The organism is Streptomyces sp. NPDC088554, from assembly GCF_044752945.1.
GTDB lineage: Bacteria > Actinomycetota > Actinomycetes > Streptomycetales > Streptomycetaceae > Streptomyces.
In genome coordinates, this window is the sequence record NZ_JBIVMF010000009.1 from 1 (window position 1) to 57148 (window position 57148).

Sequence of the window (57148 nt, forward strand, 5' to 3'; positions counted from 1 at the left end):
GCGGGGTCACCAGTTCGTGAACGTGATGGAAGACGCGTTCCACGAGGCACTGCGGGACCTGGCCGAACCAGGCGACCTCGTCGGCGCGGGCGCGTAACAACCACCCCGAAAATCCCCTCGCCGGCGCGTGCGGAACGGCCGCGGTTGTCGACGAGGGTTAGTCGCGGTGTCGTAGCTGACCCTCAACTTGGCGGGGCATGCGCAGAGACGCGTCCAGGATGGTCATGAGCTGTGCGGCACGGCTCTTGCCGGTCGGCGCCGACGGGTATCTGTTCAAAACATCGATCAGGACGGGTGTGGCGCGTTGTCGAGCCTCCTCGATCAGCCGGAGCCCGACGGCGAAATCATCGTTCGCGTTCAATTCTCCAACGCGCGCGGCGCTTGCGGCGGCTCTCAGGATGTGACCGACTTGGGTGGCTTTCGCGATCGGATGGAGGTAGGCCGCAGAGGCGGCATCTCCCGCAGCGCGCGCAGCGAGCCGTGCGGCCTCCGTGGTCGCTTCCTTTGCCGCCCGGTGGGCGTCCAAGGAGGTGATGCGCTGAAGTTTGGTCCTCTTGGCGCCGTTCGCGAACTCCCGTGCGGCGTTGATGGCTGCACGAGGTCGAGGATCGCCGGGGTTGGTGTCCTCGAACACAGGAAGAACTTCCTCAGCGCTCTCCAGAACGTAGTGTGCGACGACGCGCAATTCGTCCATGGTCAGTTCAAAGTCCCCGGATCCGATCGTCACGGACCGGATTCTCCCATCGAGTTCTCCCATCGAGTGATCACCTGCGGTCTCGGACGGAGACTCTGGGACACGGTCTTGCCGAGGGGCGAGGCAGGAGTCAGCTGCGGCGCCGCCGAGACCGAGCGGCGCCGGGAGGTGCTCGACCAGGTGTATGCCGGAATCGGCGTTACCGACCGAGGAAGGAAAGCAGCCGTCTTCTCGGCCGCTTGGACGTTGGAGAGGGGTCCGCCGCCCCTGGATCGAGTAGATCCGGGGGCGGCGCGATCCGGTCCGGCTCAAGGCCCAGCTTGTGAGGGTGCACGCACACGGGTGTTCCATCCGGCGCGTATCGGTATCCGTCCTCCGGGTTGAAAGGGCATTCCCGGTTCGGGCGGTCGTAGATCAGGAAATCGGACCGTGGAAGCCGCTTTGATGGACAGATGCCGCACGCCGGATGGTCCGAATCCGCACGCCGGATGGTCCGAATCCGCACGCCGGATGGTCCGAATCGGCGTTCACGAAGGGCTCGTTCATGGAAGGAGGGTAGGGCGTGTCCCTTTGCTCGGCCGACCTGTTGACCAGTGTGTCCGCTGCGAAGACACCCCGAAGGAGAAGAACCATGGCCGAGTGCTCGGCAACCGTCGATTCCACCGACCAGATGAGCTACAACACCAAAGAGTTCACGATCGACAAGAGCTGTCGCGAGTTCACGATCAAGCTCACCCACTCGGGCAACCTCCCGAAGAACGTGATGGGCCACAACCTGGTCATCGCCAGGACCGCCGATATGCAGGCCATCGCCACCGAGGGCATGAGCCAGGGGCTCGACAAGGACTATCTCAAGACCGATGACGTGCGGATCATCGCCTACACCAAGATGATCGGGGCCCCTGAGCGGGAGGACGAGGTCGCGTTCGACACCTCGGCGCTCGAAGCCGGTGGGGACTACTCGTTCTTCTGCACCTTCCCCGGTCACATCTCGATGATGAAGGGCAGGGTCGTCGTGAAGTGACGACCGTGGTCAGTGGCGAAGCCGGACGAGGGCGGCCACGACGCGGGGCGCGGCCTGACGGGCGAGGGCGAGTTCGCCGGTGCCCGCCTGGTCAGGCCGCGCCTGAACGGTTCAGCAGCCGCTGAGGGTGTTGGTGAGCGCGGTCTTCTCGGCGGAGTCGACGCTGAGGTTGTAGTAGTGCTTCACCTCGACCCAGGCACGGACGTAGGTGCACGCGTACGAGGTGAGCGGTGGCATCCAGTTGGCCGGGTCCTTGTCGCCCTTGGCCTGGTTGACGTTGTCCGTGACGGCGATCAGCTGGGGGCGGGTCAGGTCGTTGGCGAACGCCTGGCGCTGCGCGGTGGTCCAGGTGTTGGCGCCCGACTTCCACGCCTCGGAGAGCGGCACCATGTGGTCGATGTCCACGTCGGACGCGGCGGTCCAGGTGGCGCCGTCGTAGACGGAGAACCAGCTGCCGCTGGTGGCGGCGCAGGCGGAGTCCTGGACGACGTTCGTGCCGTCGCGCTTGAGTACGACCTCGCGGGTGTTGCAGGTGCCCGACTGGGTGATCCAGTGCGGGAACATGTCGCGGCTGTAACCGGAGGACGAACCGACCGCCGCCACCGTGAGTTCGCCGAGGTAGGTACGGGCGGTGGCCGCGCTGACCGGGGTCGGCATGGCGGCCTGGGCGGCGGGGGCGGTGACCAGGCTGCCGGCGAAGGCGAGGGCGGCGGTGGCGGCGAGCAGGGCGATGCGTGGCATACGACGCGCGTAGACGGCGGACATGTGAACTCCCTGGGGATGGGGGGAACCTGATGTGGCGGCGGAGGGTTGTGCTCCGGTGGGGACGGAGCCCGTGGCCCGGCGCCATCGTCGCGGCGGTGGGTTTCCGGGAGGTGGGCGCCAGGTAACAGCGTGGCGACATGTCCACGTCAGATCAAGAGGTGGGGGCGACCGAATGATCCGACAGGTGGGTAATTGGTGTGCACCCGGGAGGATTTGGTCGATTCGGCGCGGTGGGGCGCGCCCAGGCGCGGCTCTGTGCGCGGGGGCGCGACGGGCACGGCCTACTGTGGAACGGTGCTGATGCGGGTCGACATCACGTTCGGGGTTGTGCTCGGTCTGCTGCTGATCGTGGCGGTGACCGTCGCCGCGCTCGCCCGGCTCGGGCGGGGGCGCGAGATGGGCATCGCGGGGGTACGGGCGGCGGCCCAGCTCGGCGCGGTCTCCCTGATCATCGGCTGGGTCGTCGGCTCCGTACCGCCGCTGCTCGGCTTCATCGCGCTGATGTACGCGGTCGCCGTACGCACCGCAGGGCGCCGTATCACCCCGAACGGGAGCTGGTGGTGGGCCGCCGCGCCGATCGCGGCCGGGGTGGCGCCCGTGATGGCGGTCGTCCTGCTCACCGGGGTCGTCCCCACCAAGGGCATCGCGATCATCCCGATCGCCGGCATCCTCATCGGCGGCGCGCTCACCGCGACCGTACTGAGCGGCCGGCGTGCCCTCGACGAACTGCACGCGCGCCGGGGCGAGGTCGAGGCGGGGCTCGCGCTCGGGCTGCTGGAACGCGACGCCCGGATGGAGGTGTCGCGCACCGCCGCCTCGGACGCGCTGCTGCCGGGGCTCGACCAGACCAGGACGGTGGGGCTGGTCACGCTGCCGGGGGCGTTCGTGGGAATGCTGCTGGGCGGCGCCTCACCGGTGCTGGCGGGGGCGGTGCAACTGTTCGTCCTGGTGGCGCTGATGGCCGTACAGGCGGTGGCGGTGACCGTGGTGCTCGAACTGGTGACGCGGGGGCGGCTGCACCGGGACGAGTGATCCGGCGCGCCCCCCGGAGAGCCCGGTGCGCCCCCCGGAGAGCCCGGTGGGCTGCCGGGAGACCCGGTGGACTGCCGGAAAACCACGGGACCCGGAGCGCCCGGTCATGATCGAATCCCCTCACCACGACTGGTCCGACAGAGGTACGACAGAGCTGGAGCGCCCGTGCACATGGATGACGAAGGCGACCTGCCCGCCCGGATGGAGCGGAACCTCGCGGAGCACGCCTGCCATCTCCACCGGCGGCTGACCGGGGCGCGGGTCACGGAGGCCGCCGGTCTGACGGTCGCCGACAGCGGGCTGGCCGACGACACCTTCAATATCGTCGCGGCGGCCCGCTTCCCGCCGGACACCGCCGACGCCCGGATCGCGGAGACGGTACGCGGACTGCGCGCCACCGGACGCCCGTTCTCCTGGTGGGTGGGGCCCGCCTCGGCCCCCGCCGACCTCTCCGCCCGGCTGATCGCGGCGGGGCTGCCGGTGGCCGGGCGGGAGACGGCGATGTTCGCGTTGCTGGGCGAGGGGCCGCCGTACGACATCCGGCCGTACGGCGACACCCGGCCGTACGAGGGCGCGTGGGGGCCGTACGTGGACGGGCAGCCGTACGCCGAAGGGGAGCCGTCCGCCGACGGGCTGGAGATCCGGCCGGTCGCGACCCCGGAGCGGCTCGCCGACTTCGCCACGGTCCTCGCCGCCAACTGGCAGCCGCCCGCCGCCTCCGTCCGCCGGTTCTTCGAGCGGGCCGCGCCCCGGGCGCTCGCCGTCGACAGCCCGGCGCGCTATCTGGTCGGCTACGCGGAGGGGCGCCCGGTCTGCTCGGCCGAGGTCTTCTTCCACGCGGAGGTCGCCGGGATCTACAACGTCTGCACTCTGGCCGCCCACCGCCGACGCGGCTACGGAGGGGCCATCACACTCGCCGCACTGGACACCGCCCGTGGCCGGGGATACCGGACGGCGGTCCTCCAAGCCTCGGCGGAGGGCGAACCGGTCTACCGGAAGCTGGGGTTCCGCTCCTGCGGCCGGTTCACCGAGCACGCGATCGGGTGAGGGGTTACGGGAGGTGCGGGCGTACGGAGGCACGAAGTGGCCCCGCACCCTGGTCAGGGTGAGCGTGCGGGGCCACTTTGTTACTGCATTATACAAATTGACGCACCGGCACGTCGCGTCGCCGTCAGAACGCGTACCCGTATCCCGGCGCCCCCGCTCCGTATCCCGGCCCCGGCCCCGGCCCGTAGGTGGGGAACTGCCCGGGGCCCCCGGGCGGCGGGCCCGGGAACTGGCCCGGCTCGCCCGGCTCCCGCGTCTCCGCCTCCAGAGCGCGCCGGGTGGCGGGTCCGTAGACGCCCGCCTTGTCGGCGGAGCCGATCCGGCGGTACCCCTGGTAGAGGCGTACGGCCTCCGCGAGGCGCTCGTCGTACTTCCCGTTCGGTGCTCCGTTGAACAGCCAGAGCTGGGCCAGCCGCTGCTGGAGCTCGACGACCTCGGGCCCGGAGTCCCCGAGCCGCAGCGTCTTCCCGTCCGCCGCCGGGGTCCTGGTCGGCTTCGGTTCGGGCTTCGGCTTGGGAGGGGACGGTGGCTTGGGCCCGCTCTTCGGGGTGGGGGACGTCGACGTCTTCGGTACGGCCGGGGCCGCCACCTCGGCGGGGAGTTGCTGGGGCTCCTCACCGCCGGGTGCGGCGGGGCCGACGTACGGCGGCGGCATCTCGGAGACGCGCGTATGCGGGATGTCCCGCCCGGCGCCCGGCAGCCAGGTGCTCGTCTCGCGAGGGGACGCCTGGGCCCTCCCGTCGCTCTCCGAGAACGCCCCTCCGGCGAGCGCCGCGACCCCGATCGCCACGGCCAGCCCGCAGAGCGCGACGGCCTTGAGCGCCCCGCGATGCGGCGAGGGCGGCTCGGGGTGGAGCGGCGCCCCGGGCGGCTGGGCGAAGAGCATCGCCGGGGTGAGCGGCGGCAGCGGACCCGAGGGCGGGAAGCCGCCGCGCGGGGTGTCGCCCTCGGTGGGGAGCGGTATGTACGGGCGGGGCCGCAGCGGGTTGGTGCCCTCCTCGTCGGACAGCTCGGCCGACGGGTCGGGCGGGGCCTGTGGCATCGGCGGGGCCTGGAGGGCCGGTGGGGCCGGTGGGGCGGGCGGAGCCGACAGGGCCGGTAGGGCCGGCAAGGTCGATGGAGCCGGTGGTGTCGGTGGGGTTGCCGGGACCGGTGGCAGCAGTTGGGTCGGCGCCTCGGCGGCGTGCGCCTGCTGGACGTACGCGGCCTGGGCCTGTGCCGCCCGTACGGCGCGCTGCGCCGCGCAGCCGCAGCCGGGTGTGGCCTCCGGGGTCGTCGGCGTACCGCAATCGGGACAGTGCTGTCCGGTCAACGTGGGTCCCCTCCCCTTGAACTGCCGCCGATTATGCAGGGCGCGGGGGTGAGACCCATCGGGGCGTCCACCGGTTCCCGGTCCCGGCGGGGACCAGGAACGGCCTCGACAGGCCATAACCGGACAGAGCGGCCAGGATGGATATCCGGTGGGACAGGACCCGAGGAGATATCCCGTGCCCCAGCAGGATCAGAGGGATCAGCAGGAAGCGGGCGACGCCCCCGGCGAGGGGCAGAAGCCGCGCACGGTCCTGGTCGCGATCGGCGCGCTCCTGATGGGCATGCTGCTCGCCGCGCTCGACCAGACGATCGTCTCCACCGCCCTGCCGACCATCGTCAGCGACCTCGGCGGACTGGAGCACCTCTCCTGGGTGGTCACCGCCTATCTGCTGGCCTCGACCGCCGCCACCCCGCTCTGGGGCAAGCTCGGCGACCAGTACGGCCGCAAGCGGCTCTTCCAGACCGCCATCGTCATCTTCCTGATCGGCTCCGCGCTCTGCGGCGTCGCCCAGAACATGGCCCAGCTCATCGGTTTCCGCGCGCTCCAGGGGCTGGGCGGCGGCGGGCTGATCGTGCTCTCGATGGCGATCGTCGGCGATCTCGTCGCACCGCGCGAACGCGGCAAGTACCAGGGCCTGTTCGGAGCCGTGTTCGGCGCTACGAGCGTTCTCGGACCGCTGCTCGGCGGCTTCTTCACCCAGCATCTGAGCTGGCGCTGGGTCTTCTACATCAATCTGCCGCTCGGTGTGGTCGCACTGCTGGTCATCGCCTCCGTACTGCACATCCCGGTGCACCGGACCCGGCACACCATCGACTACCTCGGCACCTTTCTGATCGCCTCCGTCGCCGTCTGTCTGGTGCTGGTCGCCTCGCTCGGCGGCACCACCTGGGCCTGGGACTCCGCCGGGATCATCGGGCTGGCGCTCCTCGGGCTGGTGCTGCTCGCGGTCTTCGTCCGGGTCGAGCGGCGGGCCGCCGAGCCCGTACTGCCGCTGCGGCTCTTCCGGCTGCGGACCTTCACGCTGGTCGCGGTCATCAGCTTCATCGTGGGGTTCGCGATGTTCGGCACGATGACCTATCTGCCGACCTTCCTCCAGGTCGTCCAGGGCGTGACCCCGACCATGTCGGGCGTCCATCTGCTGCCCATGGTGCTCGGCCTGCTGCTCACCTCCACCCTGTCCGGGCAGATCGTCAGCCGTACCGGCCGCTGGAAGGCGTTCCCCATCCTCGGTACGGGCGTCACGGCCATCGGGCTGCTGCTGCTCCACCAGCTCACGGAGTTCAGCGGTACGTGGCGGATGAGCGTGTACTTCTTCGTCTTCGGCGCGGGGCTCGGCCTGGTCATGCAGGTCCTGGTGCTGGTCGTACAGAACGCGGTCGGCTACCGGGACCTGGGCGTCGCGACCTCGGGGGCGACCTTCTTCCGCTCGATCGGCGCGTCCTTCGGGGTCGCCGTCTTCGGCACGATCTTCACCAATCTGCTCCGGGGCAAGCTCGACGCCGCCCTCGCGGGCCGGACGCTGCCACCCGGCGCGAGCGCGGGCGAACTGTCCGCCGACCCCCAGTCGCTGGGCCGGCTGCCGGACGCGCTGCGGGCGACCGTACTGCACGCGTACGCGACCTCCATCACCGATGTCTTCCTGTACGGGGTTCCGCTGGTCCTGGTGGGTTTCGTGGTGGCGTGGTTCCTCAAGGAGGACAAGCTGCGCGGCTCGGTGACCGCCCCGGAGATCAGCGAGACCCTGGCCTCCAACCCGGTCGAGCGCTCCTCGCACGACGAGGTGGCGCGCGCCCTGTCGGTGCTCGGCACGCGCGAGGGCCGCCGCCGGATCTACCGGACGATCACCGCGAAGGCGGGGTACGACCTGCTTCCGGCGTCCAGCTGGCTGCTGCTGCGGATCCGGCGCCAGGGCTCCGCACAGCCCGCGATGCTGGCGGAGACCACGCCCGTACCGCTGACGGCCATCACGGACGCGTCCCGGCAACTGGAGGAGCGCGGGCTCGTCGACCGGACGGGGGTGGAGCTGACGCTCACCGCCTCGGGGGCGGCGTCGGCCGAGGCGCTGGCGAAGGCCCGCGAGGAGTCGCTGTCGGAGCTGCTGGGGGACTGGTGGGGCCCGGACCGGCCGACGGACCTCGTCCAGCTGGTGCACGACCTCAACGCCGAACTGTGCGGCTCGGACGGTGAGTGCCCGGACACCGACGGCCCGCCGGGGGACCACCAGCGGCTCTGAGAGCCCGCCGGGGGTTACGCGGTGACGCGGATGAGGGCGAAGCCGTCGTACCCCTTGGTGCCCACGGTCTGTACGGCGGTCGCGGACAGCCGGGGGTCCGCCGCGATCAGCTCGAACATGCTCCGGGTGGCGAGGACGGCCGGGTCGGTGCTGTCCGGGTCGGCGACCGCGCCGGCGCGTACGACATTGTCGACGATGATCACGCTGCCCGGCCGGGTGAGCTTCAGCGCCCACTCCAGGTAGTGCGGGTTGTTCGGTTTGTCGGCGTCGACGAACACGAGGTCGAAGGGGCCCGCGCCCTCGGCGGCCAGGACCGGCAGCGAGTCCAGCGCGGCCCCCGTCCTGACCTCGGCGACCCGGTCGAGCCCGGCGCGCGCGAGATTGGTACGGGCCACCTCTGCGTGGGCCGGGTCGTACTCCAGGGAGACCAGCCTGCCGTCGGCGGGCAGCGCGCGGGCCAGCCAGATGGTGCTGTAGCCGCCGAGCGTGCCGATCTCCAGAATGGTGCGGGCGCCCTGCGTCAGGGCGATCAACTGGAGCAGTTTGCCCTGGTTCGGGGCGACGTTGATGGCGGGCAGACCGGCCGCGTCACTGGCCGCGAGCGCGGCGGTGAGCGCATCGTCGGCGGGGGCGAGGCGGTCGGTGAGGTAGTGGTCGACGGCGTTCCACCGGTCCTGGGGCTGTGGCATGGGGGCTCCCGCTTTCCTGGGAAGTTTCTTGAGGAAGGTCTGAGACAGTGCCTGAGGCGGTTTCCTGTGCGCAACGTAACCCCGGCGCCCGCCGGACAAGGGCGGGCACAAGGGCATTGAGCCAAAACAGGGATGACAGTCAGGCGAAGAGGGGGTTGCCTGGGTCTCCCTTTCGGGGCAGTGCGAGGCTCTATGCCTCAGAGACGGTGTATGTGGACGGAGGGTCGGCGCGGCGTGGCGAATGCGGAGCACAGCGGGCACGGCGGTGCGGCGGCGGGTACCGCGGGGGATGGGCTCGGCAGAGTCCGGGCGGTCCTCTGGCTGGTCGCCGCGGTGCTGGCGGTCAGACAGACGGCGGCGGTGCTGGGGCGGCCGCCGGGGGAACGGCTCACCGACCTGGAGACCTGGACCGGGGCCAACGGGGTCCTCCATGTGACGGGGTCGCTGTACGACACCGGGAAGTTCACCGGGACGCCGTTCGTCGGTCTCGTGCTCAAGCCGCTCACCCGGGCCGCCGAGCAGAGCCTCGGCATCGCGTGGACCCTGGGGACCCTGCTGCTGGTCGTGGCCCTCGGGCTGGTGGCCGCGCGGGCGCTGCCCGGCCGGGTGTCCCGTCGTACCGGACTGCTCGCCGCGCCCGTCGCGATCAGCCTGCTGATGCTCTCGCTGCCGGTACGCAACAGCTTCTCGCTCGGGCAGACCAGCGTCATCCCGGTGCTGCTGGTGCTGCTCGGCTGCCTCACCGTACGGAGCGAACGGGCCTCCGGCGTCCTCATCGGCGTCGGCGCGGCCCTCCAGCCCGCCGTCCTGCTCTTCGCGCCGCTGCTCTGGTTCACCGGCCGCAGGAAGGCGGCTGTCACCTCGGCCGGGACCTTCGCCGGGCTCACCGCGCTGACCTGGGCCGTGATGCCGGGCGACTCCTGGGCGTACTGGGTGCACCATGTCGCGGGCGCGGGGCTCGGCGAGCGCGCGGACAGCCTCGCCAACCAGTCCCTGCACGGGGCGCTGCTGCGGTTCGGGCTGACCGGGCCGCCGGAGGTCGCGCTCGCCGTCCTGCTGGGCGCGGCCGTGGTCTGGCTCGGGCTGCGACGGGCGGTGCGGTACGCGCGCGACGGGCAGCCGCTGCTCGCCGTCGCACTGACCGGCTGCGTCGCGGTCGCGGTCTCGCCGGCCGCCTGGCAGCACCAGCTGCTGTGGCTGCTGCCGGCGCTGGTCGGCCGGGTCGGCACCCGGGCCAGGGACCGGCTGGTGTGGCCCGCGGTGGCGATCCTGGTGATGACGCTGCCGGGCAGGATGCTGCTGCCCAACATGAAGTTCCTGGCTCCGGTGCGGGAGAACCTCCCGCTGATCGTGGCGCTGGCGGCGGCCTGCGCGGTGCCCTTCCTGCTGCGTACCTCGCCGTACTTCGACAAGCCGGTCCCGACCGAGTACGCCGAGGCGGCGCCGTCGCGCTGGAGCCGGGTGCCGCTGGTGCCGTTCTGGAAGCGGCTGCTCACCCGGCCCAACCTGCTGCTCGAACTGCTGGCGATCAGGGTCGGGTACGCGCTCTACTCCCACATCCGGCTGGCCGCGACGGGCGGTCGCGAGACCGCCGAGGAGCACGGCCGACAGATCCACTCCATCGAGCGGGCGCTCGGGATCGACATCGAGCGATGGGCCAACCAGGCGGCGGTCGACACGAAGTGGATCGCCGACTTCTTCAACTTCTACTACACGTCGTTCCACTTCATGATCCCGCTCACGATCCTCGCCGTGCTGTACGTGCGACGGCCCGCCGACTACCGCTGGGCCCGCTCCTCGCTGGGCTTCGCGACGGTGCTGGCGCTCATCGGCTTCTGGTTCTACCCGCTGGCGCCGCCCCGGCTCATGCCCGGCCTGGGCTTCATCGACACCGTCCACGGCCCCCAGGACCTGACCAACCCCGACTACGGCGCGCTCACCGCGCTCACCAACCAGTACGCGGCGATGCCCTCGCTGCACTTCGGCTGGTCGCTCTGGTGCGGGATCGTCATCGTGGTGCTCGCGCCCAGGATGTGGATGAAGATCCTCGGGCTGCTCCACCCCCTCTTCACGGTCTGCGCCATCGTCGCCACCGCCAACCACTGGGTGCTCGACGCGGTCGGCGGCGCGGTGGTGGTGGGCACGGGCTTCGCCCTGACCTACGTACTGGCGGGCCCGAGGCGGCTGCTGCCGCGCCCGGTGACACCAGCGGCACCGGTGGCACCAGCGGCACCTAGGGCACCGAAAGTGGTGGCGCAGGGCACGGCGCCGCAGGATGAGAAGGTCCCCTCCGGGAAGAGTTGAGAGTCAGCGGGGCTCTCCGGGCGGCGGGAAGAACCGGACGGACTCTCCGGGGGAGAAAGGGACCGGACGGACTCTGCGGGGAGACGGGAAGAGACCAGGCGGACTCTCCGGGAAGAGTCGAAGAGTCAGGCGGACTCTCCGGGAGGCCGCGTCTTCCTGCGGTTCCTCAGCAGGAAGACGGTCCCGGCCCCGACGGCCAGCCCGCTCCCGATGATCCACCCGAGCCCCGGCCACTCCGCGTAGCGGCTCGTGGCCGCCGCCGCACCCGTCGTACCCGGTGCGGCGGGTGCGGGCGGCGGGGCGATCGACCTGGGCGGCGGGCCGGTCGCGTTCAGCCGCCGTACGAGGTCGATGCCGCCGAAGTCACGGGGGTCGGTGCCCGTCGCGTGCGCGGTCAGGATCAACTGGGCCCAGGCGGCGGGCCCGTTCTCCCGCGCCCAGGCGGCGGAGTTCCGCTTCAGCCACTCCAGGGCGCGGGCCGCCCGGTCCCCGTACCCGGTGGCGGTCAGGGCGATCACGGCCTGCGCGGTGGTCCCGACATCGGGCGCGCTCTCGGCGCCGGGCGCCGGGGGCCGGTCGAGGTGGCCGGTCGCCGCGAGGGAGACGGCCAGATAGGCCGCGCCGTTGCGGGCGGCCCGCTCCGGCGGGAGGTCGGCGGTGGGATCCGTCGCCGTGGGCCCGGAGTCCACGCAGGAGGGTGCGGTACTCCCGGCCGCCACCGGCCCGGTGACCAGCCGCTTGCCCGTGCCGCCGAGGACCGCGGCCGCCGTGGCGCCGTCGTCGGCGGTGAGCCGGCCCGACCCGTCGGGGTGGTCCGCGAAGGCCCCGGCGTCGGCCCCCGAGGGCGCGCCGCAGGGGACGGAGAGCCGCACCAGCGCGTCATAGGCGTTACGGCCCTCGGGGTGGGGCGCGTTGTCGTGCGTACGGACCGAACTGGGCCGCACCCCGGCGGCGGTCAGCGCGCCTATCACCAGCGAGATGGAGCGCGCGTCGCTCGGCGCGCCGGGCGCCCGGCCCCAGCCGCCGTCCGCGTTCTGCGCGGTCCGCAGCCAGCCGATCGCGCCGCCCATGGCGACGCCCTGACCGCCGAGCGAGGACAGTGTCTGGACGGCCGTGGCGGTGACGCCGACATCGCCCGGTGTCCGTCCGTCGCAGGGCACGGCGGGATCGGGGCGGTACGCGGTGAACGCGCCGTCGGCGCACTGCTGTCCCTGGAGCCAGCGCACCGCGTCGTCGGCGGGGCGCACCCCGGCGACCAACTGCCCCAGCATCGCCAGCGCCTGACGCCGGACCCCGTCACGGGTGGGGTCCTGGTCGCCGTACAGCCCCGGCGGGATCACCACGGGCCCGGCGGGCGGGGCGGGAGAGGGCGGGGGGGCGGGAGAGGTCCGGGCGGGGGCGGGTACGTCGCCGCCCGCCACGGCTGCCGGAGCGTACGCCCCGCAGAGCACGGCGGACGCGGCGAACGCCGCCGCACAGCGGCGAACGGTGGTCATGGCTGGCTGCGCCTCTCCTGCGGACGGGGGCCGTCACCCGGCCCCGTACGGGCGACCGGTACGGGTCACGACGACGGCCCGCCCACTCTACCGGCCACCCCGAAGCCTCCCGGGACGAGCCGCCCCCGTACGACCGGCGCCGTCACGAGCAGGAACACCGCGAAGGCGGTCAGCCGTTGGAGCCCCGGCTCGGCGAGGGTGCCGCTGTGGTGAATGCCGTACACCGCGTACACGGTGGCGGCGACACCGGTCACCACGATCGCGCAGGCCAGGTCCACCCCGCCGTGTCTGCCACGTATCAACAGCGGCGCGGCCGGCGGGTCGAGGACCGCGAGGGACGACCAGGAGAGGTTGAGCCGGCCGGGAGCCCGGCCGTAGGGGTGGAGACCGGGGCGGACCAGGTCGGTCATGTGCGCGGCGGTCCCCACCAGCAGCACGGCCACGTATCCGCGGACGATCGTGGCCGCCCACCCCGGCGTGCGGCGGGGGCGGGTGGGGGCTCGCGGGAGGGCATCCCGGCAGCCCGTCACCCGCGGAAGACTCGCGGAAGGCCCACGGAAGGCCCGCGGAAGGCCCGCGGAAGGCCCCCGCCGGGCCTCCGCAGGTTTCCGACGGACGGTCAGTCGCGGGCCGGGTCGACGCCGAAGGTCTTGGCGACGTCGTCGAGCATGGTCTCGGCGCCCTGGACGCTGACTGAGCTGAACCAGGTGAGGTCGGAGACCGACGTGCGCTTACCCGTCAGCTTCTTCCAGAGAGGGTTGGTCTCGAACTGCTTGCTCGCCTTCTGGGCCGCGCCGGTCGGGTCGTCGAACGTGGAGACGAAGAGATAGTCGGCGTCGAGCGAACGGATCCGCTCCTGGCTGATGTCCACGTTGATGCCGTCCTTCGTGGTCGGCTGGCCCTTCGGCCGTTCGAAGCCGATGTCGTCCATGACCTGGCCCGGGAAGGACGCCTCGGTGTAGAGCCGCACCGTGGGCTCCCCGGCGAAGCGGACGACGGAGACGGTGGGCATCGTGCCCTTGTTCTTCTCCTTGATCTCCTCGCCGATCTTCTTCGCGCGCTTCTCGTACGTGGCGATGCGCTCCTTGGCGAGGGTCTCCTTGTCGAGGACCTTGCCGAGCATCAGGAGGTTCTGCTTCCAGGTCGGGCCCGTGGTCTCGCTGAAGACGGTGGGCGCGATCTTCTCGAACTGGTTGTAGTACTTCTCATGCCGGACCTTCGCCGAGACGATCAGGTCGGGCTTGGTCGCGGCGAGCTTGCCGAGGTTCGGCGTCATCAACTCGCCGGTGTCCACCGCGCCCTTGCTGTACGTCTTGCCGTCCGCGCCGAGGTAGTCCGGCAGCCCGTGCTGTCCGTAGGTGCGGTACGCCGGGTACGCCACGACCTCGGCCTTCAGCGCGATGGCCGCGTCGACGTAGCTGGTGTCCAGGGCGGCGACCCGCACCGGGCGCTTGTCTATCGTCACCTTGCCCATCGCGGTGTCGATGGTGACCGGGTAGGCCCCGTCGGCGGCCTTGGTGGCGCCCGAGCCGGAGTCGGCGGAGTCGCTCGACCCGCCGCAGGCGGCGAGCCCGAGGGAGGCGACGGTCACCAGGGCGACGGCCGAGAGCGTACGTCCGCGCGCAGCTCGGTGAGTTGATCCGGACGTACGGTGCACCCTGTTCATGACGCTTCCCTTGCAGTGGATAGCCTTACCTAACTTTCCTGTGAACACTAAAGTAAGAGGTCGTTTCAGGCCAATGGGTACACCGACAAGATCAAGGGGAGCGGCGTGACATCCGTTACGCGGGCCGAACGGCCCGTGCCCGCCGCCCGGTCGAGGACCGCACCGGCACGGCGACGGCGGCTCGTCGGGCTCGCCGTACTGCTCGGCGCGCTGGCGCTGGCGCTGGCCGCGAGCCTGCTGCTCGGCTCCCAGCCGCTGACCCCGGGGGCCGTCTGGCACGCGCTCACCGCGCCCACCGGCACCGACGACGACATCATCGTGCGCTCCCTGCGCGCGCCACGCACCGCCCTCGCGGCCCTCGCCGGACTGGCGCTCGGCGTCGCGGGCGCGGTCGTCCAGGGCCACACCCGCAATCCGCTGGCCGACCCCGGACTGCTCGGCGTCACCCAGGGCGCGGCGCTCGCCGTCGTGCTCGGCGTCTTCATCCTGCGGCTCGACAGCCTGTACGGGTACGTCTGGTTCGCGTTCGCGGGCGCGCTCGTCGCCAGCGTCGTGGTCTTCGCCCTCGGCACGCTCTCCCAGGGCGGGCCCACCCCGCTGACCCTGGTGCTCGCCGGGGCCGCGATGTCCGCGTTCCTCGGCGGCCTGGTCTCCGCGCTGGTCCTCCTCGACCAGCAGAGCCTGGACGTCTACCGGTTCTGGCGGGTCGGCTCGGTGGCCGGACGCCCCGCCGACATCGTCTGGCAGGTCCTGCCGTTCATCGTCGTCGGAGTCGTCCTCGCCCTGGTCAACGCCCCCGGGCTGAACGCGCTCGCGCTCGGCGACGACCTCGCCCGCGCGCTGGGCATCCGCGTCGGACTCACCCGCGCCACCGGCATCGCGGCCATCACCGTCCTCACCGGCGCGGCCGTCGCGGCCTGCGGACCGATCGGCTTCGTCGGCCTGATCGTGCCGCAGTTCGCCCGTTTCCTGACCGGCCCCGACCACCGCTGGCTGCTGCCGTACTCCGGACTGCTCGGCGCGCTGCTGCTCCTGGTCGCCGATGTCATCGGCCGGGTCGTGGCCCCGCCCGGCGAACTGGAGGTCGGCATCGTCATCGCGGTGATCGGCTGCCCGTTCTTCCTGTACCTCATCCGGCGGCGGAAGCTGGCCCAGCTGTGACCGACACCTCTCCCTCCCTCCCCATACCGGCGGGTGACCGCGCGTCGTTCGGCCGGCCCGCCGCCAGGCTCGGCCCGTTCTCCTGGGTCCTGCGCGGCCGGGTGATCGCGGTGACCGCCGTCCTGCTCGTCGCGCTGGTCGCGGTGACCGCGTACGGACTGACCCTCGGTGACCCCGCCCTCAGCACCGCCGACATCCTGGACGTCCTGCGGGACGGCGGGACCCGGGTGCAGCACTTCATCCTGATCGACCTCCTCGCCCCACGCGCCCTCGGCGGCGCGCTCGTCGGCGCCGCGCTCGGGCTCTCCGGCGCGCTCACCCAGTCCGTCTCCCGCAACCCGCTGGCCAGCCCGGACATCATGGGTATCACCTGGGGCGCGGCCGTGGGCGCCGTCTCGGTGATCGTCCTCGGCGGATCGCGCGGCGGCCAGATCAGCGGCACGCTCGGCAACCTCGGGGTGCCGGTCGTGTCCCTGGCCGGCGGGCTGCTCGCCGCCCTCGCCGTGTATCTGGTGGCCCGCGCCCCCGGCACCCGCGGCGGCGGTACGGGCGGCCACCGGCTGCTGCTGGCCGGCATCGGCGTGTCGACGCTCCTGGCCAACCTCACCTACTGGCTGCTCACCCTGGCCGACGTCACCGACGCGGGCCGCGCCCAGCAGTGGCTCACCGGCAGCCTCAGCGGCATGGACTGGCCCCAGGTCGTACCCACCGGGATCGCCCTCGCCCTCCTCGTCCCGCTCACCCTGCTCGGCGCGCACCGGCTCGCCGCGCTCGGCCTCGGCGACGACAGCGCGCGCGGCCTCGGCCTGCCGGTGGAGCGCACGCGCGTGCTGCTCCTGCTGGCCGCCGTCGCGCTCGCCGCCGTCGCCACGGCGGCGGCGGGCCCCATCGCCTTCGTCGCCCTCGCCACCCCGCAGATCGCGATGCGGGCGTGCGGGGTGGCCCAGCCGCCGCTGATCGCCTCCACCGTGCTGGGCGCGCTGCTGACCGTGACGGCCGACCTGCTCGCCCGGGTCGCCTTCGGCTCCATCGAACTGCCGGTCGGCGTCCTCACGGCGGTGCTCGGCGCGCCGTACCTCATGTATCTGCTGATCCGCAGCCGCCGGAAGGCCCGCTCATGACCCTCGAACCGCCCGCCCCCACCCCCGGATCCGCCCGGCTGACCGCCCGCGGGCTGCGCCTCTCGTACGGGACGAAGACCGTCGTCGACGGCCTCGACCTGGACGTCCTCGACCGTACGGTCACCGCCGTCATCGGCCCCAACGGCTGCGGCAAGTCCACGCTCCTGCGCGCGCTCGGCCGGCTGCTCACCCCGCAGGCGGGCCAGGTCCTGCTGGACGGCCGGCCGCTCGGCAAAATGGCGACGAAGGAGGTGGCCAGGACGATCGGCGTCCTGCCGCAGTCGCCCACCGCCCCCGACGGGCTGACCGTCGCCGACCTGGTGGCCAGGGGCCGCCATCCGCACCAGTCCTGGTACCGCCAGTGGTCCTCCGACGACGAGGCGGTCGTCCTGGAGTCGCTGCGGATGACCGACATGCTGGACCACGCGGACCGGACGATCGACGAGCTGTCGGGCGGCCAGCGGCAGCGCGTCTGGATCTCCATGGCGCTCGCCCAGCAGACCGAACTCCTGCTGCTGGACGAGCCGACGACCTATCTGGACCTCGCCCACCAGGTCGACGTCCTCGACCTGGTCGAGCGGCTGCACACCGACCACGGCCGTACGGTCGTGATGGTGCTGCACGACCTCAACCTCGCCGCCCGCTACGCCAAGCGGCTGATCGCCATGCGGGACGGCCGGATCGTCAGGACCGGGTCGCCCGAGGAGGTGCTGACCGAGGAGACCCTGCGCGAGGTGTTCGGCCTGGAGGCGGCCGTCATCACCGACCCGGTGTCGGGCACCCCGCTGGTGCTGCCGATCGGCGGCCGGCAGCGCGCCGCGCGGGAACGCTGACAGCAGGGCCCGGGTGGGGCCTGTCCGACACACAGCGCCTGGCCCGCGACGCCTGGCGGGCACTTCCCCGGCCACCTCCCCCGGACTCCGTCCGGGGGTACCCCCGGAGGTGCCCCCACGCCGCGTTGTCGGAGCCGCCCGAGTACGTCCAGTCCGCGGGCGATCTCCCGCGGACTCCGTCCCGGGGGTACCCCCACCGCCTTGTGATCGCACGCACCGGACGCCGTGAGCCCCGCCCCGAGGGGCGGATCGCACGCACCGGACGCAGTGAGCCCCGCCCCGAGGGGCGGACGGCGCCATGTGCCGGACAGGCCCCAGTGTTTGTTCGGTCCCCGGGCCCTTCCAGCCGTCGGCCAGGTTAATTTCCGTTAATTTCCGAGAACAGTCGGGGAACATCGCCCGCTTTGGGGTGTTCAGGTCTTGTTGACATCCCGTCTACGCGCGTATCTTGAGCCGACTTTCCGCTTTCCGCGCGGCTGCCCCCACATCAAGTGCGCAGGAATACGCGGCGGAACACGCGACAGAGAGAGCTACCGTGTCCTCTTCCATACCTCCGGCCCTGCGCGGCAGGCGGGCCAGGCTCATCGCCCTCACCCTCCCCGTGTCCATCGCCGGTTCGCTCATCGCGCTGCCGTCCGCCCAGGCGCTCCCCTCCCCGGACGCCGTGATCGCCGAGGTGTACGGCGGCGGCGGCAACTCCGGCGCCACGCTGACGCACGACTTCATCGAGCTGGGCAACGCGGGCGGCGCGGCCTTCGACCTGACCGGCTGGTCCGTGCAGTATCTGAGCGGCTCGCCCTCCTCGACCACCAAGTGGTCGGTCACCCCGCTGAGCGGCACCGTCCCCGCGGGCGGCAGCTATCTGATCCAGGGCGCCAAGGGCGCGGGCGGTGACACCGCGCTGCCCACCCCGGACGCGACCGGCACCCTCGCCCTGTCGGCGAGCAGCGGCACCGTCGCACTCGTCCACTCCACCACCGCCCTGACCTGCGTCACCGCCGCCGACTGCGCGGCGGACGGCAGCGTCAAGGACCTCGTCGGATTCGGTACGGCGGCGGTACGCGAGACCTCGCCCGCCACCGGTGCCGACAACACCCACTCCGTCGGCCGGACCGCCGCGCTCACCGACACGGACGACAACTCCGCGGACCTCACGGGACAGGCGCCCACCCCGCGCAACAGCGCCGGTACGGGCACGGGCGGCGGCGAGCCCGTACCGACCCCGTCGCCCACCGACACCACCCCCGGTGAGCTGCGCATCCACGACATCCAGGGCGCCACGCGGCTCTCCCCGTACGCCGGAAAGACCGTCACCGACGTCCCCGGTGTGGTCACCGCCGTCCGGTCCACCGGCACGCGCGGCTTCTGGATCCAGGACGTTCGGCCGGACAACGACCCCGCCACCAGCGAGGCCGTCTTCGTCTTCACCGGCTCGGCGACCCCGCAGGTCAAGGCCGGTGACTCCGTCCTCGTCTCGGCCAAGGTCGTCGAGTACTACCCGGGCGGCCAGGCATCCGGATCGCAGTCCCTGACCGAGCTGTCGGGACCGACGGTCACCGTGCTCTCCTCCGGCAACGCCCTCCCGGCCGCCGAGGTCATCAGGTCGAAGACGGTGCCCAACGCCTACGCGCCCACGGCCGCGCCGGGCTCCACGATCGAGTCGCTGCCCCTCAAGCCGGACACCTACGCGCTGGACTGGTACGAGTCCCGCGAGGGCATGCGCGTCGAGATCGGCGACAGCCGGGTGGTGGGCGCCTCCAACACGTACGGCGAGACGTGGGTGACCACCAAGCCGAAGCAGAACGCCACCCCGCGCGGCGGCACCGTCTACACCTCGTACACCGACGCCAACTCCGGCCGCCTCAAGCTGATCTCGCTGACCGGCCAGAAGGCGGCGGCCGATGTCGGCGACATCCTGACCGGACCGAGCACCGGGGTCCTCGACTACTCCAACTTCGGCGGCTACTCCCTCCAGACGACCACCCTGGGCACGGTCACGTCGAACGGCCTCAAGCCCGAGGTCGCGAAGAAGGCCAAGTCCAACGAACTGTCGATCGCCACGTACAACGTCGAGAACCTCGACCCGACCGACGCGCAGGCCAAGTTCGACCGGCTGGCCGAGGGCGTGGTCACCAACCTCGCCGCGCCCGACGTGGTGAGCCTGGAGGAGATCCAGGACAACAACGGCGCCAAGGACGACGGCACGGTCTCCGCCGACCGGACCCTCGCCCGGTTCACCGCCGCCATCAAGGCGAAGGGCGGCCCCGCCTACGACTGGCGCGCGATCGACCCGCAGGACAAGGCGGACGGCGGCGAGCCGGGCGGCAACATCCGCAACGTCTTCCTCTTCAACCCGGAGCGCGTCGGCTTCGTCGACCGTCCCGGCGGCGACGCCACCACCGCGACACAGGTCGTCACCAGCGGCAAGAAGGGCAAGGACATCGCCCTGTCCGTGTCCCCGGGCCGGATCAACCCCACCTCGGATGCCTGGAAGAACAGCCGCAAGCCGCTCGTCGGCGAGTTCCGGTTCCGCGGCGAGCAGGTCTTCGTCATCGGCAACCACTTCAACTCCAAGGGCGGCGACCAGCCGGTCCACGGTGTGTTCCAGCCGCCGGTCCTGGGCTCCGAGACCCAGCGGCTCACCCAGGCCGCGGAGGTCCACACCTTCGTCGCCGGACTCCTCGCCAAGGACAGCAAGGCCAAGGTCGTCGTCCTCGGTGACCTGAACGACTACCAGTTCTCCAGGCCGCTGGACGTGCTCAGGAAGGGCAAGGTCCTCAAGGACCTGATCAGCACCCTGCCGAAGAACGAGCGCTACAGCTACGTGTACGACGGAAGTTCGCAGACCCTGGACCACATTCTGGTCAGCCCGGCCGTCAAGAAGCCCGGCTACGAGGTCGTCCACATCAACGCGGAGTTCGCCGACCAGGCGAGCGACCACGACCCGCAGGTTGTCCGTATCAAGTGAGCCGACAGGAGGGCGGGTACGCGGGGACGCGTGCTCGCCCTTCGCGGTGTCGCGGTGTCGCGTGCTCGCCCTTCGGGGTGTCGCGGTGTCGCGTGCTCGCCCTTCGGGGTGTCGCGGTGTCGCGTGCTCGCCCTTCGGGGTGTCGCGGTGTCGCGTGCTCGCCCTTCGGGGTGTCGCGGGGACGCGTGCCCGCCCTTCGCGCTGTCGGGTCGCCTTGCCCGGGTTGAGGATCCCGTACGGATCGAACGCGGCCTTCAGCCGTGGTGCGGGGCCGGACTCCCCGGGCCCGGCTCGTCCGCGAGCCACTGGCGCTTGAGCGTGCCCACCCCGTGCTCCCCGGTGAGGCTGCCGCCCAGCCGCAGCGCCGGGCGCGCCCCCGGCGCCGGGGGCGGTTCCGGATCGACCGCTCGACGCGGCTCGTCGAGGCCGTGGACCGGGGCGCGGTCGATCTGGCCGTCTATGCCACCGAAGCGGCGGGCACCGCGGGCATCCCGGTCGGCGGGCTCCCGCCGGGCTGGTACGCGGCGCCCTCCTGGACCCCGCCGGACGCGCCGGGGCCGCTGCCGCTGGTGGCCATCGAGGACCCCTGCGCGATCCGCCGCCGCGCCCCGGGCGTCCTGGCCGAGCGGGGCATACCCGCCACCGTCGTCTGTGACGCGGGCTGTCCCGCCGGGGCCTCGACGCCGCGCGTGGGGCTCGGCGCCGCCCTGCTCGCCTCGATCGGAGAGGCCCCCGGCGGTCTGGCCCAGCGCCACGACCTACCGCCGGTCCCCACGATCCGGATGAGCGCCCACGTGGGGAAGGGCACGGATCCGGCGATGGTCGCGGCGATGCGGGGGCTGCTCGCGGGGACGGCTCAGGTGGCGCAGGGCGCCGTCAGATAGTCGAACGTCCGGGTCGCGTCGAGCACCCGTCGTACGGGAGGGGTGTAGCGCAACAGGCACAGGTCGCCGCCGGCCCGTCTGCTGGCCCGGCGCTGGCTGCGCAGGATGTTCAGGCCCGTGGAGTCCATGAACGGCACCTGGCTGAAGTCCAGCTCGACATAGCGGTCGGCCAGCGGCGCCAGCGTGACGAACAGATCGGGTCCCGTGTCACAGTCCAGCTCACCGCGGACCTGCACCAGCACGCGGTCATGACGGGGGACGATCCTCACGCGGAGCGGTTCGGCGGGCCGGGCCGGTTCGTACGGCTGCGACGGCGGTCGTGCGGGGGGCGGTACGGAGATGGGGGCCTCGCTCACTTGGGAAGGTCCGCGCCCGCCCGGGGTGTTTCGGGGATCCGGTACGGGGACGGCGCGACCGGGGCACGTTACACCGGGCGGCCCCCGGGACGGCGCCGGACCCGCCCGCGCGGCCCCCGCGCGGCCCAACGGCCGGTGTCGTCGATATGTGCCATTTCTGTGTGCTGGCTGTGATCTGTCCGCCGGATCGGCGTTACACGGGATTGGTTTTCTCATTCCACCGGGGCAGCGGCCCCGGTGGAGCAAGAGAAACAGAGCAAGGAGCCCCCCTCGTGTCCCTCATCGAAGCGTCCTCGACCCAGGCGGCCGAGTCCGAGTCCGGACAGTCCCGTGCCACGTTCTCGCTGCGCCGCCACCGCCTGATCGCGGTCCCCACCCTGCTGCTGAGCCTCGTGGTCGGCGGAGCCGTCCTGGCGGGTCCCGCCCAGGCGGCCGAAACCCCCAGTTGCCAGAGTCTCCCCGGCGCGACCTGCCCGTCGCAGCCGAGCGTCGGTATCACCGGTAGCTCCACCGCCCCGCAGGCCGTGCCCCGTGGCATCCAGGCGGCGCTGAACTACTGGCGTCAGCTCAGCTGGCCGAACTTCCGGAACATCGCCCAGCGCGGTGCCGCCTTCGAGGTCGAGAACTTCAACGACGCGCGCGGCCGGCACATCGAGGGCTGGATCGAGTCGGGCGGCCAGTACAACGACAACGGCGGCGCGCTGATGACCTTCATGCACAACGGCAACGCCGGCCCCAGTGCGAGGAACTACCAGGGCTCCTTCCAGGAGTACTACGGCAGCGTGTACCCGAACAACCCGGTGCGCAGCGGCATCGCGACCGGAAACTTCCGTATCGTGCGGGCGCTCGGCACCGGTGACGTCTGGGTCTCGATCGACCACTACTCCAACTTCCGCTACATCGGCCGCCCGTAACCGCGGCTGGAACCAGCACATGGAGGGCTCCCGCGTTCGGCGCGGATCCCGCGATATCACCCAGGTGATATCGCGGATCCGTACCGACCGCGGGGGCCCTCTCCGCGTTCCCGCGAGCGCGGCCCACGGTCCACGACGGCGCTCCCGCAGTGCTCCTCGCGGCGCTTTCCGTGGCGTGAATCACCCGGTCCGCCCGGTTCGGCGAGGCTACCTGCCGGTAGATTCGTCGCCTGGGTGTGCGGCGGCCATGCGACAGGCGTACGGCGTGCGAGAACTTGTTCAGGATCAACGTCGGCGGATACGCTCCGGCTAAACGGCAGTGACCACAGTGATGGCAGTGACCGCAGAGGGCACAGAGAGAAGAGGACCGGGCGTGACCGCTGGGGCGATCGAGGCGGGCACCGAGCAGGACTCCCCCTCCCCGGACGACGGCCGGCCCCTGCGTATCGCACTCCTCAGTTACAAGGGGAACGAGTTCTGCGGCGGCCAGGGCGTGTACGTCCGCCACCTCTCCCGCGAACTCGCCCGCCTCGGTCACCACGTCGAGGTCATCGGCGCCCAGCCCTACCCCGTACTCGACCTCGACGAGGGTGTCTCGCTCACCCAGCTGCCCAGCCTCGACCTCTACCGGCAGCCGGACCCCTTCCGCACTCCGGCGCGCGACGAGTTCCGCGACTGGATCGACGCCCTGGAAGTCGGCACGATGTGGACCGGCGGTTTCCCCGAGCCGCTCACCTTCTCGCTGCGGGCCCGGCGTCATCTGGCCGCCAGGGCGGGCGATTTCGATGTCGTCCACGACAACCAGACACTCGGTTACGGGCTGCTCGGCGACCTCGGCGCGCCCCTGGTCACCACCATCCACCACCCCATCACCGTCGACCGCGCGCTCGATCTGGCCGCCGCCCCCGACTGGCGCCGCCGGGCCTCCGTACGCCGCTGGTACGGCTTCACCCGGATGCAGAAGCGCGTCGCGCGCCGGCTGCCGTCCGTCCTCACCGTCTCCGACTCCTCCCGGCGGGAGATCACCGAGCATCTCGGGGTCCCCGCGGACCGTATCGACGTCGTGCACATCGGCGCCGACACCGGACTCTTCTCGCCCGATCCGGCCGTCACCGAGATACCCGGCCGGATCGTCACCACCTCCAGCGCGGACGTCCCGCTCAAGGGCCTCGTCCATCTGATCGAGGCGCTCGCCAAACTCCGCACGGAACACCCCGCCGCGCATCTGGTCGTCGTCGGCAAGCGCGCCGAGAACGGACCGGTCGCACGGGCCATCGAACGGTACGGGCTGGAAGGCGCCGTCGAGTTCGTCAAGGGCATCTCCGACGCGGAGCTGGTCGCACTGGTCCGGGGCGCGCAGATCTCCTGCGTACCGTCGCTGTACGAGGGGTTCTCGCTGCCTGCCGCCGAGGCGATGGCCACCGGCACACCGCTCGTCGCGACCACCGGGGGTGCGATCCCCGAGGTCACCGGTGCCGACGGCGAGACCTGTCTCGCCGTGCCGCCCGGCGACGCGGGCGCGCTGGCCGCCGCGCTCGGGCGGCTGCTCGACGACGCGGAGCTGCGCGCCCGGCTGGGCGCGGCGGGCCGGGCGCGGGTGCTGTCCCGGTTCACCTGGGCGAGCGCGGCCCGGGGGACCGCCGAGCGGTACCGCGAGGCCATCGCCCGGCAGGGCGCCCGTAAGGTGGCCGGGGCCCGCTGATGCCGTATCCCGTCCGTCCCCCGCTCCCCACCCACCTCTCTCCCCGTCGCTTCGACCGCGAAAGCAGGACGACCCTGTGCTGACCGTGGACTTCACCCGCTTCCCGCTCGCCGCGGGCGACCGCGTGCTCGATCTGGGGTGCGGCGCGGGCCGGCACGCCTTCGAGTGCTACCGGCGCGGCGCCCAGGTCGTGGCCCTCGACCGGAACGGCGAGGAGATCCGCGAGGTCGCCACGTGGTTCGCCGCGATGAAGGAGGCGGGAGAGGCCCCGGAGGGCGCCACCGCCACCGCGATGGAGGGCGACGCGCTCCATCTCCCCTTCCCCGACGAGTCGTTCGACGTCGTGATCGTCTCCGAGGTCATGGAGCACATCCCGGACGACAAGGGCGTGCTCGCCGAGATGGTGCGCGTGCTGCGCCCCGGCGGCCGGATCGCGGTCACCGTCCCGCGGTACGGCCCCGAGAAGGTGTGCTGGGCGCTCTCCGACGCGTACCACGAGGTCGAGGGCGGCCACATCCGGATCTACAAGGCCGACGAACTGCTGGAGCGCATGCGGGAGGCCGGGCTCAAGCCGTACGGCACCCACCACGCGCACGCCCTGCACGCGCCCTACTGGTGGCTCAAGTGCGCCTTTGGGGTCGACAACGACCAGGCGCTGCCCGTCCGCGCGTACCACAAGCTGCTCGTCTGGGACATCATGAAGAAACCCCTGGCCACCAGGGTCACCGAGCAACTCCTCAACCCCGTCGTGGGCAAGAGCTTCGTGGCGTACGCGACCAAGCCGCACCTCCCGGTGGTGGCCGCCAAGTGACCCTGACCGGGCGCGGCCCCGAGGCCGTCGAGCATCTCGTCCTGCCCGGTGTGCTCACCGCCGAGCAGGCCACCCGGACGGTGGCGGCGCTCCGCGCCGTACAGCGCCCGGACGGCGCGATCCCGTGGTTCCGCGGGCACCACCTGGACCCCTGGGACCACACCGAGGCGGCCATGGCGCTGGACGCCGCGGGCGAGAGCGGGGCGGCGGCGCGGGCGTACGAGTGGCTGGCGCGCGCCCAGAACGAGGACGGCTCCTGGTACGCCTCCTACGAGGACGCGGACGGTGCCGTGCCCCGCTCCCGGGTCCGCGAGACCAACTTCTGCGCGTACCCGGCCGTCGGCATCTGGCACCACTACCTGGCCACCGGGGACGACGGGTTCCTCGACCGGATGTGGCCCGTCGTCCACGCGGCGATCGAGTTCGTCCTCACGCTCCAGCAGCCCGGCGGCGAGATCGGGTGGAAGCGCGAGGAGGACGGCACCCCCGTCAACGACGCGCTGCTGACCGGGAGTTCCTCCATCTACCAGGCGCTGCGCTGCGCGCTCGCCATCGCAGAGGAGCGCGAAGAGCCGCAGCCCGACTGGGAGTTGGCGGCCGGTGCGCTCGCGCACGCGATCGGCGCCCACCCGGAGCGGTTCCTCGACAAGAGCCGTTACTCGATGGACTGGTACTACCCCGTACTCGGCGGCGCGGTGACCGGCGCCGCCGCCACGGCCCGTATCGAGGAGGGCTGGAACCGCTTCGTCGTCCCGGAGCTGGGGGTGCGCTGTGTGCTGCCCAACCCCTGGGTGACGGGCGGCGAGAGCTGTGAACTCGCCCTGGCGCTCTGGGTGACGGGGGAGTCCGACCGCGCCCTGGAGATCCTCCAGTCCGTCCAGCATCTGCGCGCCGGGAACGGGATGTACTGGACGGGGTACGTCTTCGAGGGCAACATCGCGTTCTGGCCGGACGAGCAGACCACCTGGACGGCGGGCTCGCTGCTGCTGGCGGTGGCCGCGCTGGGCGGCGACGAGGCGACCACGGCCGTCTTCGGCGGCGAACGGCTGCCCCTGGGCCTCGCACCGGACTGCGCGGTCTGCGGCACGCCTTAGGGCGGTCGCGTACGGCACCCGTACGGCGCAGTCCGCGTGGCGACGGCACCGGCCGGGAGCGAGGCTACAGGCAGTCCGTCCGTCTAGGAGGTCTGCTGTGCTCACTCAAGCGAACGCCGGTGCGCGTACCGATACCGATACCGCTCCCCCCACCGGCCGTCACCCCCTCGCCCATGTCCCGATACGCCGCGCCGTCGTGGCGGTGGTGCTCTCCTGCGCCCTGCTGCTGACGACGGCGGCCTGCGGAAACAGTGGCAACAGGGGAAGCGGCCAACAGAACGTGGCCGACACCGTCAAGGTCGCGGCGACCTCCCCCGCCGAGAAACAGAAATTCGCCAAGACCCGCTTCGTCGCCAACGCGGGGCTCGCGGCCGGTGCCACGTACCAGTGGATCATCAAGCCGTACAAGAAGGGCAAGTTCAAGAAGGGCGCCCACGGCCGGAAGGTCGCCCTGGTCAAGGCCGGTCTCGCCGGTGTCTTCGCCTACAACAGGCTCAAGGCGGCGTCCAAGAACGCCAAGGGCGACCCCCTGCTGTCCAAGGCGGTGGCCCCGCTGACGGCCGGGATCGACTCCCTCAAGGACCTCGGGAAGAAGCTGCGCAAGGGCGACGCCGGAAGCGGTGACATCAACAGCTTCGAGAAGGTCATCAAGAACGTCAAGGACGCGGGGAGCAGCGCGGGCGCGCCGGTGAAGGACAAGGTGCCGTCGCTGTCCCAGCTGAAACAGTGAGCGGCGGGCGAAACCGCCGACCCGCCGGGATCCGTCCGCCGCGGCCGTCGTCCGGCTGACCGGCGGGGGCCGGGGAGACGGCAGTGGTACGGGAACGGCAGTGGCCCCCGTCTCCCGACGGGGGCCACTGCCTGCGGGACGGGGTGTCGTTCAGCCGCGCTGGATGCCCGAGGTGTCCTGGAGGACGCCGCGGCGCCCGTCCTGGGTCTGGGCGACCAGACCGGGACCGCGCTGCTCGACCGCGAGGTACCAGGTGCCGGGGGCGAGTTCGGCGATCGGGGACGGCGAACCGTCCTCGCCGAACAGCGGCCGCGCCACCGGGACCGCGAACCAGAACGGCGAGAAGTCGCTCGCGGGCGCGGCGGCCGCGCCCGTCGCCTGCGCGGGCTCGGGCTGACCGCTGCCGAGCGCGGGCTGCGCGCCGCCGAACGGCGCGGGCTGACCGCCCTGCGCGCCGAACGGCTGCGGCTGGCCCTGGGTGCCGAACGGCTGCTGGCCGCCGGGGTATCCGTACCCCTGGCCGGGACCGCCGGGCTGGCCCGCGTACGCCTGCGGGACCTGCGGCTTCGGCGGGCCGACGAGCGCGACCCGCAGCTGAGGCAGGAGCGGGGTGGCCACGGCGCCGCCCGCGAGGACCGCCGCGCCGAGGAAGCCGAGGATCTGGCCGCCGCCGGCCTTGCCGTCACCGAGCAGATACCAGAGCGCCGTCCACGCGGCGAAGATCGCCAGAGCGGTACCGAACTGGCCGAGTTCCAGACCGACGATCTTCCGCGGCTGGGGCAGCGCGCGGGCGGCGACGATCATAGCCGCGGCGATGACCCCGGCCAGATGGACGCTCATCACGACGCCCAGCAGGTCCCAGGCCTTCACGCCATCGGTGAGACCCGTGTCGTAGAAATTGAAGAACGAGGCGATGAACAGCAACACCGCTGCTCCGATCACCACGCCGTCGCCTCTAGTGAGGGAGCGGATGTTCACGTGAAAAGTCCTTCGTCAGTCGTCTCGTCGGGGCGGTCGTCGCTGCCGCTCGTATGGCGGTGCACGGTGCGAGCTCGGGGTGGCTCCCTATCGTACGGATGAATGTATCGCCTGCCCGATGGGGGCGTCTGCCGGGTATCACGCCTGGTTCCCGGCCTGTTACTGGGATCTGGCTATACCGTCGCCGATTTATGTCCGGTAAGTGGCCCATGGGCGCCATACGCGTCCGATATCCGGGTCGCTTCTTCGGCGCCGGGGGTCACTTCTTCAGGAAACCGCTGATGCCGTCCGCCAGCCCCAGAGCGGCTTTCCGCCGCCATTCCGAGCTGGTAAGCAGGGCCGCGTCGGACGAATCGCGCATGTTGCCGCATTCGATGAACACCTTGGGAACCGTCGAGAGATTCAGCCCGCCCAGATCCCTCCGTACGTCCAACGCCGTACCGTCGCCGATGTAGTTGGACGGAGCGCTTCCGGTCTCCCGGGCGAAATTCCCCACGATACGTTCACCAAGTTCACGCGAAGGTCCCACGATGGCCGAGGTGTCCGCGCCGCCACCCTTGACCAGGGCGGGGAGGATCACATGAAAACCGCGATTACCGGGCGCCGAACCATCCGCGTGTACGGAGACGACGGCATCCGCCTTCGCGTTGTTGCCGATACGGGCGCGCTCGTCGATACAGGGGCCGAACGGACGGTCATTGTCATGGGTGAGTGTGACGGTCGCGCCCTGTTTCGCCAGCAGATCGCGCAGCCGGTAGGAGACATCGAGACTGAACTCTGCCTCCGGATAACCGGCGTTGGTGGAGGTGCCGGTGGTATCGCATTCCTTGGTGGTGGTGCCGATGTCGACCTTGGCGTTGATTTCGGCGGTGTGATCGCGGTTGCGCGGATTGTGGCCGGGGTCGATGACGACGACCTTCCCGGCGAGCGGCCCGGCGCCGGGGGCGGCACTCGTGGCGGGCGTCGGTGCGGGGGTCGGTGCCGGCTCCGGGGCGCTGCCGCCCGGGACGTCGTCGTCCACCGCCGCCGCTCCGGCGACCGCGGGCGGCCCACCGTCGCCGGAGCCGCCCACCCCCTGCCAGACGAACCACCCCGCCAGCGCGGTGGACGCCAGCGCGGCGGCGGCGAGGGTGGGGCGGTTCCGGCCGAAGCGGCGGCGGACGGGCTGCGGGCTCTCGTCGTACGACACCGTCGCGATGCTAATCGGACGCGTCAGATTCCCGGCGAGATACGCCGCAGGACGCGCAACGAGTCAGTCGTCGAGACCTCGGCGAAGGCGCCGGACGCCAGCGCCCTGAGGTAGACGCGGTACGGCGCCTGGCCGCCGTGGGCCGGGTCGGGGAAGACGTCGTGGATCACCAGCAGCCCGCCCTCGGCGAGATGCGGCGCCCACCCCTCGTAATCCCCGGTGGCGTGCTCGTCGGTGTGGCCGCCGTCGATGAAGACCAGCCCGAGCCGCCCGCCCCACACCCGCGCGACCTGCGGCGACCGCCCGACGACCGCGATCACGTGGTCTTCGAGCCCCGCCCGCAGGAGGGTCTCCCGGAAGGTGGGCAGGGTGTCCATCAGGCCGGTCGGGTCGGCCACCTCCGGGTCGTGGTACTCCCACCCCACCTGCTGCTCCTCGCTCCCGCGATGGTGGTCGACGGTCACGGCGACCGTGCCCGTCGACCGCGCGGCGGCGGCCAGCAGCAGGGTGGAGCGCCCGCAGTAGGTGCCGATCTCCAGCAGCGGCAGCCCGGCCGCCCCCGCCGCCACGGCCGCCGCGTACAGCGCCAGCCCTTCGTGTACGGGCATGAACCCCTTGGCGGCCTCGAAGGCGGCCAGCACCTCGGCCGCCACCTGGGCGTCCACCCCGGCCCCGGGCCGGGCGGCCTCCGGTGCGGTGTCCGGCTCGGTCCCGGTGACAGCGGACATGGGGCGGCTCCTCGGTGCTGCTGGCGGCTGGTGGCGGGGCGTACGGCCGATCATGCTGCCGTACGCCCCGGCGCGCGAGGCTGCCGGGGTGCGGCTGCGCCGCCCGGCGGACTCAGGAGGTGACCGCCGCCTCCCGCGCCCCCCGCGCCAGCACCAGGTCGACATCGACGGGCGCGCCGTCCCCCGGGTACTCCGCGGGGCACGCGTGCGGCGCGTACCCGCTCGCCGTCCCCGCCAGTACGTACGGACCGGCGCCCGGGGGCAGCAGGGTGCAGCGGCCGTCCTCGTCGGCGGTGGTCAGGCCGGCCTGCCCGCCCCTGCGGTCGATCAGGGTGACCTTCGCCCGCGGGACGGGGGCGCCGTACACATCGAGCACCCGGCCCGGAAACCGCCGGAACCGGCGATCAGGGTCGGCGTGGCCCGGGCGGAGGCGACGCCGGGCCGGTGCGAGGGCGGGAACAGGGCCAGGACCAGCCCGATCGCCACCGCGCCCGCCGCGATGGCGAGGGCGACGCGGAAGCCGTCCAGGGAGGGCGGCAACCCGCGGTCCTGCCGCCCTTATTCCGCACCGCCCGATTCCGTTCTCGCGGACGGCTCCGGGCCAGGCTCGGGACCCGGCCCGGAGCCGGGCACGGGGTCGTCCGCGGTGGCCGCCAATGCCGGGTCGATGACGGTCTCGCCGGTCAGCACCCGCCGGATCGCCGCCGCCAGCTCCGCCACCGGCCCGTCCTTCACCAGGAACCCCACGACCCCCGCCGCCCTCGCCCGCCGCAGCGCCCCGGGCCGTACGGACGTCGCCAGGACCAGCACCCGGCAGTCCGGCACCTCGTCCCGCAGCAGCGCCGCCGTGTCCAGCCCGCCGAGCCCCGGCGCCCCGATGTCCAGCAGCGCCACATCGGGCCGCGCGACCAGCGCCGCGTCCACGACCGCCGCCCCGGTCGCCACCCGCGCGACCACCTCGATGTCCGGCTCCAGCCCGAGCAGCAGGGCGAGGCCGCCGTGCGCCGTCTCCCGGTCCTCGGCGAGGAGCACGCGTACGCACTTGGCGGGCCTGTGGTCCCGCGGCATCTCCGTCACGGGCCCAGGGTAGGGACCGGGCCCATGACGGACCGGCAGGTCGGGCCGGGGGCGCGGGGTGTCGGAGCCGCGAGGCTCCGGGCGTCGGGGGCGGCCGGGGCGTTCCACCGGACCGGCGGTCGACTCCGCCGCCCGCGCGGCCGTCCGGCGCGGTCCGGTGCTCAGGTCCCGGTGCCGAGGTTCCGGGCCGGCTGTACGGTCAGGCCGCGTCGCCGCTGTCCCCCGGGCGGCGGTGGCGTCCGTGGGGGGAGGAGTGGGGCGTCTCCGAGGGCGCCGCGCCTCCCCGGTGCCTGCCGTGGTGGTCGAGGCCGCCCTGGCTCTGTGCCCCCTGAGGACGCTGCTGGGTCGTGTCGGTCCGGGCTTCGGACATGTCGGAAGGTCCCCCGTCGTGATCGCTGCTTGTCGTGTGCGCGAGGCCGGGCCGCCCTGCGTCCCCGCCACCGTCACCGGCGTACATCCCGGTTCGGTACGGCCGCGCGGCCCCGCGGAATTCTATCCGGGCGCCCCGCGGCCGGTGAGAGGTGCCTGCTGCAAGGGCACCGGCCTGCACATCACAGGAGCGCGCGGAGCGGCGGATGGTTCCCCGTCCCCACCAGTGCCCTCCGGGCAGACGGGGGCCGAGTGGGCCGGTACGCCGGCGGCCTCCTCCGCCTCCTCCCAGGCCGGGTCGGGCGCGGGGACCCCCGCCACCCCGCAGGGCACCGCGCCCGTCGCGTACGGCAGGCGCAGCACCCCCTCGCGGGTCCACAGCCCGGACCCCGTCAGCCAGCCCTGGGGTGCGGGCCGCTGGTGCAGCCGGCGCCCCGAGGGCCGCCACATCCCCACCCAGCTGCCCGCCGGGCCGTCGATCCGCAGGGCCACCGCGCAGCTCTCCGGCATCAGCTCACGTCCCGGCTGCACGGCGAAGGGCGTCACCACCCGGCCCGCGAGCCGCAGGCACTCGGGGAACCGCACCGGGCGCATGGAGCCCAGGACGCCCCAGCCCAGCCGGTCGTGGCCCGGCGCGTCCGAGCGGATCAGCAGCAGCCCGCTGTCGGCGTCCGCGAGCAGCAGCCGGTCGTTGCTCCCCTCCGTGATCTGGAGCAGCGGGGACACCTCGCCGCCCCGTCCCAGGTCCACGGCGACGGCCTTCACCACGCCGTTCAGCTCCCGGTCCAGGGCCAGTATCCGGCCCGTACGGTCCAGCCAGACCCCGCCCGAACAGCGCCCCTCCACCTCGGCGACCCGCTCCGGGCCGAACGCGCCGCCCGCCACCAGCCAGACCGTGGTGGCGCGCGGTCCCGCCGAGAGCGCGTACGCGCACCGGCCGTCCGGCGAGGGCGGCAGCAGCGTCAGCCCCGCGCACTCGACGGCGCCCACCGGCACCTGCCCGGTGCCGGGGCCGGTCGGATACAGCAGCGAGAAGTCCCGCCGGTCCGCGACCCGGCGGCCGATGAGCACCCGCCCGTCGGTCAGCGGCAGCACCTCGGTGTCGGGCTCCTCGGGCTGGTCCAGGGGGAGCCGTACGGCATAGGGCTCGGGCCCGTCGAGGGTCCACCGCTCGGGGAACCAGGCGTCCGCCCGGCCCCCCGCGCCACGGGTGAGCCGGGCCGCGTAGCTGCCGTCCACGGTCACCGCGAACGCCTTCCGCCGCGGCACACCACCGCGCCCCGCCACCCCGCCCGCCGTGGCCGTCTCTGTCGCGCAGGACGTCATCGGTCCGTCACCTCCGGCGACGAAGCTAGTTTTCGCACTTCCTGCCGAACAACAGGACACTTCGCACTTCACACATAAGGGTGGGTGTACTGCGATTCGGCTGATTTCGCGGGACGGTTGTGCTGGGTGGTGCGGCGGCGCCGGAGCGCGCCGTACCCGAGTTTCCGCGTCCCGGCCGCCGCGCGGCGGCCGGGGAGACGGCCCTCCACCGCACCGCACCGGTCCGCGTGCGAGAGGCCGGAAGAGGGAATTTCCGCCACTGGCGGGCGGGGCAGGGTGGACAGGTAGCCTTGCTGCGTGTCCTCTGCCCCTTCCGCACCACGTCTCTCCGAAGTCCTCGGCGCGCTCGACGCCCTCTGGCCCCCCGAGCGGGCCGAACAGTGGGATGCCGTGGGCACGGTCTGCGGCGACCCCGAAGCCCCCGTGACCCGGGTCCTGTTCGCCGTCGACCCCGTCCAGGACATCGCCGACGAGGCCGTACGGCTCGGCGCCGAGCTGGTCGTCACCCACCACCCGCTCTATCTGCGCGGTACGACGACGGTCGCGGCGTCCACCTTCAAGGGCCGGGTCGTCCACACCCTGATCAAGAACGACATCGCCCTGCACGTCGCGCACACCAACGCCGACAGCGCCGACCCCGGGGTCTCCGACGCCCTGGCCGGGGCGCTGGACCTGCGGATCACCGGTCCTCTCGTACCGGATCCGACGGACCCGGCGGGACGGCGCGGCCTCGGCCGCATCTGCGAGCTGGACCACCCCGCGACCCTCCGCGACTTCGCCGCCCGGGTCGCGCACCGGCTGCCCGCCACCGCGCAGGGCGTCCGGATCGCGGGCGACCCGGACGCGATCGTCCGTACCGTCGCCGTCAGCGGTGGTTCCGGCGACAGCCTCTTCGACCGGGTGCGGGCGGCGGGCGTGGACGCGTTCGTCACCGCCGACCTGCGCCACCACCCGGTCTCCGAGGCCACCCAGCACTCCTCCCTCGGGCTGGTCGACGCCGCGCACTGGGCCACCGAGTGGCCCTGGTGCGAGCAGGCCGCCGCCCAGCTCGACGAGATCTCCGACCGCCATGGCTGGGACCTGCGGGTCCATGTCTCGAAGACGGTCACCGACCCCTGGTCCGCCCACCACTCATCCCACTCCTCAGGAGCCCCCAACTGAACGCCGCGCCCGCAGACCAGATCCGACTCCTCGACGTCCAGGCCCTCGACGTACGGCTGTCGCAGATCGACCACAAGCGCACCTCGCTGCCCGAGCACGCCGAGATCGAGTCGCTCACCAAGGACCTCGTCCAGCTGCGCGACCTGCTGGTCGCCTCGCAGACCGAGGAGAGCGACACCGCCCGCGAGCAGACCAAGGCGGAGCAGGACGTCGACCAGGTGCGCCAGCGCGCCGTACGCGACCAGCAGCGGCTGGACTCCGGTGCGGTCAGCTCCCCCAAGGACCTGGAGAGCCTCCAGCGCGAGCTGGTCTCGCTGGCCAAGCGCCAGGGTGACCTGGAGGACATCGTCCTGGAGATCATGGAGCGCCGCGAGTCCGCGCAGGAGCGGGTCGCCGAGCTGACGGAACGTGTCTCCGCCGTCCAGGCCAAGACCGACGACGCGGCGGCCCGCCGGGACGCCGCCGTCGGGCAGTTCGACGCCGAGGCCGCGACGGTCACCAAGGAGCGGGAGATCGTCGCCGGTTCCGTACCGGCCGATCTGCTCAAGCTGTACGAGAAGCTGCGCGTCAAGGAGGGCGGGGTGGGCGCGGCCCGCCTCTACCAGCGCCGCTGCGAGGGCTGCCGGCTGGAGCTGAACGTCACCGAGCTGAACGACGTCAGGACGGCGGCCCGGGACACCGTGCTGCGGTGCGAGAACTGCCACCGCATCCTGGTCCGCACCGCCGACTCGGGCCTGTAGCCGATGGCCCCGGCCGGACCCACCTTTGTCGTCGAGGCGGACGGCGGCTCCCGGGGCAACCCGGGACCCGCCGGGTACGGCGCCGTCGTCCTCGACCCCGCCAGCGGTGAACCGCTGGCGGAGGCCGCCGAGTTCATCGGGGTCGCCACGAACAACGTCGCCGAGTACAAGGGCCTGATCGCCGGTCTGCGAGCCGCCCTGGCGCTGGACCCGGCGGCACGGGTCCACGTCCGGATGGACTCCAAGCTCGTCGTCGAGCAGATGTCCGGGCGCTGGAAGATCAAGCACCCGGACATGAAGCCGCTGGCCGCCGAGGCCGCGCGGATCTTCCCGGCGGAGCGGGTCAGCTACGAGTGGATCCCGCGCGAGCGGAACAAACACGCGGACCGGCTGGCCAACGAGGCCATGGACGCGGGCCAGAAAGGCCGGCGCTGGGAGCCCGCCGCCTCCACCGCCGCGCTGGACGCGAGCGCGGCCAGGTCCGCCGCCGCCTCCGTACCGCTCGCGCCGTCCGGCCCGCCGGGCGACGCGGCGGCGGGCGCGGCGAGGGCACGGGCCGCGCTGGTGGGCGCGAATGCGGGTACGGGTGCCGGTGCCGGTACGGGCAGGGGTACGGGCCCGAGGCGCGCCGCCGGACAGCCGGAGCTGCCGCTCGGCGGTACCGGCGCCGCTACGGAGCGGCCCGCCCCGGCCGTCGGCTGGGGGACCTCCGCCGACCTCGGCGCCCCCGCCACCTTCCTGCTGCTGCGCCACGGCGAGACCGCCCTCACCCCCTCCAAGCGCTTCTCGGGCAGCGGCGGCACCGACCCCGAGCTGTCGGCGGTCGGCCGTGGCCAGGCCGAGGCGGCGGCCGTGTCGCTGGCCGCGCGCGGCACGCTCCAGGCGATCGTCTCGTCACCGCTGCGGCGCTGCCGCGAGACGGCGCAGGCCGTCGCCGACCGTACCGGCCTGGAGGTCGTCGTCGACGACGAGTTGCGGGAGACCGACTTCGGCGCCTGGGAGGGGATGTCGTTCGGGGAGGTACGGGAGCGCTACCCCGACGACCTGAACGCCTGGCTCGCCTCGACCACCGTCCCGCCCACCGGCGGCGGCGAGAGCTTCGCGACGGTCGGACGGCGCGTCGCGGCCGCCCGCGACCGGCTGATCGAGCGGTACCGGGGGCGTACCGTCCTGCTCGTCACGCATGTCACCCCGGTCAAGATCCTGGTCAGGCTGGCCCTCGGGGCGCCGCCCGAGTCGCTGTTCCGGATGGAGCTGTCGGCGGCCTCGCTGTCGGCGGTGGCGTACTACGCGGACGGCAACGCGTCGGTACGGCTCCTGAACGACACGTCGTACCTGCCGGAACAGCCGCAGGCCTGACGGTGGTCGGGTGCGCGGGGCCGGGCCTGTGCCGTCAGCGGCGCGGGCCCGCCGCCCCGTGGGCCGCCGCCCCGATCCGTACCCGGTGCGTACAACGCCCTTGAGCGGAAAGCCCGTTGCTCGCCGCGCAACGGGCGCGAACACAACGGGCGCGAACGGTGTGAACGCGCAACGGGCGCCCCCGCGCGCCTCAGCGGATCTCCTTGACCACCACATCCAGCGCCCACGGCTGATCGGCCCCGGCGGGCGCCTTCGTCTCCACGGTGAACCCCAGCCCCCGCAACGCCTCGACCAGCTCGGCCGGGTCGCGCGGCCGGACCCCGGCGGTCAGCAGATCCCGTACCAGCCGGCCCTTCGTCGCCTTGTTGAAGTGGCTGACCACCGACCGCTTCTCGGCCCCGGTCGCCAGATCGGTCCGCGAGTGCAGCACCCGTACCGTCGCCGTACGTCCCGCGAGCGCGCCCTTCGGCTTCCACGCCGTCGCGTACGCGGCCGACCGCAGGTCCAGCACCATCCCGTCGCCCGCCGCCTCCGGCAGGACCGGCTCCATCGCCGCCCGCCAGTGCGCGCCCAGCGCGCCGATCCCCGGCAGCCTGATCCCCATCGAGCAGCGGTACGACGGGATCCGGTCGCCCACCCGTACCGCGCCCCACAGCCCGGAGAAGACCAGCAGCGACTTCCCCGCCCGCCGCCGGGCCGCCGGATCGAGGGTCGCCAGGTCCAGCGCGTCGTACAGCACGCCGGTGTAGATCTCCCCGGCCGGACGCGTACCGGCGGTGCGCAGCTCGGTGTTCTTCGCGATCTCGCCGCGCAGCCCCGCGCTCAGCCCGAGCACCTCACGGGCCTTCTCCTCGTCGGCGGCGCACAGCTCGGTCAGCTCGTCCAGTACGGCGGCCCTGGCCCCGGCGAGTCCCGGCAGCGACAGGGATTCCGGCTTCAGCGGGGCACCACGCCCGGAGGCGGCCTTCCCCTCCGACGGCGGCAGCAGCACGAGCACGGTGGTTCTCCTCGGACGTGGGGGGCGGGGCGCGGGGGTGTTCGGCCCCCGCGCCAGGGTAAGCGACCCGCCCTCCCGCTCAGACGGGATCCGGTCGCCGGGCGCGGAACGCCCCCACGACCTCCTCCGGCCGGTCCGCGGGCGCGGTGCGCCGTACATCCGCCCGGCGTCCGGCGCGGTGTCGAGCAGGGCGAGCAGCACGGTGTCCCGCACCGAATAGTCCCGGTATCCATTGCTCCGCCGGGCGGGCTCGGGGAGCAGGCCCAGATGGTGGTAGTGCCGTACCGCCCGGGAGGTGACTCCGACGAGCGCGGCGATCTCTGCGATCCGCATGCCACCCAGTACAGACCCTGACGCCGCGGCAAGGTCAAGCCGCCCGGTCCTGGACGGCCACCCGGGTCGACTAGGATGGCCGCACGGCAGACGAGCCGGGCGGACGGCCGCGTGGAGATCCTTTACGGACCTCCCCGAGGAACGTCCGGGCTCCACACGGCAGGGTGGTGGGTAACGCCCACCCGGGGTGACCCGCGGGACAGTGCCACAGAAAACAGACCGCCCGGCGCGCAGGCGCCGGGTAAGGGTGAAACGGTGGTGTAAGAGACCACCAGCGCCTGAGGTGACTCAGGCGGCTAGGTAAACCCCACCCGGAGCAAGGTCAAGAGGAAGCACCTTCCGAGGCGCTTCTGCGCGGACGTTCGAGGGCTGCCCGCCCGAGTCCGCGGGTAGACCGCACGAGACCGGCGGCAACGCCGGTCCTAGATGGATGGCCGTCTCCCCGGCCGCCGCGAGGCAACCGGGAGACAGAACCCGGCGTATAGCCCGACTCGTCTGCCGTGCAGGAGAGCAGGCTCCTGACCAGGAGAACCAGGTCAGGAGCTCTTTCGCGCCCCGGTGAATGCGCGGGGAGCCTTCAGCGCAGCAACCGAGCGATCTGTTTTTGCAGGGGTTCCTTGAGGCCCATGTTGTTACCCCGTCCCATCCCTTGGACGAACTCGCTGGCCACGACCAGTTGAGAGAAGCGCCCGGCGGGGGAGCTCAGTACGGGTTCGAAAGTCCGCCAGACCTGCTTGGCGACTTCGGGAGCGGCGAGGCTGGAAATATAGAGGGTGGCCTCGTCGTAGCCGGTGGGGGCCAGCCCCCAGCGTTCCCAGTCCAGGATGCTCAACTCGGGGCCGACGAGATTGGACCACTGAATGTCAGCATGCGCGGTGTTCCATTCTGGAACTTCGGTATTGATGTCGACTTCGAGGAATCGCGGTAGCGCCCAGTGGAGGCGTTGCTGACGGATCGCCACCCGATCCGTACGGACTTCCTTGACGGCCGCAAGGGCGTCGCTCAGTGATGTCCACCAGGCATCCGGAAGCTGAAGGTCGGCTGGTGGCAGGGCCGTACGGCTCAAGGGCGGGCTCTGGAGACGGTCGTAGACTTCTGCTCGGTACGCGTAGCCGGCCGCCAACCAGGTGTGCACCAGGTGCAGCCGGGGACGGGGGACACGGTTGGAGAGAACCTTCTGGGCCACCTCCGGGCCGTCCCAACTCGCCTCGGCGGCCTTGTCCTCCGGCAGAGCCGAGAGACGAAGCCATCGGCCGCCCGCCACGGCAGTGCTGAGGCTGCGGCCATCCCATCCCCAAGTCTCCTCGGAGCCGTCCACAGCAACGGGGAAAGCCTGTGTCGCCCGTTGAAGGGCGGTGCGCATCCGTTCAGCCGTGGCGTCATCAGGCGGGGAAGGCATCCAGGATCCTCCGAAGTTCGGTGCCGTTCAAGGGCGGCCGCAGGACGGATTGGGCGGCTGTAGACCAGTGTTGTCCTGTGCTCGCGGACAACAAAATGCGGGTCACTCCGGGGGCTGACGCCACCATGCCGAGGAGTAGTTCGAGCGGGGTCGCTCCCGGCAGGAGCCGTTCCGCCACCGTGGGAGTGATGATGCGAGCCAGCTCGCCGCCGTGGAGCGGTGCTGACGCGTAGACGTTCAGACCAGCCGCCTGGGCATCCGCCAGTACGCCGCGCTGCGTCAGCGTGTCTGCTAGGGGGCCGAGATGGACGAGGGACAGGGGGAGCTGAATGGCCTGGAGCCGGTGTGACGGGCCGCCGGCTTCGCGCGCCAGGTCGAGCAGACGAGCAACGGTCAGAGACCCGTCATGCAGGGCCGACCACGCAGCCACTCCGTACCCCCGGGTAAGCCCCCGCTGACAGCAGGCTTCGAGTGTACGAAAGGCTTCGCGGACCCGTTCCTCCAGCTTGCGCGGCTTGGGGCTGCCGTGCTCGGGGTTGTGTACGAAGGTCACGTCAGGGGCTCGGCCGAGTGCCATCTTGCTACGGGCCGCCTGCCACACCAGGAAACACGGTTCCAGGCTGTGCCCCTTGCGGGCCGCGCTCTTGGAGAGAAGCCCCGACTCCACGGCCTCGGCCTGGCATTGTTCGGAGAGGAACCCCATTTTCGTGGAGACCTTGACGTGAGGGTAGGCCGCCAGGACGGGGGCGAGGAGGTATTCGGCCTTGCCACGTTGGTAGTTCGGGGCGGTGTCGATCCAGTCCACGCCCATTTTGATGGCTGCCTCGGCGGCCTGCACGATGTCCCGCGTACGGTACGTCCCCAGACCGAGCCGTGCCATCAGATCCTCCCGGCGGAGACCACGTGCCCCGTAACCAGGGTCGTGATCACCTTCGCGGCCTGTCTCAGCGACAGGCCGGTGCCGTCGATAAGGGTGACCAAGCGGTGCTCCTTACGATCGGTGAGGCGTTCCAGCAGCGGCCGTGCGGCGGCGGCGAAGGTCAAGGTCTCCCCACCCGCAGTCAGGACCGCATTGCCGTCCTCGTCCGTGGTCAGGGTATGGCGTGAGGTGAGCATCTGCGCCGTGACGTGAGGATCGGGCGGTACTTCGCTGATGAAGGGGAGGGACGGTCGGAGCCGTACACGCTCGGTGGCGTCGCGGTGAGCGGCGTACCGGTCGATCAGGCTTCCGTCCTCCAACTCGGTGACCACCAAGCCGCGAAGCCTGTCCATGAACTGTTGTTTCTCTTCCGGCGTGCCGAAGCGTGGAAGGTCAGCACGGAAAGTCTCGTCGGTCCGGAGGATCTCGGAGAGCCAGATCAGGAGATCGGCGCCGGTCATGGTGGTGAGCCCGCAGGTGAGGTGCATCGAGCGTTCGCCCTCGGAGGCCGAAACGCTGTGCCACCAGCCGCGCGGGAGATAGAGCATGTCGCCGGCCGTGAGGACGAACTCGGCGGTTGGCTCCTCGGGCGGCGCGTCCGGTTCCGCGACATCGCGGTGCATCGGGGCGATGCGGGTCGGGCCGTACAGTTTCCAGCGTTTCGAGCCGTCCAGTTGGACGACGATGACGTCGTGGTCGTCCCAGTGGACACCGAAGCCCTCGCGCCCGGTCCACGAGGCATAGAGGTTCACCTGCACCTGTGTGCGCAGAGCGGCTTCAAGGTCGCCCGCCAGCTGCTGAACACCGTGGTGTAACTCGTCGATCGCGTCGATGACCAGTGTGGCGCCCTTGTCGAGCCGCTCGTGCAGGGCGGCAGGGTGGAGCCGCTGCCACACCGTGGAGCGTCGGGTGACGAGAGGAACGCTGTAGGCGTCCTGCGGAATGGTCTCTCCATCGGCTGAGAGGCGGAGCCGGGGTGTTTCCAGACGATGCCGGGCGATGATGTCGTTCAGGTCGTCCCAGCCGAGGGTTTCCCAGCTGAGGAGGGGGGCGACGCTGTCGGCGTCGCCGTGGAGGACGCGGAAGCTGCGGCCGAACGCCTCGGTGAGGAAGTCCTCACCGAGGCGCGCGACGACCGCAGACAAGCGAGCGGTCATGTGTGGTCAATCCCGTCAGTCGTTGCCGTCGGACTTGCCGCAGGTGGTGTCGGACGGGGTGGACAGCCGCGAACGGGCAGCGGTCACGGACTGCTGGGCGACGAGGAGGTCATCCCCGCCAGTGGCCGCCGGAGCGGCCTTCGGTTTCTGTTCCATAACGGTCTCCTTCACGTGTGTGACTTTCCAGCCCAGGGGTTCCTGCGCTGGTCGAGTCCGCCTCCGTCACATCCGGAGCGGAGACTCCGGGTATCGGGGGTACGACGGGGGCGGAGCCTGCTACCTGCCGCTGTCCGAGGCTGTCGCAAGGACAGGGCGAGGCTGTCTGGTGAGATAGCGAACTGGTCAGGGGGCCGTGGTGAGGCGTTTGACCGACCGGTACACGGTGACGGCGCAGTCCATTTGCCACGGGCTATGGCTTTCGAAGATCAGGATGTTGGGCCCCGAAGGTTCCCGCTGATACTCATTGCCACGCCTCGTCCTGGTCGTGCGTCATGCGGTAGACAGCGGCCAGACGTTTGGCTTGGCGGGCTACCTCGCGCATGTATTCGTATGCGCCGAACTGGGTTGCTTCGGTTGTGGGACGTGCCTTGAGGTCCAGCAGCCGGTATGTATCTCGATACATCGTGCTGATGTCGGGGTCCTCGTCGTATCCGAGTTCCTCAGCCAGCAGCGTTTCGATGTAACGGATGAGTCGTCGGATGTCGGAATCGATCTGGGTGCGTTCCGGCATTGCAAGTCTGATGGCGAGCGCGTCGGCCACCGCGTCGTCGACAGCCTGCAAGTCGACGGTGACCTCGTCTCCGTAGGCATCGGGCGGAGCCGGAATCTCGGTCATCGCGCTGTGCTCGGTGGCTGCTTCCGGTACGTCGTGGTGCTGCGTGAGACACCCGAGAGGGGCCGTCCAGTCCGTGCCGCCACTCTCCGGTACCAGTTGGTAGATGCTCGTCGCGGTGTCTTCGGGCAAGGCGACCACGACGCCGATGCGGCGCCGTGAGGTGTCGTACACGAGATCGCCGCGATCGGGCGCCCATTCGAACGCCGTATCAGCCAACGCGCTTCGGCGCTTGGCGCTTTGTGAGGTGCGTTGTCCTTCCGTCATGCGACAGAAGGTAGGGGCGCGACTGCCCCCGAATATGAATCAGGGGAATAGCCCCTGGTCATCTAGGTGAAAACGGCTCGACATCCCTCGCAACTGCTCTCGTGTGGAAGCCCGTTCGGCATAGACGATCTTGCGGAGGGTGGCCCGGCCGATGGGGTGGTTCCGAATGAGCTGGGGCGCCAGATCCTCGGCCTTGCGCAGCTCTTTGAGGGCTCTGCCCCGGTCGCCGTCCCAGAGGTAGGCGCGGGCCAGATCCATATGGTGGTGCCCCCTACGGGATTTGGGCAGCGCGGCCAACTGTTCGGGCTTGGTCTTCTTGTTCAATCGCAGAGCGTCGACCTGGTCACCCATTTCCAAGGCGACGTTGATCCCATGGATAGCGACGTTCCCTGAGGAGAATGTGAGTGAGTGCCGGTCATCGAGGGGCGGCCCGGGACGGGTCTCGGCACGCTCGCTCGCCTGCTGTGCCAGGCTGATCCGATGGCTGGCATCCGCCTTGTTGGCCGCCCGAGCCGCTGATACGGCTGCCCGGAGTTGGAGGCTGCCCCAAGCTCGTACCGCGAGGGGCTCACCTCGTTCGTAGTGCGGTTCGACGTTGCGCAGCGCCTTGTCGGCCAACGCGGTGGCATCGGCCCAGTCGGCGGTGGCCCACATGTCCCACACCCGCATCCAGTCGGCGACTGCGGGCAGGACCGGATCGCCGGACAACTGGGCAGCCCAGGAAGCGCGCTCGCACGATGTGGCGATCAGCTCGGGATGGCCGAGCGCATGAGCTGCGGTGTGCGCGAACTTGCAGCAAATGGCATAAATGCCGAAAGCTTCTTCGCGCTCGTGTCCGGCAGCGACCTCGGCCAGGGCATGGGCCTCGCGCAACAGGTCGGGGAGGGTACGCAGAATCGCGATGTTCGACGCCGCGTCCCGAAGCCGGTGCAGACGCTTCATGTCCTGCCACAACTCGGTGGATGAGCGAGGGGTTCCGTCGAACACCGGGGTCAGGTCGTAGCGGCGCAGCTCTCGCAGAATGGATGCGGCAGCAGCCTGCCACTGAAGTTCCGGCGAGGCGCCGATGAAGTACGGGCGGTCGATGAGCTCGTTCGGGTGGCAGTGCAGGGCGGACGCGATGCTGTTGATCAGTGCGGCCCGGTCCAGCTCGATGACGCCCTTCTCCACCTTTGACATCCAGGCTTGGGAGTAGCCGACCGCTGCCGCCAGGTCGGCCTGTGGTATCCCGAGGGCGAGTCTCCGACGCTTGATACGCCGACCGATGGCCTCTTGCTCTTCCAGCTCGTGCGGCATCGTGGACTCCTGGTTCCGTTCATGCTCGACACGAGAACGGTACCCACCCCGCTTGCGGCTGGGAAACCGTGATGGCCGGGCCGCAGAGAAGCACAGAACGCGCCCGCCACCTCAGCAGAAGGGGCGGGGCGTTCGTCTTTGGAGCCGGGATCCGGGGCTCGCTCAGGTCGCGCGCTCCGATCCTTCATGCTTGGCTATCGACATATTCGCGCCCGTTCCAGGTGGGCGGCGAGCTTTCCCACCCCCCCGGTTCCAGTCGGTACCGCCTGCGTTCCTCGCGGCCTCGTACGAGACGTGGATGGAACGGCGCTCGGCGAGCGACAGATCGCAGGAGGACTGCCTTCCAGATCGCAGAGCGTGCCGGGAGCTCCCGAGGCATGTCCTCGGCGACCTGGCCGCAAGCTTCGTCGCCCGAACACCGTGCCGCTCCTGATGAAGAGGGCGAGGACCAGGAGTGACGGCACCGGCGGGACGTCAGTAGGGGGCTGGTCCCTCCTGGCCGCGCAGCCGGGTGAGGAGGTCGGCGATCTCGAGGGTCTCCTCGTGGTCCTCGCCGAGGAGTACGCACATGTCCTCGTGGAGGGCGTCGAGGACGCCTTCGGCCTCGGCGCGGCGGCCCTCGGAAAAGAGGAGGATGCCGATGCTGCGGCGCAGGTCGAGAGCGGTCTCGGAGGCGTCTCCTGCCGTGTCGGAGACGACTTCCAGGACCTCCTGGAACTCCCGCAGGGCGGCGGTGGCCCGGCCGAGGTTGGCCCGGCAGTGGGCGGCGTGCCGACGGCACTCCAGCGCGTTGTCACTCGACGGTCCCTCCGTACGGGCGTAGACGGCGGCCAGCGCGTCGAACTCCGGTAGGGCGCGCCGGAAATCCTCGCCGGCCATGAGTACCGCCGCACGCTGCCGCCGAAGACCGAGCACACGCGGGTTGTACGTGCCGAGAGCGGTGGCCGCCTTGGCGATCGCCGCCTTGAGGACATCCGCGGCCTGGGCGAACCGTCCCCTCTCGGCGAGGTCCGCGGACCGGGCGTAGGCGTCCCTGACCGCGTCTCGTAGCGCGGTGTCGACGCGTGCCGGAACCGGCAGCGGAGCCGCGGGTTCGGGGGAGGGCACAGGCGCTGTGGTCCGCCGCAGGGGCGCGTTCGGCCGCCGGTAGATCAGCGTCGGGTCGGGTACCCCGGAAGGGGAGCCGCCGTCGGTGAAGACCATGGGGTCAGCCGCTGAACCCGGCTGCGGCAGGTGCGGCGACAGACGTTCGTACACCGCGTACGCGTCGGCCGGACGCTGCTCGGGCGCCTTGGCCAGCAGGTCGAGAGCCAGCGCCTCCAGGTCCTCCGGCACCTCGGGCCGCAGGGCGCGCAACGGCTTCGGCGGTACGTTCATGTGCTGGTGCAGAAGCTGGTATTCGTTGTCGCCGCTGAACACCGGCTCTCCGGTGAGGAGTTCGTGCAGCACGCAGCCGAGCGCGTAGAGGTCGCTCAGCGGTGTGATCTGCGCGCAGTCGATCTGCTCGGGCGGCATGTAGCGGCTGGTACCGATCCGGCTGCCGGTGGCAGTGAGCCGGGTGACGTCCGTGCGCAGCAGCTTCGCGATGCCGAAGTCCAGCACCTTCACCGTGCCGTCCGAGGCGATGAGAATGTTGTCCGGTTTCAGGTCGCGGTGCACGACCGGGATCGCGTGGGCGTACGACAGGACCGTGCAGATCTGCGCGGCGATCGACGCGGCCCAGCCCACCGGGAGCAGCGCCGCCGCGCCGTCCTCCGTGCCCGCGAGGACCCTGCGCAGGGAGATCCCGCGCACGTACTCCATCACCAGGTACAGCCGGTCGAACGACGCCTCGTCCAACACCGCGTCGAACACCTGCGGCACCCCGTGGTGGCCGATGCGTGCGGTGACGCGCGCCTCGCGCTCGAAGCGGCGGGCGAACTCCGCTGCCTGCGTGGGCGATGCGACGACGTCGGGCCGGATGAGCTTGACCGCGATCTCCCGGTCGAGAACGGCGTCGTAGCCGCGCCAGACCGTGCCCATGCCGCCGGACTCGATCTCCTCGATCAGCTCGTAGCGGCCCTGCTCGCCGATTCTCCGTGCCTGCGCCACGCGTTACGCCCCCGCTGTCCTGATGCCTCGCCGGCCGATCGTTGTACACCGTACCGACTGGCGGCGGCGCGCACGGCGGGTCCTACAGCAGGTGGTCGGCCTTGCCGGCCTTGATGTCGGTGATGAGGGTGCGCAGGGCTTCGAGGGAGTCGGTGAGGTAGTGGTCCTCTTGGCCGTTGACGGTTATGTAGCCGTTGCCGTCGGCGTCGGTGCCGAGGCGGAAGCAGGAGCTGCCCTCGGCGCAGAAGGGCTCTTCCCAGGTGATGTCGGGCACTGGTGGTTCCTCATAGTTGGCGTGTGAGTTCATGAATGAAGTCTCGGGACTGCTCTGGCGGCAGTGCCAGACCTTCCAGCAGATCGAGTTGTGCCCGGTATTTCACCAACTGCCCCTCGGAGTGGAGGAAGGTGGGTCCGTGGGAGCTGTCCACCTGCACTGTATCGAGCTGTGGCACGGGCCCTTCGGTGTAGACGAGGGTCTGCCCGGCTCCAGGGAAGGCGCCGTGGGTGAAGGGGAGGACGAGCATGGTGACGTTGTCCCGTTCGGAGACTTCCAGCAGGTACCCCAACTGGGCGCGGGCTACGCTGGCGCCGCCGAACTGCATCCGCAGTGCGGCCTCGTGGATGACAGCGACGTACGGGATCACGGTGTCACCGGTGATTACCTGCTGGCGTTCCGAGCGCAGCGCGAGCCGCAGAGCAACCTCGTGCTCGGGTAGGGCAGGGACCGCAGCACGGAAGATGGCCATTGCCTGTTCCGATGTTTGGAGCATGCCTGGTACGTGCACGGTGTTCGCGCCCCGCAGACGCACCGCGCCGGCCTCCGTTTCGGAGATGTCCAGCAGTCCTTGCGGCAAGCTCCCTCGATAGCGCTCCCACCACCCTGCTTCGCTCGGCTCTGCCATCTCGGCCAAGGCGTCGATGTACTTCTCGTCGGTGCAGTCGCAGTTGCAGGCCAGCGTGCGCAGTCGTTCGGCACTGATCGCGCGTAGTCCGGACTCCATGTTGGAGATTCTGCTCCGATCGACGCCGAGGAGTCCTGCGGCGTACTCCGCCGACATACCGGCCGTGGTGCGCATCCTGCGCAGTTCACTTCCCAGGCGCTTCTGCCGTTGGGTGAGGATCGTCCTTGGTGGCATGTCGTTCCTTCCGTGCCGGAGATGTTCGCAGGAGTTCGATGGGCGTCAGTTCACCGCAGCGAGGCCATTATTGCGAACCGCATGGCAAATATGGCCCCCCATGCCCTACTGTCGGTATCGCGCACGCTACACACCGCAACGCCGGAAGCGCACCGCGCGAGCATGCCCGCCCGCCCTGGGACGGGTACGCCCGTGACCAGGGCGGTAGGCCACCGGCGATCCCCAAACCCTCACACAGCCGTGGAGTTCGTCATGCCCGAGATCCCCCTCGTTCCTGCCCACTGGCGCTTCCCCGCCCATCCCGCCTCCGTACGGCGGGCCCGGCACGCCGTCGCCGCATCGCTGCCGGACGCCCTCCGTCCCCACTTCGGCGACGACCTGGGCCTGTTGACCTCGGAGCTGGTCACCAACGCGATCCGGCACGGCGCCTGCGGGGAGGACGGGGACCTCGTCGAACTCGTCCTGTGGCCCGCCGACGGACACTACTGGCTCGCCGTCTCCGACCCGGGTACCGGAAAGCCCGCTCCGGCCCGCCCGGACACCGGCTCCGAGAGCGGCCGGGGCCTGATCCTCGTCGAGAGCCTCGCCACCGCCTGGACCGTCCGGCCCCGCCCCACGCGCGGAACGTCCGTGATCGCGGGACTCTCGTTCCTCCAGGGAGGTTGACCGGGCGGGAGCGGTCGGCAAGGAGGAGACGGAAGGCCGGGCGGGTCGGGCCGTGGTCAGGCCGCCTCGTCGCCGATGTTCTCCTCCCGGCGGATCATCCGCCAGGCCGCCCGGCGCGCACTCTGGTTGAGCGACTGCTTGAAGCTGTCGTCGTGGCTGAAGTACTGCCGTCCCAAGTCGGCGATGGTGTCGATGTGTTCGGCCATCTTGTCCTCGAAGACCTCGTCGTAGACGAGACCGAAGTTCTCCTCGTCGTTGACGGCGGCGGCGCGCACCTTCGGGTCCGCGTTCGCCTCGTCGAATGGCGTGAGTACGTCCTGTTCCGTGAAGTCGGTGCCGAACTTGTCGTTGAACTTCTCGATCAGCTCCGACAGCAGCGACTTCTCCTGCTCCTTGGCACCGCCCCCACCTTCGCCGAAGCCGCGCAGCTCCGCGGCTCCCTCGGAGGTCAGGGCGAGGTCGTGCTCGCCGGTCTTCTGGATGCGCAGGTGACTGAGGTCGACATCCCCTATGTCCACGCCGCCGTCTCCGCGTCGTGGCAGGCGGTTGAGCAGATGGCGGCCGTAGAGGTAGAGGCATTCGAGATCGGCGTCACGGTAGGGCACGATCTGGGAGAGGAAGCCGTACTTCCGTACGTAGTCGTTGAGATCCGCGCGGAACCGCTCAGCGGCCTCGGCGGCGTCCTCGTCCGGGTCGCCGGCCTCGTCCTTGCGGTCGAGCAGCTCGGTGAACCGGTCGACGGCGGGGCCGAGATGCCGGTACAGCTCGGCGTGCAGCTTCTCCCAGCGGGCCACCGAGCCCGCCGCCTTCTCCTCGGCCGCCAGATAGGCGTCGGCGAACTCCGCCATCTCGTCCTCGACGAGGATGTCGGGCCGCATGACCTGGCTCTGCGCGGTGTAGAGGAGGTTGGGGTCGGAGGGGAGGGTGTTCGCTTCTTCGAAGTACGGGTGGAAGGACTTCTTGACGTCCTCGGCCTCGTTGACGAAGTCCAGTACGGCTAGGTCCGCCTGCGACTTGCGGTCGGCGGTGCGGTTCAGGCGGGAGAGGGTCTGGACGGCGCTGATGCCCGCGAGCTTCTTGTTCACGTACATCGTGGTGAGCAGCGGCTGATCGAAGCCGGTCTGGTACTTCTCGGCGACGACCAGGATGCGGTACTCGCGCTGCGTCGCCCTCCCGCCGGTGCGTACGGCCTTGTCGTCCTTGCGCGTGTACGCGAACGCCTTCGGCAGCGCGGACTCGGCCAGGCCGCCGTTCTCCTTCGGCTCGGTGGTCTCCTCGCCGTCGTACGTCAGGCTGCCGGAGAACGCGACCAGGACGCCGGGGTCGGCATACGCGCGGTCGTCGACGTACTTCTTGATCGCGCGGGCCATCTGCACGGCGCTGTGCCGGGAAGCCGTCACGACCATGGCCTTGGCCCGTCCGCCGAGCCGACCGGCGGTGTGCGTGCGGAAGTGCTCGACGATCACGTGCGCCTGCTGGGTCACCGTGGAGTCGTGCGTGAGCGCGTACCGGGCGAGCAGCGGATTGGCCTTGGAGGGGTCCACCTTCCGCTCGTCGGGGTTCTTGTTCACCAGCTTCCAGTACGTGTCATACGTGACGTAGGTGCGCAGGGGATCGAGGATGAAGCCTTCCTCGATGGCCTGGCGCATCGAGTACGTGTGGAAGGGAACGTACGTCGGCTTGCCGTTGGCGGAGTCCAGAGTGCCGAAGAGTTCGAGCGTCTTGGCCTTGGGCGTGGCAGTGAACGCGAAATAGGAGAGGTTCGCAGCCTTGCTGCGCTGGGTGGCTTTGCGGATGAGCTTGGCTTCGGTGGTGGCAGCCGCCGCTTCCACTTCGGTGGCCCCGACCTCGTCGGAGTCCGAGTCCAGGCCCAGGTCACGCAGCGCCGCGCGGACGGCCGTGGCCGCGTCGCCGGACTGCGAGGAGTGCGCCTCGTCCACGATGATCGCGAAGTTGTGACCCTGTATCTCGGTGGGGTTGCGGCGCAGGTAGTCGATGAGGGCGGGGAAGGTGTGCAGTGTGACGGTGATGATCTTCCCGGTCTCGCGGGACAGAGCCTTGGCGAGCTGGTCGGACTTCGCACCGTGCTTCTCGTCGATCTTCACGACCAGACCGGCGGTCTTCTCGAAACTGCCCACGGTCTCACGGAGTTGGGCGTCGAGATTGCGGCGGTCGGTGATGATCACGACCTTGTCGAAGACGGGCGTGCCAGGTTTGAGCCCGGCGGCCAGGGCACCGGGGTCGATCTCGGCCGGGTCGGTGGGCGTGTGCAGCGACGACAGGCGGTGAGCAAGCCAGCCGATGGTGTTCGATTTTCCGGAGCCGGCGGAGGCCATGCCCAGGTAGTTGTGACCGGCACCGTGACGGGCCGCATGGCCGGAGAGCTTCTTGACGATGTCCCACTGGTGGTAGCGCGGGAAGATCAGCTTCTTGCGCGTCCGCCCGTCCGTGCCCTTCTCCTTGCTGAGGTGCACGAACCGCTCGATCAGGTCCAGCCAGGTGTCCCGCTCCCAGATCTGCTCCCACAGGTACGAGGTCGCGTACGTCCCGGGGACGGTGGGCGCCGGATTCCCCGCGCCGCCGGGCTTCCCCGGGCCCTCCGATCCCGTATTGAACGGTAGGAACCTTGTCAGCTTGCCGCGCAGTTCGGGCGCGACGTGGACCACGTCCGTGTCCACTGCGAAGTTCGCGATGACGCGGCGCGCGAAGATCAACTCGCTGGGGTCGCGGGTCGTGCGGTACTGATCCTTGGCGGCCTCCACACCCTGGCGCGTGAGGGCGTTCTTCAACTCGGCGGTTGCCAGCGGGATTCCGTTGAGGAAGAGGGTGAGGTCGAGGCGTTTGCCCTTGTCCGCCTGCTTGGCGGCGTACTCCAGCTCCTTGACGAAGGTGAGCTGGTTCGCCCGATAGTCGTCCAGGACCGCGTCCGACGCGACGAGCGACGGCTTGAAGTACGCGAGCCTGATCAGGACTCCGTGATCCTTCACGCCCTTGCGGAGCACGTCCAGCACACCATCGGTTCCGATCGCCTGGTCCACGCGCTTGGCGAACCCGGCCTGGGCGGTGTCGGGATCCCCGCCGTAGAGGGCGATCAGTTCGGCCCAGTCGTCGGCTTGGGTCTCGCCGATGAACTCGAAGAGCTGGGCGGTGTCCAGGCCGAGTTGGGGGCGGTAGTCCTGCCGGTTTCCTTCACGCCAACCGCGCTCCAGCATGGCGGCGGCTATGGCGTTCCCGAAGGCTGCTTCGTTGTGGACGGACATGAGCTGCTATTCCCCCCGTTTTCCGGTGATCAGATACGTGATGTCGCGGCAGAACTTGTCGAACGAGGCCGAGTTGGCGCGAGCAAGGTCGAGATCGATGACGTCGGTCAGTGCGGCCTGGTCCACACGCGGCCGGTACCGCACACCGTCGCGCCGGTTATGGGTCAGCCAGCCCTTGCAGTCGCGTAACGTCTCGCTGTTGGCCGGCACTTCCAACTGCTCGGCGAGCCCTGCCCGGCCGCCGAGGGAGGGCGCCGACGCGAGGAACCACGCCTCGAACTCCCGGTTCGCCAGTACGACGGCCGTCCGGCGGTCCGGGCGGATGGCCTCGGCCCTGGCCAGGAGCGAGGGCCCGAGGCTGGCGGGGCAGTCGTCGTCGGCGTCGATCACGACGAGGATGCCCCCGGGGTGATCGGCGGGTACGCGTCGAGCCTGGGCCTCCACGGCGGCTTCCAGCCCGCCCGGCCGGACGAGCCGACCACGGTCGACCAGGAAGGGCGGCTGGATGTCGGCGTCCCAGATCTCCGCCTCGTACATCAGTCGCCGGAGGAGTACGGGCAGCGCGCTGATCTCGCCCTCGCCCTCCACGACGGAGGCGATGGTGACCCTGGGGTGGCTCACTCCTCATCCTCCGGCTGCTCGTCGGCGGGGCGGGCTGGGGGTTCGACGACCGGGCGCAGTTGGTCGGAACGCAGCAGTTCGGCGGTGGTGGCCAGGCCGTCGGCCACGATCGACCGGCTTACGGGGTCGACTTCGCCGATCACGGTCACGCCGTGCTCGGCGGCGACCACGCGGATCGCCGACAGATCGGCCTCCTTACGGTCGAACAACTCCGCGCTCTGTGTGGTGGCGAGGACCTGTACGTGCTCACTGGCTTCCGTCAGCGCGTCGTAGAGGGCCCCGGCCGCGAGCGGGTGCAGGGCGAGTTCGGGCTCTTCGACGGCGATGAGCGGAATCCAGCCGTCGCGGGCGTCGTGCTGGAAGAGCGCGGTGAGCAGACCGATGGCGCGGATGGTTCCTTCCGACATGGACTCGGCCCGGAAGACGTGCGGTTCGGCGTCGTTGGTGGTGGCGAAGTTGATCCGCGCCGCGATGTAGTCGGCGGAGGGGTCGGTGGGACCGACCTCCACGACTCCGGGCACGATCACCCCGAGGTACTGCGAGACGCGGTTACGTTCCTGCTCGCCGAGGGTGGCCAGGGCGGGGCCGAGGTTGCCGCCGTCTTCGCCGAGGGCTCCGGCGGTGGGGGTGTTGGGGCGGGCCTCGCGGAGGTTGGACAGGTCGGGGCTGTAGAAGAACATCTCTCTGAGAGCCGCGTAAAGGTCAGCGAACGGCTCTGCCTCCCCCATCTGTGAGAGTTCGAGCCGTCTTGGGCGACGACCTTTTCCTGTCCGGTCGCGCATCAGGAAGCGCTCAGTGCCAGCACGGCCCTTGGCGCCAGGGTGGCGCATTTCGCAGAACTCACGCTGGATACGGACACCGGATCCTGTGCGTCGGCCTGCCCTGTCCGCAGTCGTGGGAGTGAGGGTGACCTCGTACCGTCCTACCCAGGGCTTCGTGTCGTTGGTGATCGCGGGCAGGTGAAACTCCAGGCTGACTGTGCACGAGGTTGCCGGCTCGGGGACTCTGCGCAGCACCTCCGACCACCCACCGCGCGCCGCCACGGCCTCGTCCGGGCCGTCAGTGATTGCGTCGCGAACGAAGCGCAGGGCATCGAGGAAGTTCGACTTGCCTGCGGCGTTCAGGCCGAGCAGCACGGTGAACCGGCCAAGAGCCACGTCGCAATGAGCGATGGACTTGTAGTTCTCGATCCGGACACGCGTGATGAACGGCCTCGGGCGGTGAGGCGCGGTGGGACTCATGGCGCGATCATTCCTCGATCCCACGTCCGCTGGCGGTGGACACGTCGATCTGACCGGTGACGGCGGCGGTGATCAGGGCTTGGCGCCGTTCGGCGAGGACGGCCTGTGCTTCCCTTAGCTTTGTGCGGATTGATGTCAACACCGCGATCTCCTCGCTTGTCCTCTTGATGAGCGAGTCGCCGTCAATCGGGATTGGGATTCTACATTGCCGCAATTGCTCTCCGGTGAGATGAGGAATCGTTGCAATGTTTCCTTCGGCTTCGAAAACCCCACACGCCTTGGCGAGTCGCAGCCAATACATTAGCCACTCAACTGGCACCGGCCCGGCTCGGCGGACTCGATGGAGAGACTTTTGGAAATAACACTCTTGCAACCTACCGTCCCAAACAGCGGCTTCTGCAACCCCTGCCCCGCCTTCGCAGACCAAAAGGTCCCCTTGCCTCACTGAATAGCGACTTACTTCATTTGCCGAAAAATCCATGGTTGCCAAGTCATCGGTTTCAATCGTGTACCAATGCACGTTGGCGTTCCGCAAGTACGGACGCTGATCCGGACCGCTCGCTCGGTCTGCGTTAAGCATCTTGCCAAGTTCAGTCGAAAAGTAAGCGTATACGGGGCCAATCGACCAATCGGCAGGGATCGTTGGTAGCCATGGCCAGCCGGTTGGCTTCCCTTCTCCTTTCCTTCCGCCGCCCGCCAACGTGGCGACGATGAGAGCCAACTCGCGTTCAGCCAACCCCTCAAGCTGACTGTTTCTTTTGGAGGTAAGGGCCTGAAAGTGGGCAGTCTCGGTGTCGAGGAAGTCGGCGATTCGGCGCTGTTCCTCCAGCGGAGGAAGATTTACCGGTAGGTCACGTAGGAACGTGTCCGGCACGCGCTGTTGGCCTGCGACGCCGTACATCTCTGCTTCCCCCTTTTTGAGGAAGGGGTAAGTATTCACTACGTACAAAAGGAATCGCGGGTCAATAAGCGGTCCGGGGCGGAGTACGTGAAGCTCAGTACTGCCTGCGCCCACGCCTCGGCGGAGACCGTGAACCAGAACAGCCCGCCCGGCCTCAAATGTGGGCGTGATCTTCGGTACGAGTACGTCACCGTCCTGGAATCGGGTGTAGCCAGTGGCAACGGATTCTTTGGTCCGGTGCCGTGAGATATCTAGTCTTTCTCCCGGCCATACAGCTTCCATGGGGAGGAAGGTGAGGTCCTCATCGTTCGCCAGGTGATCGAAAGCTGGTGTCAATGGATTGATGTCAGCTAGGTGCCGCAGACGCACAGTGCTCATTCCGTCACCTCGCCCAGCAGCGCCTGAATCTCGGCCTCCAGCGACTTCAACTCCGCGTCGATCTCCGCCAACGGCCGCGGCGGCTTGTACACATAGAAATGCCGCGTGAACGGGATCTCGTACCCCACCTTCGTCTTGCCGTGGTCGATCCACGCATCCGGAACATGCGGCAGAACCTCCCGCCGCACGTACTCCTCCACGTCCTCCTCCAGCGGCACGTTCTCGTAGTCCCGCAGCTCCGGATCCGGCTCAGGCTCGCCCTTGATGCGCTGGACCTCACCCCCCGGGTCGCGGACGCCGACCGCCTCCCGTAGCGCCTTGCCGAACGGCGCGCCTGTCGGCCACAGCAGGCCGGCCGCGACGACCGCGTCCTTGAGGTCGATCCACGCGTCGGACTTCGTCGTCCAGGACTTGCCGACCAGCGGGCGCAGCGCCGCTACGAACGCCTCGACGTCCGTGACCCTTCCCATCGGCTTGGACGCGGTGATCGCCGTCAGCGTCTCGTCCGTCACCTCGAAGCGGAGCTTCAGCGGCCGTTCGACGGTGATCCGGTGGTAGCCGAAGTCCTCGTTGCGGAAGACCTTGATCTTCCCGGCCCGGTCGGCCAGGTCGTGCCCGCCGCCCTTCTCCGCCGCGTCGAGGACCGCCAGCGCATCCGCGTAGAGCCGCGTGATCTCGGAGATGTGCTGCTTGCCCAGTTCCTTGCGCTTGTCGCCGAGCGACTTCCGCATCTTGCGCCAGTAGCCGCGCGCGTCGAGCAGGACGACCTTGCCGCGCCGGTCCCTGGCCTTGCGGTTGCTGAGCACCCAGAAGTACGTGGAGATGCCGGTGTTGTAGAAGAGCTGGTCGGGGAGGGCGACGATGCCTTCCAGCCAGTCGTTCTCCAGAATCCACTGCCGGATCTTCGACTCGCCCGACTCCGCCGCCCCCGTGAACAGCGGGGAGCCGTTGAAGACGATCGCGATGCGGCTGCCGCCCGACCCCGACGCGTCCACCGGCTTCATCTTCGAGATCATGTGCTGGAGGAAGAGCAGCGAGCCGTCGTTGATGCGCGGCAGGCCGGCCCCGAACCGCCCGCTCCCACCGAGGCGTTCGTGTTCGTCCTCGACCGCGTCCTTGACCTTCTTCCACTCCACGCCGAACGGCGGGTTGGCCAGCAGGTAGTCGAAGGTGGCGGCGGTGTGGCCGTCGTCGCTGAAGGAGTTGCCGTACTTGATGTTCTCCGGGTCCTGGCCCTTGATCATCATGTCCGACCGGCAGATGGCCCAGGACTCGGGGTTCAGTTCCTGGCCGAAGACCTTGACCGTGGCGTCCGGGTTGAGAGCCGTGATGTGCTCCTCGGCCGCGCTGAGCATGCCGCCGGTGCCGCAGGCCGGGTCCATGACCGTACGGACGGTGCCCGGCAGAGCCAGCGCGTCACTGTCCGGCGCGACGAGCAGGTTGACCATCAGCCGGATGACTTCCCGGGGCGTGAAGTGCTCACCGGCCGTCTCGTTGGACTGCTCGGCGAAACGCCGGATCAACTCCTCGAAGGTATAGCCCATTTGGTGGTTCGTGACGATCTCGATCGGCTTGCCGTGCTCGTCGAGCACGACATTGCCGTCTTCGTCCCTCTTCACCGGCCGAAGGTCGAGGTCGGCGAACCGTCCGACCACCTGGTACAGCAGGTCCGCCGCGTCCAGCCGCTTGATCTGCTGGGCGAAGTCGTACCGCTCCAGGACTTCCCGCGCGTTGGGGGAGAAGGCACCGTAGTACTCGTTGAGATACTTCGCCGCGTGCGAGGCGTCGCCCGCGATGGCCTTCAGCGTGTAGGCGCTGGTGTTGTAGAAGCTGTGGCCGGACGCCTTGCGCAGGAAGCGGTCGGGGTTGATGTCCTGGTCCTGGTAACGGGCGGCGACCTCCAGGACCCTGTCCTTGGTCGGGGCGAGGACACACTCCAGGCGCCGGAGCACGGTGAACGGCAGGATCACCTTGCCGTAGTCGGACTGCTTGTAGTCGCCGCGCAGGAGGTCCGCGACCGACCACGCGTGGTTCGCCAGTTCCGTGTGCTTACTGCTGTTCAACAGGGTCCTTCCGGTGTTCGCCGTCCCAGCGGGGGCGGAGACGTCAAGTCTGGTCGTTCGCGGTGCCGGGCCGCGCCTTTCACACCGGTCCGTGACCGTCCGGCAACAGCGCGCCGCCGGTGAGGCCGGTGCCGAGGAGACGTGTGAGCTCCTCGGCGGCCCGGTCGGTACGACGGGCGGCGGTGCGCAGTTCGTACAGGCGGCGGAAAGCGGTGCCGTAGCGCTGCTGCTCGGCCAGGGGGAGCAAGGGGACGCGAAGTCGTCGCGGGTCCACCCGGACGAGGGATGTGCCGGTGGCCGCGGCGTTGACGTTCTGCTCCGCTGCGAGGAACCCGGCGAGGAACCACGGGTCGAGCCGACGCCGGTCCGGGCGGAACAGCAGCAGATGGGGTCCGAGGCGGCAGCCCGACTGGTCCGGCTCGACGACCTGGGCCACCGCCGTGCGTCCCACGCGGAGGATTTCTGTGAGAAGCACGTCACCTGCCTGGACCAAGGGGAGGGCGCCGCCGGTGGGAAGATCCGCTTCCGTTCCGGAGGCGGGCCGGTCCTCGAAGACATCGGCAGCCGTGAGGGTCGGCCGTGCGCCTGCTTCCGCCTCGGGCCGAGGCAGCGGTTGGCCGCTACGGGTCCGGCGGCCCGGGGGCGCGGTGTGGAGCAGACTGAGAGCGCCGCCGCGCAGAAGGTCCGCGACCGTCGCGGTGCGCCAGTCGCGGGGCCGGTCGTCGGCCGGCGGCCAGTCGCCGTCGCTGCTGAGGCCGACCAGGTCTGCCGCCCCTCGACGGAGCTGGTCGTACAGCTCCGATGCCTGCCGGGCCAGCAGGGCGGGGCGCAGTGCTTGCCGGGAAGCAGCCCGGACGTGGCGGGCCGGGGTCAGGTCCACGGCCTCGTCGAGGAGGTCGGTGATCGGGACGGCGGCGGCGATGCCCGGGGTTCCCGTGAAGCCGTCCCGGTCGGCGAGGTAGGGCTGCCACGACGAGAGCACGGTGTCGTTGAGGGCGTCCCAGTCGAGTTCTCGGGCCTCGGCGGAGGCGTCGACGAGCAGGACCGTCCCAGGGGCTTCGGCCTGTGGACCGGGCCGTTCGAGCACCCACAGGTGCAGGCCGATATGGAGCGGGGTGGCCGCGCCCTGGGGAAGGGAGACGACCGCGCGGAGGGCTCCGTCACGTACGAGCTGAGCCCGGATACGCCGGCCGGCGGTGCGTTCCGCGACGGCGGGCGGCATGAGGAGCACGGCACGGCCGCCCGGCGCGAGGTGGGCCAGGGAGTGCTGGACCCAGGCGAGTTCGGGCTCGCCCTTCGGCGGCACGCCGTAGGCCCAGCGTTGGTCGTAGGCCAGATCGTCGTGCCCCCAGTCACGGACTCCGTACGGGGGATTGCACAGGACGGCGTCCGCGGTGAGGCCCTTGAAGGCGTCGGAGCGCAGACTGTCCCCCGTACGTACGGTGATGGCCGCCTCGGGGGCGCTCAGCCGGAGCCGCACGGCGGCCTGGGCGGCCTGGGCGGTCAGGATGTCCTGGCCGTGCAGTGCGGTCGCACCGACGGATGCCGCAGCGCCGAGCAGCGATCCGGTGCCGCACGCGGGGTCGAGAACGCTCGCGGGGAGAGCGCCCGCGCTGTCGGTCAGGATCCTGGCCATGAGGTCGGCCAAGGGGCGCGGCGTGAGGTAGGTGCCGGTGCCCCCCGTGTCCTCCAGCAGGCGTTCGGTCAGGACATCCGTCGCGGCCTCGGCGCCATCCGTGACGACGCACCGCAACAAAACCCTCAGCGGCCCGGCCGCCTCGGGGGCGTACGCGGCGTCCTCGGTTCCCGGGATGTCCTGGGCTCCGTC

50 protein-coding genes, 1 other RNA gene and 3 pseudogenes (1 of these 54 cut by a window edge) are annotated in these 57148 nt (G+C 70.7%); 19 read left to right on the forward strand and 35 right to left on the reverse strand.

Features of this window, described 5'->3' with window-relative positions; all coding sequences use genetic code 11:
* Window positions 1–157: 157 nt before the first annotated feature.
* Window positions 158–727: a putative immunity protein gene (locus ACIP8W_RS12740; protein ID WP_401954554.1), complete on the reverse strand. Its 570-nt coding sequence runs from the start codon at window positions 725–727 to the stop codon at window positions 158–160.
* 598 nt (window positions 728–1325) lie between these two features.
* On the opposite strand from ACIP8W_RS12740, the gene azu reads away from it, so the two are divergent.
* The gene (gene azu / locus ACIP8W_RS12745; protein WP_401954551.1) at window positions 1326–1718 is read left to right on the forward strand and encodes an azurin; all 393 of its coding nucleotides are present in this window, start codon (window positions 1326–1328) and stop codon (window positions 1716–1718) included.
* Window positions 1719–1829: 111 nt separating this feature from the next.
* On the opposite strand, the gene ACIP8W_RS12750 is transcribed toward azu, so the two are convergent.
* Window positions 1830–2483 (reverse strand): HNH endonuclease family protein, encoded by a 654-nt coding sequence (locus ACIP8W_RS12750; protein WP_401954548.1) that lies wholly within the window; start codon window positions 2481–2483, stop codon window positions 1830–1832.
* A 300-nt stretch (window positions 2484–2783) separates the two neighbouring features.
* Between ACIP8W_RS12750 and ACIP8W_RS12755 the strand changes: the two genes are divergently transcribed.
* Window positions 2784–3515 (forward strand): ABC transporter permease, encoded by a 732-nt coding sequence (locus ACIP8W_RS12755; protein WP_401954545.1) that lies wholly within the window; start codon window positions 2784–2786, stop codon window positions 3513–3515.
* Window positions 3516–3716: 201 nt separating this feature from the next.
* Entirely contained in the window at window positions 3717–4562 is an 846-nt protein-coding gene (locus tag ACIP8W_RS12760; protein ID WP_401954612.1) for a GNAT family N-acetyltransferase, read from the forward strand.
* Between the two features lie 124 nt (window positions 4563–4686).
* Here ACIP8W_RS12760 and ACIP8W_RS12765 read toward each other — a convergent pair whose 3' ends face one another.
* Entirely contained in the window at window positions 4687–5874 is a 1188-nt protein-coding gene (locus ACIP8W_RS12765) for a peptidoglycan-binding protein (RefSeq protein WP_402202915.1), read from the reverse strand.
* Window positions 5875–6049: 175 nt separating this feature from the next.
* Between ACIP8W_RS12765 and ACIP8W_RS12770 the strand changes: the two genes are divergently transcribed.
* A complete protein-coding gene (locus ACIP8W_RS12770) occupies window positions 6050–8107 on the forward strand; it encodes a DHA2 family efflux MFS transporter permease subunit (RefSeq protein ID WP_402202917.1) in 2058 nt (685 codons plus the stop codon).
* Window positions 8108–8121: 14 nt separating this feature from the next.
* Here the strand turns inward: ACIP8W_RS12770 and ACIP8W_RS12775 are convergent, their stop codons facing one another.
* Window positions 8122–8796, reverse strand: coding sequence for an O-methyltransferase (locus tag ACIP8W_RS12775; protein ID WP_402202919.1), 675 nt, complete (start codon window positions 8794–8796; stop codon window positions 8122–8124).
* 210 nt (window positions 8797–9006) lie between these two features.
* On the opposite strand from ACIP8W_RS12775, the gene ACIP8W_RS12780 reads away from it, so the two are divergent.
* Entirely contained in the window at window positions 9007–11100 is a 2094-nt protein-coding gene (locus ACIP8W_RS12780; protein ID WP_401954534.1) for a bifunctional glycosyltransferase 87/phosphatase PAP2 family protein, read from the forward strand.
* Window positions 11101–11225: 125 nt separating this feature from the next.
* On the opposite strand, the gene ACIP8W_RS12785 is transcribed toward ACIP8W_RS12780, so the two are convergent.
* From ACIP8W_RS12785 to ACIP8W_RS12795, 3 genes are all read right to left on the reverse strand, one after another.
* Window positions 11226–12596 (reverse strand): prenyltransferase/squalene oxidase repeat-containing protein, encoded by a 1371-nt coding sequence (locus ACIP8W_RS12785; protein ID WP_401954531.1) that lies wholly within the window; start codon window positions 12594–12596, stop codon window positions 11226–11228.
* A 65-nt stretch (window positions 12597–12661) separates the two neighbouring features.
* A complete protein-coding gene (locus ACIP8W_RS12790) occupies window positions 12662–13039 on the reverse strand; it encodes a hypothetical protein (RefSeq protein ID WP_402202921.1) in 378 nt (125 codons plus the stop codon).
* Between the two features lie 176 nt (window positions 13040–13215).
* A complete protein-coding gene (locus ACIP8W_RS12795; RefSeq protein WP_401954526.1) occupies window positions 13216–14262 on the reverse strand; it encodes an ABC transporter substrate-binding protein in 1047 nt (348 codons plus the stop codon).
* Window positions 14263–14367: 105 nt separating this feature from the next.
* Between ACIP8W_RS12795 and ACIP8W_RS12800 the strand changes: the two genes are divergently transcribed.
* From ACIP8W_RS12800 to ACIP8W_RS12815, 4 genes are all read left to right on the forward strand, one after another.
* Window positions 14368–15423: a FecCD family ABC transporter permease gene (locus tag ACIP8W_RS12800; RefSeq protein WP_401954524.1), complete on the forward strand. Its 1056-nt coding sequence runs from the start codon at window positions 14368–14370 to the stop codon at window positions 15421–15423.
* On the forward strand, window positions 15420–16544 hold the full coding sequence (locus tag ACIP8W_RS12805) for a FecCD family ABC transporter permease (RefSeq protein WP_401954522.1): 1125 nt from the start codon (window positions 15420–15422) through the stop codon (window positions 16542–16544). Before ACIP8W_RS12800 ends, ACIP8W_RS12805 begins: the two co-directional genes overlap by 4 nt.
* Entirely contained in the window at window positions 16541–17377 is an 837-nt protein-coding gene (locus ACIP8W_RS12810) for an ABC transporter ATP-binding protein (protein ID WP_401954519.1), read from the forward strand. The genes ACIP8W_RS12805 and ACIP8W_RS12810 overlap by 4 nt, the downstream gene beginning before the upstream one ends.
* Window positions 17378–17936: 559 nt before the next feature.
* Window positions 17937–20345, forward strand: coding sequence for an endonuclease/exonuclease/phosphatase family protein (locus ACIP8W_RS12815; protein ID WP_402203051.1), 2409 nt, complete (start codon window positions 17937–17939; stop codon window positions 20343–20345).
* Between the two features lie 254 nt (window positions 20346–20599).
* Here the strand turns inward: ACIP8W_RS12815 and ACIP8W_RS12820 are convergent, their stop codons facing one another.
* Together ACIP8W_RS12820 and ACIP8W_RS12825 are read right to left on the reverse strand one after the other, a co-directional pair.
* Window positions 20600–21100, reverse strand: coding sequence for an FAD-linked oxidase C-terminal domain-containing protein (locus ACIP8W_RS12820; protein WP_402202924.1), 501 nt, complete (start codon window positions 21098–21100; stop codon window positions 20600–20602).
* Window positions 21101–21201: 101 nt separating this feature from the next.
* Window positions 21202–21585, reverse strand: a complete 384-nt coding sequence (locus ACIP8W_RS12825; RefSeq protein WP_401954517.1) for an STAS domain-containing protein — start codon at window positions 21583–21585, stop codon at window positions 21202–21204.
* A gap of 272 nt (window positions 21586–21857) precedes the next feature.
* Between ACIP8W_RS12825 and ACIP8W_RS12830 the strand changes: the two genes are divergently transcribed.
* From ACIP8W_RS12830 to ACIP8W_RS12850, 5 genes are all read left to right on the forward strand, one after another.
* Window positions 21858–22499, forward strand: coding sequence for a hypothetical protein (locus tag ACIP8W_RS12830; RefSeq protein WP_401954514.1), 642 nt, complete (start codon window positions 21858–21860; stop codon window positions 22497–22499).
* Window positions 22500–22872: 373 nt separating this feature from the next.
* Window positions 22873–24201 (forward strand): glycosyltransferase family 4 protein, encoded by a 1329-nt coding sequence (locus tag ACIP8W_RS12835; RefSeq protein WP_401954511.1) that lies wholly within the window; start codon window positions 22873–22875, stop codon window positions 24199–24201.
* 76 nt (window positions 24202–24277) lie between these two features.
* Window positions 24278–25012, forward strand: coding sequence for a class I SAM-dependent methyltransferase (locus ACIP8W_RS12840; protein WP_401954508.1), 735 nt, complete (start codon window positions 24278–24280; stop codon window positions 25010–25012).
* Between the two features lie 2 nt (window positions 25013–25014).
* A complete protein-coding gene (locus tag ACIP8W_RS12845; protein ID WP_402153603.1) occupies window positions 25015–26106 on the forward strand; it encodes a prenyltransferase in 1092 nt (363 codons plus the stop codon).
* A 181-nt stretch (window positions 26107–26287) separates the two neighbouring features.
* Entirely contained in the window at window positions 26288–26836 is a 549-nt protein-coding gene (locus ACIP8W_RS12850) for a hypothetical protein (RefSeq protein WP_401954602.1), read from the forward strand.
* A 150-nt stretch (window positions 26837–26986) separates the two neighbouring features.
* Here the strand turns inward: ACIP8W_RS12850 and ACIP8W_RS12855 are convergent, their stop codons facing one another.
* The 8 genes and pseudogenes from ACIP8W_RS12855 to ACIP8W_RS12890 form a co-directional block, all read right to left on the reverse strand.
* Window positions 26987–27814 (reverse strand): hypothetical protein, encoded by an 828-nt coding sequence (locus ACIP8W_RS12855; RefSeq protein WP_401954506.1) that lies wholly within the window; start codon window positions 27812–27814, stop codon window positions 26987–26989.
* Between the two features lie 259 nt (window positions 27815–28073).
* Complete coding sequence (locus tag ACIP8W_RS12860) at window positions 28074–29003, reverse strand: N-acetylmuramoyl-L-alanine amidase (protein WP_401954503.1); 930 nt, start codon at window positions 29001–29003, stop codon at window positions 28074–28076.
* Between the two features lie 23 nt (window positions 29004–29026).
* Window positions 29027–29611 carry a class I SAM-dependent methyltransferase gene (locus ACIP8W_RS12865; protein WP_401954599.1) on the reverse strand — a complete coding sequence of 195 codons (585 nt, stop codon included), beginning with the start codon at window positions 29609–29611 and terminating at the stop codon, window positions 29027–29029.
* A 232-nt stretch (window positions 29612–29843) separates the two neighbouring features.
* The gene (locus ACIP8W_RS12870) at window positions 29844–30098 is read right to left on the reverse strand and encodes a carboxypeptidase-like regulatory domain-containing protein (RefSeq protein ID WP_401954500.1); all 255 of its coding nucleotides are present in this window, start codon (window positions 30096–30098) and stop codon (window positions 29844–29846) included.
* Window positions 30059–30271, reverse strand: coding sequence for a hypothetical protein (locus tag ACIP8W_RS12875; protein ID WP_401954497.1), 213 nt, complete (start codon window positions 30269–30271; stop codon window positions 30059–30061). The genes ACIP8W_RS12870 and ACIP8W_RS12875 overlap by 40 nt, the downstream gene beginning before the upstream one ends.
* 69 nt (window positions 30272–30340) lie before the next feature.
* Window positions 30341–30799 (reverse strand): annotated as a pseudogene (locus ACIP8W_RS12880) (response regulator); the annotation flags it as partial.
* Window positions 30800–31007: 208 nt separating this feature from the next.
* Window positions 31008–31178: a hypothetical protein gene (locus tag ACIP8W_RS12885; protein ID WP_401954495.1), complete on the reverse strand. Its 171-nt coding sequence runs from the start codon at window positions 31176–31178 to the stop codon at window positions 31008–31010.
* Window positions 31179–31300: 122 nt separating this feature from the next.
* A complete protein-coding gene (locus tag ACIP8W_RS12890) occupies window positions 31301–32503 on the reverse strand; it encodes a hypothetical protein (protein ID WP_401954493.1) in 1203 nt (400 codons plus the stop codon).
* Window positions 32504–32800: 297 nt separating this feature from the next.
* On the opposite strand from ACIP8W_RS12890, the gene ACIP8W_RS12895 reads away from it, so the two are divergent.
* From ACIP8W_RS12895 to ACIP8W_RS12905, 3 genes are read left to right on the forward strand one after another with little or no spacing between them, the layout of a single operon-like run.
* Window positions 32801–33664: a Nif3-like dinuclear metal center hexameric protein gene (locus ACIP8W_RS12895; RefSeq protein WP_401954490.1), complete on the forward strand. Its 864-nt coding sequence runs from the start codon at window positions 32801–32803 to the stop codon at window positions 33662–33664.
* A complete protein-coding gene (locus tag ACIP8W_RS12900) occupies window positions 33661–34404 on the forward strand; it encodes a zinc ribbon domain-containing protein (protein ID WP_401954596.1) in 744 nt (247 codons plus the stop codon). The genes ACIP8W_RS12895 and ACIP8W_RS12900 overlap by 4 nt, the downstream gene beginning before the upstream one ends.
* A gap of 3 nt (window positions 34405–34407) precedes the next feature.
* Window positions 34408–35763, forward strand: a complete 1356-nt coding sequence (locus tag ACIP8W_RS12905) for a bifunctional RNase H/acid phosphatase (protein WP_401954487.1) — start codon at window positions 34408–34410, stop codon at window positions 35761–35763.
* A gap of 190 nt (window positions 35764–35953) precedes the next feature.
* Here the strand turns inward: ACIP8W_RS12905 and yaaA are convergent, their stop codons facing one another.
* Together yaaA and ACIP8W_RS12915 are read right to left on the reverse strand one after the other, a co-directional pair.
* Window positions 35954–36760: a peroxide stress protein YaaA gene (yaaA, locus tag ACIP8W_RS12910; protein ID WP_402203054.1), complete on the reverse strand. Its 807-nt coding sequence runs from the start codon at window positions 36758–36760 to the stop codon at window positions 35954–35956.
* Between the two features lie 195 nt (window positions 36761–36955).
* A pseudogene (locus ACIP8W_RS12915) lies at window positions 36956–37093 on the reverse strand (MerR family transcriptional regulator); the annotation flags it as partial.
* 91 nt (window positions 37094–37184) lie between these two features.
* Between ACIP8W_RS12915 and rnpB the strand changes: the two are divergent.
* Window positions 37185–37591: RNase P RNA component class A (gene rnpB, locus ACIP8W_RS12920), an RNA gene on the forward strand.
* Between the two features lie 79 nt (window positions 37592–37670).
* Here the strand turns inward: rnpB and ACIP8W_RS12925 are convergent.
* The 9 genes from ACIP8W_RS12925 to ACIP8W_RS12965 form a co-directional block, all read right to left on the reverse strand.
* Complete coding sequence (locus ACIP8W_RS12925) at window positions 37671–38492, reverse strand: hypothetical protein (RefSeq protein ID WP_402202928.1); 822 nt, start codon at window positions 38490–38492, stop codon at window positions 37671–37673.
* A complete protein-coding gene (locus ACIP8W_RS12930; RefSeq protein ID WP_402202930.1) occupies window positions 38476–39372 on the reverse strand; it encodes an aldo/keto reductase in 897 nt (298 codons plus the stop codon). The genes ACIP8W_RS12925 and ACIP8W_RS12930 overlap by 17 nt, the downstream gene beginning before the upstream one ends.
* Complete coding sequence (locus tag ACIP8W_RS12935; RefSeq protein WP_402202932.1) at window positions 39372–40568, reverse strand: cupin domain-containing protein; 1197 nt, start codon at window positions 40566–40568, stop codon at window positions 39372–39374. The genes ACIP8W_RS12930 and ACIP8W_RS12935 overlap by 1 nt, the downstream gene beginning before the upstream one ends.
* A 15-nt stretch (window positions 40569–40583) precedes the next feature.
* Window positions 40584–40724, reverse strand: coding sequence for a hypothetical protein (locus ACIP8W_RS12940; RefSeq protein WP_402202933.1), 141 nt, complete (start codon window positions 40722–40724; stop codon window positions 40584–40586).
* Window positions 40725–41028: 304 nt separating this feature from the next.
* Window positions 41029–41667 carry a hypothetical protein gene (locus ACIP8W_RS12945; RefSeq protein WP_402202935.1) on the reverse strand — a complete coding sequence of 213 codons (639 nt, stop codon included), beginning with the start codon at window positions 41665–41667 and terminating at the stop codon, window positions 41029–41031.
* 39 nt (window positions 41668–41706) lie between these two features.
* Window positions 41707–42963, reverse strand: a complete 1257-nt coding sequence (locus ACIP8W_RS12950) for a helix-turn-helix domain-containing protein (RefSeq protein WP_402202937.1) — start codon at window positions 42961–42963, stop codon at window positions 41707–41709.
* 474 nt (window positions 42964–43437) lie between these two features.
* A complete protein-coding gene (locus ACIP8W_RS12955) occupies window positions 43438–45054 on the reverse strand; it encodes a protein kinase (RefSeq protein ID WP_401954478.1) in 1617 nt (538 codons plus the stop codon).
* Window positions 45055–45136: 82 nt separating this feature from the next.
* The gene (locus ACIP8W_RS12960; RefSeq protein ID WP_401954475.1) at window positions 45137–45328 is read right to left on the reverse strand and encodes a hypothetical protein; all 192 of its coding nucleotides are present in this window, start codon (window positions 45326–45328) and stop codon (window positions 45137–45139) included.
* A 10-nt stretch (window positions 45329–45338) separates the two neighbouring features.
* Window positions 45339–46190: a helix-turn-helix domain-containing protein gene (locus tag ACIP8W_RS12965; RefSeq protein WP_401954472.1), complete on the reverse strand. Its 852-nt coding sequence runs from the start codon at window positions 46188–46190 to the stop codon at window positions 45339–45341.
* 252 nt (window positions 46191–46442) lie between these two features.
* Between ACIP8W_RS12965 and ACIP8W_RS12970 the strand changes: the two genes are divergently transcribed.
* On the forward strand, window positions 46443–46856 hold the full coding sequence (locus tag ACIP8W_RS12970) for an ATP-binding protein (protein WP_402150738.1): 414 nt from the start codon (window positions 46443–46445) through the stop codon (window positions 46854–46856).
* A gap of 56 nt (window positions 46857–46912) precedes the next feature.
* On the opposite strand, the gene ACIP8W_RS12975 is transcribed toward ACIP8W_RS12970, so the two are convergent.
* From ACIP8W_RS12975 to ACIP8W_RS13005, 7 genes and pseudogenes are all read right to left on the reverse strand, one after another.
* The gene (locus tag ACIP8W_RS12975; protein ID WP_402202940.1) at window positions 46913–50116 is read right to left on the reverse strand and encodes a type I restriction endonuclease subunit R; all 3204 of its coding nucleotides are present in this window, start codon (window positions 50114–50116) and stop codon (window positions 46913–46915) included.
* Between the two features lie 6 nt (window positions 50117–50122).
* Window positions 50123–50737, reverse strand: coding sequence for a DUF4276 family protein (locus ACIP8W_RS12980; RefSeq protein WP_401954463.1), 615 nt, complete (start codon window positions 50735–50737; stop codon window positions 50123–50125).
* Entirely contained in the window at window positions 50734–51417 is a 684-nt protein-coding gene (locus ACIP8W_RS12985; RefSeq protein ID WP_402203056.1) for an AAA family ATPase, read from the reverse strand. The genes ACIP8W_RS12980 and ACIP8W_RS12985 overlap by 4 nt, the downstream gene beginning before the upstream one ends.
* A gap of 360 nt (window positions 51418–51777) precedes the next feature.
* Window positions 51778–51978: pseudogene (locus ACIP8W_RS12990) on the reverse strand (AAA family ATPase); the annotation flags it as partial.
* 7 nt (window positions 51979–51985) lie between these two features.
* On the reverse strand, window positions 51986–53257 hold the full coding sequence (locus tag ACIP8W_RS12995; protein ID WP_402202942.1) for a restriction endonuclease subunit S: 1272 nt from the start codon (window positions 53255–53257) through the stop codon (window positions 51986–51988).
* Window positions 53254–55320 (reverse strand): N-6 DNA methylase, encoded by a 2067-nt coding sequence (locus ACIP8W_RS13000; protein ID WP_402202944.1) that lies wholly within the window; start codon window positions 55318–55320, stop codon window positions 53254–53256. Before ACIP8W_RS13000 ends, ACIP8W_RS12995 begins: the two co-directional genes overlap by 4 nt.
* A 79-nt stretch (window positions 55321–55399) precedes the next feature.
* Window positions 55400–57148, reverse strand: partial view of an N-6 DNA methylase gene (locus ACIP8W_RS13005; protein WP_402202946.1) — the 3' portion only. 372 nt of this gene lie beyond the right edge of the window; 1749 of the gene's 2121 nt are visible here — the last part of the coding sequence; its start codon lies off the right edge, out of view; its stop codon occupies window positions 55400–55402.

Bases quoted from the DNA above. Each gene is read 5' to 3' on its own strand.
- ACIP8W_RS12965 (WP_401954472.1), bottom strand. From the start codon at position 46,190: ATGCCACCAAGGACGATCCTCACCCAACGGCAGAAGCGCCTGGGAAGT.
- ACIP8W_RS12760 (WP_401954612.1), top strand. From the start codon at position 3,717: ATGGAGCGGAACCTCGCGGAGCACGCCTGCCATCTCCACCGGCGGCTG.
- ACIP8W_RS12995 (WP_402202942.1), bottom strand. From the start codon at position 53,257: ATGAGCACTGTGCGTCTGCGGCACCTAGCTGACATCAATCCATTGACA.
- ACIP8W_RS12925 (WP_402202928.1), bottom strand. From the start codon at position 38,492: ATGCCTTCCCCGCCTGATGACGCCACGGCTGAACGGATGCGCACCGCC.
- ACIP8W_RS12985 (WP_402203056.1), bottom strand. From the start codon at position 51,417: ATGTTCTTCTACAGCCCCGACCTGTCCAACCTCCGCGAGGCCCGCCCC.
- ACIP8W_RS12755 (WP_401954545.1), top strand. From the start codon at position 2,784: ATGCGGGTCGACATCACGTTCGGGGTTGTGCTCGGTCTGCTGCTGATC.
- ACIP8W_RS12905 (WP_401954487.1), top strand. From the start codon at position 34,408: ATGGCCCCGGCCGGACCCACCTTTGTCGTCGAGGCGGACGGCGGCTCC.
- ACIP8W_RS12890 (WP_401954493.1), bottom strand. From the start codon at position 32,503: ATGACGTCCTGCGCGACAGAGACGGCCACGGCGGGCGGGGTGGCGGGG.
- ACIP8W_RS12950 (WP_402202937.1), bottom strand. From the start codon at position 42,963: ATGCCGCACGAGCTGGAAGAGCAAGAGGCCATCGGTCGGCGTATCAAG.
- ACIP8W_RS12940 (WP_402202933.1), bottom strand. From the start codon at position 40,724: ATGGAACAGAAACCGAAGGCCGCTCCGGCGGCCACTGGCGGGGATGAC.
- ACIP8W_RS12970 (WP_402150738.1), top strand. From the start codon at position 46,443: ATGCCCGAGATCCCCCTCGTTCCTGCCCACTGGCGCTTCCCCGCCCAT.
- ACIP8W_RS12945 (WP_402202935.1), bottom strand. From the start codon at position 41,667: ATGACGGAAGGACAACGCACCTCACAAAGCGCCAAGCGCCGAAGCGCG.
- ACIP8W_RS12975 (WP_402202940.1), bottom strand. From the start codon at position 50,116: ATGTCCGTCCACAACGAAGCAGCCTTCGGGAACGCCATAGCCGCCGCC.
- ACIP8W_RS12775 (WP_402202919.1), bottom strand. From the start codon at position 8,796: ATGCCACAGCCCCAGGACCGGTGGAACGCCGTCGACCACTACCTCACC.
- ACIP8W_RS12780 (WP_401954534.1), top strand. From the start codon at position 9,007: ATGTGGACGGAGGGTCGGCGCGGCGTGGCGAATGCGGAGCACAGCGGG.
- ACIP8W_RS12785 (WP_401954531.1), bottom strand. From the start codon at position 12,596: ATGACCACCGTTCGCCGCTGTGCGGCGGCGTTCGCCGCGTCCGCCGTG.
- ACIP8W_RS12935 (WP_402202932.1), bottom strand. From the start codon at position 40,568: ATGACCGCTCGCTTGTCTGCGGTCGTCGCGCGCCTCGGTGAGGACTTC.
- ACIP8W_RS12865 (WP_401954599.1), bottom strand. From the start codon at position 29,611: ATGCCCGTACACGAAGGGCTGGCGCTGTACGCGGCGGCCGTGGCGGCG.
- ACIP8W_RS12930 (WP_402202930.1), bottom strand. From the start codon at position 39,372: ATGGCACGGCTCGGTCTGGGGACGTACCGTACGCGGGACATCGTGCAG.
- ACIP8W_RS12750 (WP_401954548.1), bottom strand. From the start codon at position 2,483: ATGTCCGCCGTCTACGCGCGTCGTATGCCACGCATCGCCCTGCTCGCC.
- ACIP8W_RS12810 (WP_401954519.1), top strand. From the start codon at position 16,541: ATGACCCTCGAACCGCCCGCCCCCACCCCCGGATCCGCCCGGCTGACC.
- ACIP8W_RS12885 (WP_401954495.1), bottom strand. From the start codon at position 31,178: ATGTCCGAAGCCCGGACCGACACGACCCAGCAGCGTCCTCAGGGGGCA.
- azu (WP_401954551.1), top strand. From the start codon at position 1,326: ATGGCCGAGTGCTCGGCAACCGTCGATTCCACCGACCAGATGAGCTAC.
- ACIP8W_RS12795 (WP_401954526.1), bottom strand. From the start codon at position 14,262: ATGAACAGGGTGCACCGTACGTCCGGATCAACTCACCGAGCTGCGCGC.